At 69.1% G+C, this 57,671-nt stretch carries 41 protein-coding genes (1 of these 41 running past the window's edge); 31 read left to right on the forward strand and 10 right to left on the reverse strand.

Translation table 11 applies throughout. The annotated features are described in order from the left end of the window. The 7 genes from IB235_RS09005 to IB235_RS09035 all read left to right on the forward strand — a co-directional run. Positions 1 to 534 (forward strand): aromatic amino acid lyase (locus IB235_RS09005; RefSeq protein ID WP_192336436.1); only part of this gene is annotated, 534 nt, incomplete at its 5' end. Further along, the gene (hutG, locus tag IB235_RS09010) at positions 531 to 1,322 is read left to right on the forward strand and encodes an N-formylglutamate deformylase (RefSeq protein ID WP_192336437.1); all 792 of its coding nucleotides are present in this window, start codon (positions 531 to 533) and stop codon (positions 1,320 to 1,322) included. The genes IB235_RS09005 and hutG, both read left to right, overlap by 4 nt. Positions 1,323 to 1,327: 5 nt before the next feature. After that, entirely contained in the window at positions 1,328 to 2,992 is a 1,665-nt protein-coding gene (gene hutU, locus IB235_RS09015; RefSeq protein WP_192336632.1) for a urocanate hydratase, read from the forward strand. Positions 2,993 to 3,056: 64 nt separating this feature from the next. Next, complete coding sequence (locus IB235_RS09020; protein ID WP_155039386.1) at positions 3,057 to 3,872, forward strand: transporter substrate-binding domain-containing protein; 816 nt, start codon at positions 3,057 to 3,059, stop codon at positions 3,870 to 3,872. A gap of 63 nt (positions 3,873 to 3,935) precedes the next feature. Continuing rightward, on the forward strand, positions 3,936 to 4,583 hold the full coding sequence (locus tag IB235_RS09025; protein ID WP_192336438.1) for an amino acid ABC transporter permease: 648 nt from the start codon (positions 3,936 to 3,938) through the stop codon (positions 4,581 to 4,583). Next, on the forward strand, positions 4,583 to 5,245 hold the full coding sequence (locus IB235_RS09030) for an amino acid ABC transporter permease (RefSeq protein ID WP_192336439.1): 663 nt from the start codon (positions 4,583 to 4,585) through the stop codon (positions 5,243 to 5,245). Before IB235_RS09025 ends, IB235_RS09030 begins: the two co-directional genes overlap by 1 nt. 2 nt (positions 5,246 to 5,247) lie before the next feature. Further along, complete coding sequence (locus IB235_RS09035; protein ID WP_155039389.1) at positions 5,248 to 6,018, forward strand: amino acid ABC transporter ATP-binding protein; 771 nt, start codon at positions 5,248 to 5,250, stop codon at positions 6,016 to 6,018. A 55-nt stretch (positions 6,019 to 6,073) separates the two neighbouring features. Here IB235_RS09035 and IB235_RS09040 read toward each other — a convergent pair whose 3' ends face one another. Both IB235_RS09040 and IB235_RS09045 read right to left on the reverse strand, forming a co-directional pair. After that, positions 6,074 to 7,546, reverse strand: coding sequence for a pyridoxal-dependent decarboxylase (locus IB235_RS09040; RefSeq protein ID WP_192336440.1), 1,473 nt, complete (start codon positions 7,544 to 7,546; stop codon positions 6,074 to 6,076). 12 nt (positions 7,547 to 7,558) lie between these two features. Next, positions 7,559 to 8,638 carry a pyridoxal-phosphate dependent enzyme gene (locus IB235_RS09045; protein WP_192336633.1) on the reverse strand — a complete coding sequence of 360 codons (1,080 nt, stop codon included), beginning with the start codon at positions 8,636 to 8,638 and terminating at the stop codon, positions 7,559 to 7,561. A 126-nt stretch (positions 8,639 to 8,764) separates the two neighbouring features. On the opposite strand from IB235_RS09045, the gene IB235_RS09050 reads away from it, so the two are divergent. Further along, positions 8,765 to 10,300 carry a winged helix-turn-helix domain-containing protein gene (locus IB235_RS09050; RefSeq protein WP_192336441.1) on the forward strand — a complete coding sequence of 512 codons (1,536 nt, stop codon included), beginning with the start codon at positions 8,765 to 8,767 and terminating at the stop codon, positions 10,298 to 10,300. Here the strand turns inward: IB235_RS09050 and IB235_RS09055 are convergent. From IB235_RS09055 to IB235_RS09075, 5 genes are all read right to left on the reverse strand, one after another. Continuing rightward, entirely contained in the window at positions 10,285 to 10,920 is a 636-nt protein-coding gene (locus tag IB235_RS09055; RefSeq protein ID WP_192336442.1) for a ferric reductase-like transmembrane domain-containing protein, read from the reverse strand. The genes IB235_RS09050 and IB235_RS09055 overlap by 16 nt on opposite strands. 9 nt (positions 10,921 to 10,929) lie before the next feature. After that, the gene (locus IB235_RS09060) at positions 10,930 to 11,424 is read right to left on the reverse strand and encodes a twin-arginine translocation pathway signal (RefSeq protein WP_192336443.1); all 495 of its coding nucleotides are present in this window, start codon (positions 11,422 to 11,424) and stop codon (positions 10,930 to 10,932) included. 150 nt (positions 11,425 to 11,574) lie between these two features. Further along, positions 11,575 to 13,527, reverse strand: coding sequence for an N-acetylmuramoyl-L-alanine amidase (locus tag IB235_RS09065; protein ID WP_192336444.1), 1,953 nt, complete (start codon positions 13,525 to 13,527; stop codon positions 11,575 to 11,577). Further along, on the reverse strand, positions 13,524 to 14,153 hold the full coding sequence (locus tag IB235_RS09070) for a hypothetical protein (protein ID WP_192336445.1): 630 nt from the start codon (positions 14,151 to 14,153) through the stop codon (positions 13,524 to 13,526). Before IB235_RS09070 ends, IB235_RS09065 begins: the two co-directional genes overlap by 4 nt. Before the next feature lie 11 nt (positions 14,154 to 14,164). After that, a complete protein-coding gene (locus IB235_RS09075) occupies positions 14,165 to 16,024 on the reverse strand; it encodes a hypothetical protein (RefSeq protein WP_192336446.1) in 1,860 nt (619 codons plus the stop codon). Positions 16,025 to 16,667: 643 nt separating this feature from the next. Here IB235_RS09075 and IB235_RS09080 point away from each other — a divergent pair. The 21 genes from IB235_RS09080 to IB235_RS09180 all read left to right on the forward strand — a co-directional run bounded on the left by IB235_RS09080 (position 16,668) and on the right by IB235_RS09180 (position 53,582). Next, complete coding sequence (locus IB235_RS09080; protein WP_192336447.1) at positions 16,668 to 19,934, forward strand: hypothetical protein; 3,267 nt, start codon at positions 16,668 to 16,670, stop codon at positions 19,932 to 19,934. 21 nt (positions 19,935 to 19,955) lie between these two features. After that, a complete protein-coding gene (locus IB235_RS09085; RefSeq protein ID WP_192336448.1) occupies positions 19,956 to 25,304 on the forward strand; it encodes a CHAT domain-containing protein in 5,349 nt (1,782 codons plus the stop codon). Between the two features lie 334 nt (positions 25,305 to 25,638). Further along, positions 25,639 to 27,546 (forward strand): phage tail sheath C-terminal domain-containing protein, encoded by a 1,908-nt coding sequence (locus tag IB235_RS09090; protein ID WP_192336449.1) that lies wholly within the window; start codon positions 25,639 to 25,641, stop codon positions 27,544 to 27,546. Between the two features lie 9 nt (positions 27,547 to 27,555). After that, positions 27,556 to 28,056 (forward strand): phage tail protein, encoded by a 501-nt coding sequence (locus IB235_RS09095; RefSeq protein ID WP_155039401.1) that lies wholly within the window; start codon positions 27,556 to 27,558, stop codon positions 28,054 to 28,056. A 16-nt stretch (positions 28,057 to 28,072) separates the two neighbouring features. Next, positions 28,073 to 28,816 (forward strand): hypothetical protein, encoded by a 744-nt coding sequence (locus tag IB235_RS09100; RefSeq protein WP_192336450.1) that lies wholly within the window; start codon positions 28,073 to 28,075, stop codon positions 28,814 to 28,816. Then, positions 28,816 to 29,805, forward strand: a complete 990-nt coding sequence (locus IB235_RS09105; RefSeq protein ID WP_192336451.1) for a hypothetical protein — start codon at positions 28,816 to 28,818, stop codon at positions 29,803 to 29,805. Before IB235_RS09100 ends, IB235_RS09105 begins: the two co-directional genes overlap by 1 nt. 3 nt (positions 29,806 to 29,808) lie before the next feature. Continuing rightward, positions 29,809 to 30,963 (forward strand): Pvc16 family protein, encoded by a 1,155-nt coding sequence (locus IB235_RS09110; protein WP_192336452.1) that lies wholly within the window; start codon positions 29,809 to 29,811, stop codon positions 30,961 to 30,963. Next, positions 30,960 to 32,855, forward strand: coding sequence for an ATP-binding protein (locus IB235_RS09115; protein ID WP_192336453.1), 1,896 nt, complete (start codon positions 30,960 to 30,962; stop codon positions 32,853 to 32,855). The genes IB235_RS09110 and IB235_RS09115 overlap by 4 nt, the downstream gene beginning before the upstream one ends. Next, positions 32,852 to 33,121 carry a hypothetical protein gene (locus tag IB235_RS09120; protein WP_192336454.1) on the forward strand — a complete coding sequence of 90 codons (270 nt, stop codon included), beginning with the start codon at positions 32,852 to 32,854 and terminating at the stop codon, positions 33,119 to 33,121. Before IB235_RS09115 ends, IB235_RS09120 begins: the two co-directional genes overlap by 4 nt. Beyond that, entirely contained in the window at positions 33,118 to 33,798 is a 681-nt protein-coding gene (locus IB235_RS09125; RefSeq protein ID WP_192336455.1) for a hypothetical protein, read from the forward strand. The genes IB235_RS09120 and IB235_RS09125 overlap by 4 nt, the downstream gene beginning before the upstream one ends. Before the next feature lie 13 nt (positions 33,799 to 33,811). Next, positions 33,812 to 34,090, forward strand: coding sequence for a hypothetical protein (locus IB235_RS09130; protein ID WP_155039408.1), 279 nt, complete (start codon positions 33,812 to 33,814; stop codon positions 34,088 to 34,090). Between the two features lie 2 nt (positions 34,091 to 34,092). Continuing rightward, entirely contained in the window at positions 34,093 to 35,238 is a 1,146-nt protein-coding gene (locus IB235_RS09135; protein ID WP_192336456.1) for a hypothetical protein, read from the forward strand. A gap of 10 nt (positions 35,239 to 35,248) precedes the next feature. Then, positions 35,249 to 35,977 carry a phage baseplate assembly protein V gene (locus tag IB235_RS09140; protein WP_192336457.1) on the forward strand — a complete coding sequence of 243 codons (729 nt, stop codon included), beginning with the start codon at positions 35,249 to 35,251 and terminating at the stop codon, positions 35,975 to 35,977. An 8-nt stretch (positions 35,978 to 35,985) separates the two neighbouring features. Continuing rightward, entirely contained in the window at positions 35,986 to 36,462 is a 477-nt protein-coding gene (locus IB235_RS09145) for a hypothetical protein (RefSeq protein WP_155039411.1), read from the forward strand. 11 nt (positions 36,463 to 36,473) lie between these two features. Then, positions 36,474 to 36,872 (forward strand): GPW/gp25 family protein, encoded by a 399-nt coding sequence (locus IB235_RS09150; RefSeq protein WP_192336458.1) that lies wholly within the window; start codon positions 36,474 to 36,476, stop codon positions 36,870 to 36,872. Next, on the forward strand, positions 36,869 to 39,292 hold the full coding sequence (locus tag IB235_RS09155) for a hypothetical protein (protein WP_192336459.1): 2,424 nt from the start codon (positions 36,869 to 36,871) through the stop codon (positions 39,290 to 39,292). Before IB235_RS09150 ends, IB235_RS09155 begins: the two co-directional genes overlap by 4 nt. 4 nt (positions 39,293 to 39,296) lie before the next feature. Further along, positions 39,297 to 41,810, forward strand: coding sequence for a hypothetical protein (locus IB235_RS09160; RefSeq protein ID WP_192336460.1), 2,514 nt, complete (start codon positions 39,297 to 39,299; stop codon positions 41,808 to 41,810). Beyond that, positions 41,807 to 45,073, forward strand: a complete 3,267-nt coding sequence (locus IB235_RS09165; RefSeq protein WP_192336461.1) for a phage tail protein — start codon at positions 41,807 to 41,809, stop codon at positions 45,071 to 45,073. Before IB235_RS09160 ends, IB235_RS09165 begins: the two co-directional genes overlap by 4 nt. A gap of 42 nt (positions 45,074 to 45,115) precedes the next feature. Next, the gene (locus IB235_RS09170) at positions 45,116 to 48,421 is read left to right on the forward strand and encodes a hypothetical protein (protein WP_192336462.1); all 3,306 of its coding nucleotides are present in this window, start codon (positions 45,116 to 45,118) and stop codon (positions 48,419 to 48,421) included. A 188-nt stretch (positions 48,422 to 48,609) separates the two neighbouring features. Continuing rightward, complete coding sequence (locus IB235_RS09175) at positions 48,610 to 52,980, forward strand: DUF4157 domain-containing protein (RefSeq protein WP_192336463.1); 4,371 nt, start codon at positions 48,610 to 48,612, stop codon at positions 52,978 to 52,980. Beyond that, the gene (locus IB235_RS09180) at positions 52,977 to 53,582 is read left to right on the forward strand and encodes a hypothetical protein (protein ID WP_192336464.1); all 606 of its coding nucleotides are present in this window, start codon (positions 52,977 to 52,979) and stop codon (positions 53,580 to 53,582) included. The genes IB235_RS09175 and IB235_RS09180 overlap by 4 nt, the downstream gene beginning before the upstream one ends. On the opposite strand, the gene IB235_RS09185 is transcribed toward IB235_RS09180, so the two are convergent. Further along, entirely contained in the window at positions 53,579 to 54,004 is a 426-nt protein-coding gene (locus IB235_RS09185) for an Rrf2 family transcriptional regulator (RefSeq protein WP_192336465.1), read from the reverse strand. The genes IB235_RS09180 and IB235_RS09185 overlap by 4 nt on opposite strands. A gap of 121 nt (positions 54,005 to 54,125) precedes the next feature. Between IB235_RS09185 and hmpA the strand changes: the two genes are divergently transcribed. After that, the gene (hmpA, locus tag IB235_RS09190) at positions 54,126 to 55,304 is read left to right on the forward strand and encodes an NO-inducible flavohemoprotein (protein ID WP_192336466.1); all 1,179 of its coding nucleotides are present in this window, start codon (positions 54,126 to 54,128) and stop codon (positions 55,302 to 55,304) included. Positions 55,305 to 55,325: 21 nt separating this feature from the next. Here the strand turns inward: hmpA and IB235_RS09195 are convergent, their stop codons facing one another. After that, positions 55,326 to 56,228, reverse strand: coding sequence for a DMT family transporter (locus IB235_RS09195; RefSeq protein WP_192336467.1), 903 nt, complete (start codon positions 56,226 to 56,228; stop codon positions 55,326 to 55,328). A 68-nt stretch (positions 56,229 to 56,296) separates the two neighbouring features. Beyond that, on the reverse strand, positions 56,297 to 57,139 hold the full coding sequence (locus IB235_RS09200) for an AraC family transcriptional regulator (protein ID WP_225612135.1): 843 nt from the start codon (positions 57,137 to 57,139) through the stop codon (positions 56,297 to 56,299). Between the two features lie 66 nt (positions 57,140 to 57,205). Between IB235_RS09200 and IB235_RS09205 the strand changes: the two genes are divergently transcribed. Then, positions 57,206 to 57,671, forward strand: the 5' portion of a protein-coding gene (locus IB235_RS09205; RefSeq protein ID WP_192336468.1) for a sodium:alanine symporter family protein. It continues 998 nt past the right edge of the window; the window shows 466 of its 1,464 coding nt (coding positions 1-466); the start codon lies at positions 57,206 to 57,208; the stop codon falls past the right edge of the window.

Raw genomic sequence — 57,671 nt, forward strand, 5'->3', positions numbered from 1 at the left:
TTTGCCGCCGACCAGATCGCGCTGGCGATCGCGGAAATCGGGGCGATTTCCCAGCGCCGCATCGCGCTGATGGTGGACCCGGCCCTGTCCCATGACCTGCCGCCCTTCCTGACCCCCGATCCGGGCCTGAACTCGGGCCTGATGATCGCCGAAGTCACCAGCGCCGCGCTGATGAGCGAGAACAAGCATCTGGCCAATCCCTGCTCGACCGACTCGACGCCGACCAGCGCCAACCAAGAGGACCACGTGTCCATGGCCGCCCATGGCGCGCGCAGGCTGAAGCGGATGAACGCGAACCTGGCCCATATCATCGGGATCGAGGCGATGTGCGCCGCCGCTGGCGTCGAATTCCGCGCGCCGCTGACCACCTCGGCCCCGCTGCAATCGGTGATCGCCACCCTGCGTGCGACCGTCCCGGCGCTGGATCAGGACCGTTACATGGCCCCCGATCTGGCGGAAGCCGCGCGTCTGGTCCGCGAAGGCGCGCTGGTCGCCGCCGTCGCCCCCGAACTGCTGGCCGAGGTGACGGCGTGACCCCGGTCGAAGTCACCCAAGGCGACAGCCCGGTCATCCTTGGCCTGCCCCATACCGGGACATGGCTGCCCGAGGAAATCCGCGCGCAACTGAACCCGAGCGGGCAGGTTCTGGCCGATACCGACTGGCATATCGAACGGCTTTACGACGGGCTGCTGCCCGGTGCGACCACGGTGCGGGCGACCTTCCACCGCTATGTCATCGACGCCAACCGCGGCGCCGATGATGCAAGCCTGTATCCCGGCCAGAACACCACCGGCCTTGTTCCCGTCACCGATTTCGACGGCGAGCCGATCTGGATCTCTGAGCCCACGGCCGAGGACATCGCCGACCGCAAGGCCCGCTTCCACGCGCCCTATCACGCCGCACTGGCGGCCGAGATCGAGCGGGTCCGGGCCAAACACGGCGTGGCGATCCTGTTTGATTGCCACTCGATCCGCAGCCACATCCCCTTCCTGTTCGAAGGCACGCTTCCGGATTTCAACATCGGCACGAATAGCGGTGCTGCTTGCGCCCCGCGCATCGAAAAGGCCGTGTTCGACATCTGCGCCGCCACCGGCCAGACCCATGTGCTGAACGGCCGCTTCAAGGGCGGCTGGACCACCCGCCATTACGGCCAGCCGGGCACCGGCGTCCACGCGATCCAGATGGAGCTGGCGCAATCCACCCATCTGGCCACGGAAACCCCACCCTTTGCCTATGACGACGCCAAGGCCGCCGGCCTGCGCGTGATCCTTTCCCATATCCTGCACCAACTCGCGGCGCTTGCCGCCGAACTGAAGGCATGACCCAGATGGACAACCCCCGTCACAATACCCGCGACGTCTATCCCGCCACCGGAACCGAGATCACCGCGAAAAGCTGGCTGACCGAGGCTCCCTTGCGGATGCTGATGAACAACCTGCATCCCGACGTGGCCGAGAACCCGCATGAGCTGGTCGTCTATGGCGGCATCGGCCGCGCCGCCCGGACGTGGAAGGATTTCGACCTGATCGTCGATAGCCTGCGCGCTCTGGAAGAGGACGAGACCCTGCTGGTGCAATCGGGCAAGCCGGTCGGCGTCTTCAAGACCCACAAGGACGCGCCGCGCGTGCTGATCGCCAACTCGAACCTGGTGCCGCATTGGGCGAACTGGGACCATTTCAACGAATTGGACAAGCGCGGACTGGCCATGTACGGCCAGATGACCGCCGGTTCGTGGATCTATATCGGCACGCAGGGCATCGTTCAGGGCACCTATGAAACCTTTGTCGAGGCCGGTCGCCAGCATTACGACGGCAATCTCAAGGGCAAATGGGTGCTGACCGGTGGCCTTGGCGGCATGGGCGGCGCGCAACCGCTGGCCGCCGTGATGGCCGGAGCCTGCTGTCTGGCCGTCGAATGCGACGAGACCCGCGCCGATTTCCGCCTGCGCACTCGCTATGTCGATGAAAAGACCCACGACCTTGACGAAGCTCTGGCGATGATCGACCGCTGGACCAAGGCCGGAGAGGCGAAATCCGTGGCGCTGATCGGCAACGCCGCCGATGTCTTCCCGGAACTGGTCAAGCGCGGCGTCCGCCCCGATCTGGTCACCGACCAGACCAGCGCCCATGACCCGGTGCATGGCTACCTGCCGATCGGCTGGACCGTCGCCGAATGGCGCGCCAAACAGGAATCCGATCCGAAAGCGGTCGAAAAAGCCGCCCGTGCCTCGATGCGCGTGCAGGTCGAGGCGATGGTGGCCTTTGCCGATGCCGGCATCCCGACCGTCGATTACGGCAACAACATCCGCCAGATGGCGCTGGAAGAAGGCTTCACCCGCGCCTTTGCCTTCCCGGGTTTTGTCCCCGCCTATATCCGCCCGCTGTTCTGCCGCGGCATTGGTCCCTTCCGCTGGGCGGCGCTTTCGGGCGACCCCGAGGACATCCGCAAGACCGACGCCAAGGTCAAGGAACTGGTCGACGACGCGCATCTGCACAACTGGCTGGACATGGCGCAGGAACGCATCGCGTTCCAGGGCCTGCCCGCGCGGATCTGCTGGGTCGGGCTTGGCATTCGTCACAAGCTGGGCCTTGCCTTCAACGAAATGGTCCGCAATGGCGAGCTGAAGGCCCCGATCGTCATTGGCCGCGACCATCTGGACTCGGGCTCGGTCGCCTCGCCCAACCGGGAAACCGAGGCGATGCAGGACGGCTCGGATGCCGTGTCCGACTGGCCGCTGCTGAACGCGCTGCTGAACACCGCATCCGGCGCGACCTGGGTGTCGCTGCATCACGGTGGCGGCGTCGGCATGGGCTTCAGCCAGCATTCGGGGATGGTCATCTGCTGCGACGGCAGCGAGGATGCCGACCGCCGCATCGCGCGCGTGCTGTGGAATGACCCGGCAACCGGCGTGATGCGTCATGCGGATGCAGGCTATGACATTGCCATCGAATGCGCCAAAGAGCATGGGTTGAACTTGCCGGGCATTCTCTGATTCAAGGGGGCGACGACGCAACGAAACGACGTCGCCCCGTCACCTGTCCAACTAGGAGAAAGACATGAGTTTCCACATGAGCCTGAAGGCCGCATTTGTCAGCCTGATCGCGCTTGGCGCGGGCACGGCCGCCTCGGCCGACCAGCTGGCCGATGTCAAGGCCGCGGGCAAGATCGTCACCGCGACCGACATGCACTATGCTCCCTTCGACATGCTGACCAACGGCACCTATGAAGGGCTGACCAAGGACCTGTTCGACGAAGTGTCGAAGGAAATCGGCGTCGAGCCGCTGTATCAGGACATTCCCTGGACCGCCGAACTGCCGGGCCTTGAGGTCAAGAAATTCGACATCGTCATCGCTCCGGTGACCATCACCCCGGAACGGCTGGAGCGTTACACCTTCACCCTGCCGATCGCCGATGCCACCGTCGCGCTGGTCAAATCCGCCTCGAGCGACCTGAAAAAGCCCGAGGACATCAAGGGCAAGACCGTTGGCGTCCAGCAAGGCACCGCGCAGTTCAAGCAGCTTGAAGCCTATGGCGCCAGCCTTGGCGGCGTGACCATCAAGGAATACGGCACCACCGACGAGGCCTATGCCGATCTGGCCGCCGGTCGTCTGGACGCGGTCGCCGGTTCGCTGCCGAACCTGACCTATCTGGTCAAGAACCGCCCCGAGACCTTTGCCCTGTTCGAACCCGCGAAATTCGGCGAGGCCAAGTATTTCGCCTGGGTCCTGCGCAAGGATGCCGACAGCGAGCCCTTTGCCAAGGCGATCAACGACGCCCTGCTGAAGATGACCGACGATGGCCGCGTCAAGGCGATCCAGGAAAAATGGCTGGGCACCTATACCGAGCTGCCGCGCGAAGTGCCTGCGAAATAAGCCTTTCTTCATAGGCGGGGATATGCAATCCCCGCCTTTTTTTTCGGCCAAGACGAGACCCGCATGTTTTCCCTCCCCGTCTTCCTCGAAAGCTTCGGGCCGCTGATCTGGGCGGCGCGCTACACGCTGCTGATATCCTTTCTGGGCATTGGTCTGGGGCTGGTGATCGGCGCGCTGATCTGCGCCGCGCGCCTGTCGCCCTATATTGCCCTGCGCCGCTTTGCCGCCGTCTGGGTCAGCTTCCTGCGTGGCGTGCCGCTGCTGGTGCAGCTGCTGGTATTCTACTACACCCTGCCGGTCATCGGGATCGACGTTCCGGCCTTTGTCGCCGCCGTCGTCACCGTGGGCATCTGCGCCAGCGCCTATATTTCGGAAATCTGGCGCGGTGCCATCGCCGCCCTGCCGAAAGGCCAGGCCGAGGCCGCCACCGCCATCGGCATGGGCCCGCGCGACATCTGGACCCGCGTGATCCTGCCGCAGGCGGTGACCATGTCCCTGCCCGCGCTGATCAACGAGTTGATCCTGCTGGTAAAGGCCAGCTCGCTGGTCTCGGTCGTCGGCATCCTTGAGATCACCCGCGCCAGTCAGGCACAGGCCGCGACGACCTTCCGCCCGCTGGAAGTCTATATCGCCGCCGCCTGCATCTATCTGGCGATCAACCTGTGCCTTGCGGTGCTGGGACGCTACCTTGAACACAGGACGGCCGTGTGATGGATTTCAGCATCTTTCAGCAATACGGCCCCGCCCTGCTCAAGGGCTTTGCCAATACCATCCTGTGCTGGGCACTGGGGACGGTGCTTGGCATGGCGCTGGGACTGGTCATCGCGCTGATCCAGCGCTACGCCCCGCGCCCCATCCGCTGGATCGTTCAGGCCTATATCGAGATCATCCGTGGCACGCCGTTTCTGGTGCAGCTTTTCGTCCTTTACTATGGCGGCCCGCTGATCGGGCTGCGGCTGGACGCGCTGCCTGCGGGCCTGCTGGGCCTGACCATCTATGGCAGCCCCTATTTCGCGGAAATCTTCCGTTCCGGCTTCCGCGCCGTGCCGCATGGCCAGATCGAGGCCGCCCGCGCCATCGGCATGACCGAAATGACCATCGTGCGCCGCATCCTGCTGCCGCTTGGACTGGTCTCGGCTTTGCCCGCGCTGATCAACTTCTCGATCATCCTGACCAAGGAAACGGTGATCCTGTCGATCATCACCGTCCCAGAACTGATGTATCAGGTGAACCGCATGTCCACGGAAACCTTCCGCTATCTGGAAGCGAACCTCGTGCTGGCGCTGTTCTTCTGGGTTCTGGTCGAAACCATCTCGCGCGTTGGCCGCCGGCTTGAGACGCGCATCACGAAACACCTGATCGAAAGGACCTGACGATGCAGGCTTCCTCCGTCGAGATCCGCAAGGTCAACAAGTTCTACGGCCCCTTTCACGCGCTGAAGGACGTGGATCTGAACATCCTGCCCGGCAAGGTCACCTGCCTGATCGGGCCCTCCGGCTCGGGCAAGTCGACGCTGCTGCGCTGCGTCAACTTCCTTGAGGAATACGATTCCGGCGAGGTCCGCATCGACGGCCAGCTGATCGGCTATGACGCGCCCGGCAAGAAGATGTCGGGCCGCAAGCTGCGCGAGATGCGCCGTTCGATCGGCATGGTCTTCCAGCAGTTCAACCTGTGGCCGCATATGACCGCGCTGGAAAACGTGGCCGAAGGGCTGATCCGCGTGCGCGGGTTGCCAAAGGCCGAGGCGCAGGAGCGCGCGAGCGCCGCCCTGACCAAGGTGGGTTTGGCGGACAAGATGCAGAACCACCCCTCGCGCCTGTCGGGCGGCCAGCAGCAGCGCGTGGCCATTGCCCGCGCCATCGCCATGGAACCGCGGCTGATGCTGTTTGATGAGCCGACCTCGGCGCTGGACCCCGAACTGGTCGGCGAGGTGCTGAACGTGATGAAGACCTTGGCCAGCGAAGGCATGACCATGGTCGTCGTGACCCATGAAATGGGCTTTGCCGCCCATGTCGCCGATCAGGTGGCCTTCATGGAAAAGGGCGAGCTGGTGGGCTGCGACACCCCCTCGCGTATCCTGCACCAGCCCGACGATCCGCGCATCCAGTCCTTCCTGCGCACCTATCATGAGCGCAACAGCTTCTGAGACATGACGACGACGCCCGTGGCTGCGGGCGTCGTCGAACCTGATATGGTGGCGGTCAGCCTGCGGCCTGCACCTCGCGCAGCCCCACCAGCCGGTCGCCGGTCGCAACCAGCGCCCGCACCGCATCCGACAGGTCGGTATCGGTGGTGCGGTGATTGCAGATCGCCGCGCGCAGCCCGTGTTCGCCATGCACCACCGTATCCGAGAAGGCCGCGATGCCGTCCTCCTGCAGGCGCATCATGATCTCGGTGTTCAGCGCCACCAGCGCATCCGCGTCCATGTCGCCGGGATCGTAGCGGAAGCAGACGATATCCAGCGTCACCGGGGCCAGCCGGGTCAGCCGAGGCTCGGCGTCGATCCTTGCCGCCATCCGCTGCGCCTGCGCGATATTGCGACCGATGATCCGGCCAAAGCGCTCCGCGCCATGTTCCTTCAGCATCATCCACACCTTCAGCGCCCGGAACCCGCGCGAGGTCTGCAGGCCGTAATCGAACAGCCAGCCCCCGGCGGCGATGCCGCGCTCCATCGGGTCCAGATAATCGGCATGCAGCGCGAAACTGGACAGATGCAGGCTTTCGTCGCGGACCAGCACGCAACCGACATCGAAGGGCGCGTGCAGACTTTTATGCGGGTCCAGCGCCACGCTGTCGGCGCGCTCGATGCCCTCCAGCAGCCCGGCATGGCGGGGCGACAGCCGGGTCAGCGCGCCGATGCAGCCATCGACATGGAACCACAGCCGCTCATCGCGGCAGATCGCGGCCAGCGTTGCCAGATCGTCGACGGCGCCGGTATTGACCGTGCCGGCATTGCCGATCACGCAGATCGGCCGGAGCCCCGCCGCGCGATCCTCGGCAATGGCGCGACGCAGCGCGGCAAGGTCGATCCGGCAATCCTCGCCGCTGGGGATGCGGCGCAGGGCATTATTGCCCAGACCCAGCAGCTCGACCGCCTTCTGGTGGCAGCCATGCACCTGATCCGAGGCATAGATCCGCAAGGGCTGCGGCAGCGCCGCCACGCCGTCCTGCCGGATATCCGCGCCCGCCAGATTGTTGCGCGCCACCGCAAGGCCAATCAGGTTCGCGACCGAGCCGCCGCTGGTCAGCGTCCCGCTGGCGGTTTCGGGGAATCCCATAACCTGCTTCAGCCAGTCGATCACCTGCCGCTCGACCAGCACGGCAGCATGATTGCCCCCGCCCAGATTCGAGCCATCGACCGCGGCCAGAAAGTCCGCCAGCGCCCCGGTCATGTCCGAGGCCCCCATGTACCACATCCAGAACCGCGGATGGGTATTGCCCATGGGATAGGCCAGCACGGTTTCCCATGTCTCATCAACCACCTGGGCCAAGGGCGTCGGGCCTTGCGGCAGGGGCTGGCGCAAGCGCGCCCGCACCTGATCGGTCATCGGTCGCCAGACGGGACGGTCGCGCAGCCCGGCGGTCGCCGCAATGGCGCGATCGACCGCCTGATGCATCACCCGGCCGTATTCCCCCCAGTCGCCCGGATCGAGCGTTTCGAAATCCTCACACATGGCATGCCCCCGTCAGCTCATCCGGAAGCCGGGGGTGGACATGGACAGCGCCGCTTCTTCTTCGTCCATGTCCTCGGGGATGTCCTGGAACAGCGGCGTCGACAGGTAGCGTTCGCCCGTGTCGGGCAGCATGGCCAGGATCGCGGTGCCCGGCGCGGCCTTCTCGGCCAGCCGCATCGCCACGGCGAATGTCGCCCCGCCCGAGATGCCGGTCAGGATCCCTTCACGCGCGGCCAGTTTTTTCGCCCAAGCCACGCCCTCGGGGCCGGGGACCGGGATCAGGTCGTCATAGCCGCCGTGGTCCAGGGCCTCTTGCAGGACCAGCGGGATGAAATCCGGGGTCCAGCCCTGAATCGGATGCGGCTCGAACGCCGGGTGGCTGACGGCGGGGCCGCCATCCGGCCCGCGTTCCTGCGCGACGCCACTGCTGACCAGCGCGGCATTGGCCGGTTCGGTCAGGATGATCTTGGTTTCCGGGCGCTCACGGCGCAGCACGCGCGACAGGCCGGTGACGGTGCCGCCCGTGCCGTAACCGGTGACCACGAAATCCAGCCGCCGCCCGGCGAAATCGCCGATGATTTCACGCGCGGTGGTGCTTTCGTGGATATCGGCATTGGCCGGGGTCTCGAATTGCCGGGCCAGAAACCAGCCATGGGTCTCGGCCAGCTCGACCGCCTTCATGTACATGCCGGTGCCCTTCTGGGTGCGCGGTGTCAGCACCACCTTGGCCCCCAGCATCCGCATCAGACGCCGCCTTTCCACGGAAAAGCTGTCGGCCATGGTCACCACCAGCGGGTAGCCCTTCTGCGCGCAGACCATGGCCAGACCGATCCCGGTATTGCCGCTGGTCGCCTCGACCACGGTCTGGCCGGGGGTCAAGGCGCCGGAGCGTTCGGCGGCCTCGATGATGTTCAGCGCCAGCCGGTCCTTGACCGAGGCGGCCGGGTTGAAGAACTCGGCCTTGACGAAGACCTCGACGCCATCTGGCGCAAGGTTGTTGACCCGGATCACCGGGGTATCGCCCACGGTGTCGAGGATGCTGCCGAAGATGCGGCCGCGTCCGTTGGTCGTCCGTATCGTTTGCATTGCGATGCCTCTTTTCAACGAAGTCGGGGAGTGTTCGCGCCCCGCCCACACCATCGCATGATTCCGCCCCTCGCGCTTGATCCCCTCATGAAGAAATCATGCAGAGGGCGTGGATTTCGGTTAGATTTGCGCATGATCTGGTGCTGCGGCGATCTTCGTCTGGACGATCAGCGCTTCGAGCTGCTGCGAGGCGGGCAACCGGTTGCGCTTGAACCACAGGTGTTTCTGGTCCTTTGCGCGCTGATGCGGGCGGCGGGACGGCTGGTCAGCAAGGATGAACTGATCGAGGCGGTCTGGCAGGGCCGCGCCGTGTCCGATGCCAGCATCGCCAGCCGCATCCGCGCCGCCCGCGCCGCCATTGGCGATGACGGCGACAGCCAGCGCATCATCTCCACCGTTCATGGCCGGGGCTTCCGCCTGCTGCCGCCGGTCACGCAGGCCACGGACGGCACGCCCGAGCCGGTGCAGATACCGCCGCGCGGGCGGCCATCCTTGGCGGTGCTGCCCTTTCGCCCCATCGCCCTGCCCCCCGGTCAGGCGCTGCTGGCCGAGGCGCTGGCCCATGAGGTGCTGCGCGCCCTGTCGCTGATGCGCTGGATGACGGTGATCGCGCGCGGGTCCTCCTTTCGTTTCGCGGGGGCGGGGCAGGATCTGAAGCGCATCGGGGAAATTCTGGCCGTGCGCTATATCCTGACCGGGACGCTGGCGGTCGAGGGCCGCTTGCTGGCCGTCTCGGTCGAGCTGGTCGAGGCGGCGACGGCCCGGCTGCTATGGACCGAGCGGCTGGCGCGCCCCTTGGACGAACTGGCCGGGCTGCAATACGCGATCGTCATGGCCGTCGCCTCGGCGCTGGAACTGCATGTGCCCCTGCACGAGGCCAAGCTGGCCGAGGGCAAGGATATCGAGCGTCTGGACGCCTGGGAAAACTACCATCTGGGCCTGCGCCAGATGTTTCGCTTTTCCGCCGAGGGCAACCAGCGCGCCGCCGGTCATTTCGCCGAGGCCGTCCGGCTGGACCCCAGTTTCGCCCGCGCCCATGCCGGCCTGTCCTTCACCAGCTTTCAGGAAGCCTTTCTGCGCTACGGTCCCGACCGTGACGCCGCCTGCGCGCGTGCGCGGGCACAGGCCGAGACCAGCTTTGATCTGGACCCGATGGACCCGTTTGCGGCCTTTACACTGGGCCGCTCATTCTGGCTGACGGATGAGATGGACAGCGCCTCGGGCTGGCTGGAACGCGCGACCGAGCTGAACCCGAATTACGCGCAGGGCTATTATTCGCGGGCGCTGACCTCGGTCCTGATGACCCAGACGCAGGCCGCCAGCGATGAGGTCGAACAGGCGCTGCGGCTTAGCCCGCTGGACCCGCTGCTTTACGGCATGTACGGGACGCGGGCGCTGTCGCTGATCCAGCAGGGGGCTTACGATCAGGCCGCCGACTGGGCCGACCGGGCGGCATCCTCGCCGCATGCGCATTTTCTGATCGGCATGGTGGCGGTCTCGGCCAATCATCTGGCTGGCCGAGAGGAACGCGCGCTGCACTGGCTGCGCCACACCCGCGCCATCCGCCCCGATGCCAGCGCAGGCCTGTTCTTTGCCGCCTTCCCGCTGCGCGACACCCGCACAAGGGCGCGGCTGGAACAGGTTCTGACGGGCTATGGGTTCGGCTGACGCCCCCGCCAGCGCAGCAGCGGACGCCGCAGGCGCAGGTCGAACAGCGTGAACAGGCTGGCGGCCAGCACGCCCACGCACAGCGCCCATTTCGACAGCGGCTCCATCGTGCCTTCGATCTGCAAGGCGTGGATGATGGTGGCCAGCACCGCGACCAGCGCCAGCGCGTTATGGGCCATGCACCAGACCGGCAGGGTCAGCCCCAGACGGCGGCGCAGCAGCACCAGCAGCCCGGTGGCAAGGATCGCCCACATCGCCGTCACGCCATAGACCGAAAACGGCGTCGGCGCGACCAGCAGCAGCGCATCCAGCGTGTCATCCGGGCTGGTCAGGAACAGCCCGCCCACATGCAACGCCGTGCCCAGAACGATCCCGGCACCCAACCAGCGATGCCAACGCCGCGCCCGCACCAGACCCGGCCCCGGCAGATAGCCCGCCGCCAGCAAGGGTTGCAGCAGCATCAGCGCCAGCGCGCCGATGCCTGCAAAGCTGGCGATGACATAGGCGGGATTGCGATAGGACAGCCACGGACTGGTCGCGGCCAGGGCCACCGGCAGCCCTAGCGCCAGCAGCACCGCGCCCCATGCGCAGATCGCGGCAAGGCGCGGGTTCCGCGGCATCAGTCGGCGTCAGGCCGGCGCGAGGACGAATTCGGTCTGCACCGAGCGGTCCTTGGCACTGCCCAGAACCGGGCGCAGAAACACCGTCTGGAAGCGGCCGTCATCATAGGCCAGATGGGCATGGGGCTGGCCGAAATTCGGCACGATCTGTTCCATCTCAAGGCGGAAGCTGCCATCGGCGGCGGTCAGCACGCTGCCGTGGTTGCGCGGCTCGCGCTCGCCTCCCAATGTGGTTGCGGCCCATATCTGGATGCGCACCCCCCTGAGCGGTGCGCCGTTGCCCGCCTGCCGGACCATGCCCGACACGATGAAACCCGATCCAAGGGCGCTGACCAAGGGCGCATTGGGCCGGTAATTGTTGCTGCCGCCGCGCATCGTCCGGGTCGGCGCAAATCCATTCGCGCGCGCCGGAACCAGCAGCCCCAGCGGGGCCTGCGTCATCGCAAGCCCCGCGACCGAGGCCGCGACCAGAAACGAGCGGCGGGCATAGGTGGCTGGGATCATCTCGGCTTCTCCCTGTTTTCCGCCGGGTCGTCGCCGCCCGCACGCTATAGCCCGGAGACAGGTCGACGCGGGTGACACCCGACGGATCGCCCCGATTATGCCGCAGAAGGGCGGGCGCGCGGACGCACAAATCCGTGACCTCGGACCGGCCTAGACCGTATCGAACAGCGGCTTGATCGCATTGTGGAAACGGACCGCGCGGCGGGCGATGCCCTCTCCGATCGTGGTGCCGTAGCGGTTCGAGAACAGGTCGCGATCGGCATTGATGATCGAGCGGGCGCGGTAGAAGTCATAGCCGCCCGAGCCCGCATATTTGCCCAAGACCCGGTTCGCCCCGCGAAAGCCAACCTTGGCCATGCCAAGAACAAGGATACGGGCGGCATGTTCGGGATGGGCGGCCAGATCGGGATCGTCCTCAAGCGGCAGCCGCAGCTGGCCGCCAAAGCTGCGGTAGTTCAGCCGCCCGGTCAGCTGGACATAGCCGCGCCCCAGATAGCGCTTGCCGTCGCCAGGACGCAGGTTGAGGCTCATCCGTTCATATTTCAACTGCTGGGCGGACGGGCCCCATTTCTCGATCATCGAGCGGCCCAGATTGGTCTCGTGCTGGGCGGTGGCAAGGACATAGGCGATCTGGGCCGGATCGCGGATGCCATGTTCGAACAGCGCCCGCACGATCAGCGGCACGGCACGGGCGGCCTCGGGGGCCAGCCCGGCATCGACATGAGGCGCGACCGCCTGCGCGATGCGTTCGGGCAGGTCGTCATCGCTGGGCTCGGGCGGGCCATCGGGGGCCAGCAGCACCTCGCCCACGCGCAGGGCGGCGGCGCGGATCTGGTCCAGCGCCGTCCCGTCGGGCAGGCGCAGTTCCGTCCAGCGCGAGGGATCGCCCAGTTCGCGCCGGGCAATGGCGATGGCCCCGTCGCCGCGCCGCACCACCACCGGGCGGAAACCGGCGACGCTGACCGAGGGGCGCTCGATCCTGCGGCCGTCGCCCGGATCGACGGCCAGCACCAGATCCAGCGCCTCGGCCAACTCGCTCAGATCCAGCACGATATTGGGATCGTCGGGGCGCAGCGGGACCGCGATCTCGCGCCCATCGACCAGCAATTCGATGTCGCGACCGGGGGCGGTATCGGTCCGGCCCCAGCCCAGCGTGGCGATCAGCGGCTGAACCGGGGCCCAGTCCTCGCCATTGCTGGAGAAGCCGCCACCGGGGATCACCTGCCCCAGCACGGTCAGCGGGAAGGGCTGGATTTCCGGGTCGGGCAGCGCCACCGGCGGGGCTGTGGGCTGGGTCGGGCGCAGGGCCTCGCCGACCATCTGGCGCAGGGAATCCCCCACCGCCAAGGTGCCAAGCGAGCGGTCCCAGGGCAGCACCAGCGGGTCCCATTTCCCGGCCTGCGGGCGGTTGCAGAAGCGCTCGACCTCGCCATGGGCCAGCACGGTCTGGCGGGTGACGGGGATGCCGTAACGGCGGCAGATCTGCGCCACCAGCCGCGCCAAGACCTGCACCTGTTCGCGGGTGATCGGGCTGGAGCCGGGAAAGAACGGCCGCTCGCGCGCATTGGCCATGCCGCACAGCGCCACCCCGACCGAGCCGGTGTTGAAGCCGCGGGTATGGGCGGCATAGCGCCCGTCCGAGGTATTGTCGTTATCCGCGATGCTGAAGCGCCCGCGCACCACCGTGCCGTCCTGTTCGACCATGAAATGGTAATGCTGGCGATCCAGCGCCGAGGCCCTTGCCCCGCCCGCCGTCCAATGCATCACCACCCTTTGCGCCCGCGCATCGGGCAGATCGGCGGGGTTGGCGGGTCCGGACAGCGGCGGCCCGGAAACCGGTGCCGCGCCACCCTGAACGGGGGCCGGGGCCACCGCGCCCTGTTGCAACCGCGTCAGGGTCACCGCATCGACCGTGCCGGTGGGGTTCAGCCTGGCCCGGATCTGGAACGCCTTGACCGCCCGCGCCGTCTGCGGCCCGAACAGCCCGTCCACGCCTTCGCGCGGCAGCAGGTTAAGGGCGGCCAGCGCCGCCTGCACCCGCGTCACATCGGACCCGCGCCGCATCGGCAGGCCGAAGAACCCAAGGACCGAGGGCGCGTTCATCGGCTGCATCCCTGTGCCGGGGCGGCCAGCCGCACCGCAAGGCTGCGCGCCGCGCCGCGCTGGTCGGCGGGGGCGCTGGCGGCAGTGGCCGCAGCATTGGCGCGCGACTGCGCCTCGACCAGTTCGGCGCAAGACGGCTTGTCGCTGCCGAATTGCCGCCGCCAATCCACCGCGCTGGCCCAGTAATAGCCCGCCGCCGGGTCAGCGACCGCGCCCGCGCGGGCCTGAAGCTGCCGGTTGAATCCTGCCGCCTCGGGGCTGCGGGCGGTTTCCCGCTGTAAACGCAGCGCCTCAAGGCCGCGCAACTGCACCGAAGTGCCGCTCAGGTCGCGGTAGCGGCTTTCGGCGCAGGCGGCGCGGCGCGCGGCCTCGGCGGTCTGGCGCGCGGCCATCGCCTGCTGGGCAAGGGCCAGACAGGCATCGGCGGTCATCTCATGGACCTGCGGGCAGCCCGGCTGGGCGATCCGGCAGGTGGGCGTGTGATCGGCGATGGCCTGTCGGTCCCCCGCCGCCGCGAGGGTCTGCAATTCCGACAGCTCGGCCACGCCCGGATCGGCGATCTGCGCCACCGGCGCGCAGCCCAGAAGGCCCGCCAGCAACAAGGAAATCAACGGATGACCACGCATACCCCTCTCTCCTATCCCGTCGGGCCGGGCGCCGGGGCGCTGGCGCGGGCCAAGGCCTGATCGAACAATTGCCGGATCTCGGGCGAGGCATCGCGGGTGGCCGAGGCCAGCAGCAGGATGCGCTCGATCTCGGCGCGGGGTTCGATCTGGGCCACCAGCCGGTCGAACAGCGCCAGCAGCGACTGGCCGTCGGGCCTGCCGGTATCGCGCAGCGCCTCGGGCGGGGTTTCCTCGGCGACCTGCGCGCCAAGCGCCGCCATCCGTACCGCTGCCAGCCCGTCGCGCAGCCGCGCCACCGCCTCCAGATAGACCTGTGCTTCGCCCGAGAATTCCGCGCCATAGCGGCTGAGGACCTCGTCCGCCTCCAGATCCAGCGCGGCGCGGCCGAATTCATTGAGCAGCCCCATATCCCCGGCATCGATGCCCAAGGCCTGCCGCGCATCGTCGCCCAGCCCGTTCATCACCTGCAGCACCGCCCCGGCATCGATCGGATCGACCGCCATCAGCTCGGGCGCGTAATCGGCCCCCAGCACCCGGATCTTCCAGCGGCGATAGGCGTCGGCGGCCTCTTGCGTGGCAATGACGACAATCGCCCCGGCCAGCCCGGCAGGGGTCACGCCCAGACCCGAAAGCGGCCCGGCCAGACGGCCAAGGCTTTTCGTCAGCGCTGCCCGCAACGGCCCGCCCACCCCCGAGCTGGCCGCCAGCCGCAGCGCCTCGGCCACGAAATCGCCGTCCTGCGTCAGCCCGTCCAGCCGCCCCAGCCCGTCCGAGATCCGCCCCAGTTCGGCCCGCAGCCCCGGCTGATCGCTTTCGGGCAGCAGATCGACGATCCGGGCAAGGAAATCGGCCCGCGCCCGCAACGTGGCGATAGCATCCTGCGCGCCCTCGATCTGCGCGCCGCTGGCAGGCACGGGCATCGCAGGCGCGGGCAGCCCCGCCATCCGCGCCGTCAATGAGGTCAGCACGACCTCTCGTGCTTCCGGGCTGCTTGCGTCGCGCAACTGTGCCAACAGCGCCACCTGATCGGCGGAACGCTCCTCGGCCAGACGGTTCAGGCGGGCGGCGGCGGCCTCTTCGGCCTCCTTGGCGGCGCGGGCGATGGCCTGATTGCGGTCCTCCTCAAAGATGCTTTCCAGCGCCGTCACCAGTTTCGACAGCACGTTATAGACCAGCTGACCGCTGAAGCCGCCGACCACGGCCAGAACCGGCCGCCCGATCGCCGTCCATTCGCCGCCATCCTTGGCGGGCAGCACCTGCGACAGCAGGATGCCCGCCATCAGGCCCAGCCCGATGCGGATGCCGTAATTCTGCCCCAGCCGCGGATCGTAGCTGCCCTTGGCGATGTAGCCATGCGCATCGAACAGGACATAGAAACACGCCCCTATTCCGGCCAGCGAGGCGAACAGCGCCAGCAGCGCCGCGATGGTCCCGCGATCCTCGGGGGCGACCGGCGCGACAGCGCCCGTGACCTCACTGACAGCATTGAAGGCGGGCAAGCCCCCGGCCACATTGTCCATGGTCAGCCCGGCAAAGATCACCACGGCAAAGAAGACGCAAAAGAAGAACAGCGCCATCCAGATCACCTTGCGGATCGCACCGACCGGGGCGACCCAATGGCTGAGGCCCAGCATATTCGGCAGGCGCGTGCCGCCATGGGTCAGGTAGCTGGTCTGGCGTCCCGCCTCCCATTGCAGCAGTTCCAGCGTCTCGGGCAAAGCGGGGCTGACGGCCTGGGCCAAGGCGGCGTGCAGGCGCAGGATCTCGGTCAGGCGGATATCCTCGATGCCTCCGGCCGTATCCAGCAGCGCGATGCGTCCGGACAGATCGTCGTTCAGCGCCAACCCGCGCGAGGCAAGGCTGGCGGTCATCGCTTCGCATTCCCGATAAAGCCGAGTCTTCAGATCGACCCGCGAAATTCGGGATGCGCGATCAAGTTGCATGACAGCACCGTGGGAAGGACGCGACAGGCACGATGCGGCGGCATAATTCGCGCCACCGCCTTGGATAACCATATGCGGAACTTACACCAATGCGCCAATTCCGACAAACGGAACCGCAGCGCTTGTGAATTCTTCACCAAAAGGACAGGCGCGATCTGGTGTTATTCCGGGCAGAATGGAACGCGTCGATTTATCGCCATGAATTGCGTCATATTCAGAGGCTTGGATGAATATGCCTGCTGAAGTCCTATTTTCAAATCGAAATCAATTTACCAAATCTGGCGGGACGATTCGCAAGAAACACCACATATGTGATTGAGTGAACGCAGCGCCGTCGACTCGCCTTATGGATTAACAGCGCCCCCGGTTCATGCTAGATTATTCAGACAGATACGGAGGCTCGAAATGAGAATCCTCGTACTTTGCCTGACCATCTTTCTTTCCGCAGGGGCAGCCACGATCCCGGCCGAAGCCGGACCCTGCGACCCTAATCTTCAACGCTGCTGATGGCAGCCGGGCCTGATCCCCAAGGTCGGGCCCGGAGGCATGATTGACGAGTATCGGAGGTTTCATGGAGGACCCATGGCCTGCGGGTGTTCCTTTATCGCTCTGGACCTATAATCAGCTTCGCGCCGAGGAACTGGTCCAGGTTCCGATGATGGGCATAAGATTTGCCCCGGGATTTCTATATACATTCGCATTCGGCTGCATTTTCATCGCGTTCTTCGCGTGGAAACGATTTTCCGTCCAGTCGGACGTAAAATCGGTGTCGCGCGCGCTTAGCGAACTCAGCCCCAGCGACATGGGCGGAAGCGGCGCGTTGATCCGGGCCTATTTCATCTATGCCGGTGCGATCCTACTGCTTTACGTGTCTTTCACCTTTTTCGGGCGACTGATCCTGCAATCCAGCCAAATGGTGCCGGTGGTCGGCATTCAGGTCGATCTGAACAAGCTGCAATTCGACAGCATGCAATGGCCATTGATGCTGGCATTCGCCTTTGCCGGGCTGGCCGAGATGCTGCCTCCGATCAAGATCACCGAAGGCTGGCTGCGCAACCGCGCCTATCGCGCCGTTGGCATTCCGGTGCGGCTGGAGCAGACCATGCGCAACCTGATCGTGACGCTGGACCGGGCCTGCCTTCCCGATCAGCCCGATCCCGGCCCGCTGGCGCAGAAGCTTGCGATCTATCGCGACCGCTGGACCGAGACCGTCGCCAATCACGCCTGGGCCACCGAAAGCGGCACCCAGCGCCGGTCCCGCCAGGACGAGGCCGTGTCGCTGCTGGCCCAGCTGGAATTGCTGGTCTATTGGGCCAAGGCCGCGCGCGGCAGCTGGCCCGGTCACGAGGTCTCGCAATCGGTCCGCCAGCAAGAGCGGAACTATGTCGATGACGCGGTCGCGCTTATGGACGACATCCACAAGCGCATGCTTGAGACCCCGCAAGAGGGTGGCGATGCCGGCTCGATCGCGCGCAAGGCCCGCTTCGGCGAATATCTGGGCGAAACCATCCGCAAGGCCGAGGCGCTGCGCTTTGATCTGGTCGGCATCCTCGCGATCTTTCTGGAACGCGATCTGGACATCCCGACCGAGGCCGTGGCCACCCGCCCCGATCCGCGCAGTCCCGCCACCCCCGCCCAGCCCGAGCGGATCGAACCGGCGCTGAACCAGCTTCTGGCCCTGACCGAGCGGCCCGATACCGCCGGGACCGGGCCCGAGGCCGGGATGTTCCTTGCCCTGATCGCGGTGTTCCTGATCTATGCGGCGGCGGCATGGCGCGGGCTTCAGGAACCGATCGGCCAGTTCATCGAGACCTCGAACATCTACGGCGTTTTCGTCACCGCGCTGGTCGAGACCTTGCGCATCGCCGCCCTGACATGGCTGCCGCTGCTGGCGGCCTTTTCGCTGCGCCAATATCTGTGGGACAATGGCGACTGGGCCAAGGCCACCAAGACGCAGCGCCGTTCGGGCTATGCGATGCAGATCTTCGGCTGCCTGTGCCTTGGGGTGACGGTCTCGATTCTGGCGCTGCTGGGGGTGGCAGCGCTGCGGGCCTTCTTTGTCGCGCCCAATGCCGCCTATTTCTTCAACCTCTATGTCGGGAATGTCGCGCCCTTCGTGATCTATTACCCGACGCAGGCGATCATCCTGCTGGTGCTGATCCCGGTCTCGATCATGTCGGCGGACCTGCGCAAAAGCCCGGCAACGCGGATGTGGTACGGCGTGCTTTGCGCCCTTGGCGTGGCGTTTCTGTCGATCCAGCACCTGAACTACTGGAACGCGTCACTGGCGCGCGACTGCCCCGGACTGGTGGTGATTTCCTCGCTGGACTGCGCGCGGCGCTTCGATCTGGTTGGCCATGTCGTGCTGGCGGTGCTGGCCTTTCTGGCCGCAGGGGTGCTGGGCGAGTTGCCCGAACGGACGCGCATGGCCAAGCCCCGCTGGGCCCAGCCGCAGACCGCGGCGAGCGCGATCCTGCTGCTGCTGTTGCTGCTGCCCAGCCCGGCAGCCGCGCAGATGGTATCCCAGCCCGCCCCATCCCAGAAGCGCATGGTCTATGTCGGGTTCCGCGCCGACACCCCGCCGTTTTCCTCGGCCGTCTATGGTGCCGAGAACAAGCAGGCGCGCTCCTATAAAGGCTATCTGGCCGATATGTGCTTCGACATCTTTGCCGGAGACGCCAATTACGAAATCGTCCCGGTACCGATCACCGCCGACAACCGTTTCCGGTTGCTGCGCAAGGGCAGCAGCCCGTCAAGCCCGACCAGTCTGGACATGCTGTGCGATGCGGTGACGATGCGTTTTTCGGATCTGGAGCGCGCTTTACCCAGCATCTTTTCGCCGGTGGTCTTTGCCTCGGGCGTGTCGTTTCTGGAGCGGACCGGCAACAACCTGCATACCGAGATCGGCTATATCGGCAACAGCACCGCCCGCGACATTGCCCGCAAGGCCTGCGAAATCGACTATTTCAAGGCGCTGCTGCCATCCGAACGCAAGGCGCTTTACCAGCGCTGCCGCATGCTGTGGAGCGCCGCCGTCACGAACCATCTGATCCGACGACGAAACACGGAACCGCAATTCATCCTGTCCGCCGCAGAAGATAAACCGACCGCGATCAAGCAAAGCCTCGTCGATCTCAAGGAGGCCGCGGACAGGCTGAACCAGATCGTCGGGGAAAGCGGGATCACCCGGCTTTTCCCCGAGACCCAGAAGCTGATGGATATCATCGTCGCCAAGCAGCCTGCCCCGCCAGCCCCCGCATTGCCTGCCCTGACCTGCGATGAAAACAACCCGACCGACGATTGCAAAGCGGTTCTGAACATTCTCGAAGACCCGTTCTGCGCGGGGAAACTGCCCCAGCAAAGCAACCTCCCGGTCGAGGACCGGCCTTGGCTGGACTACCATTTCTGCCCTCAGCAATCGCATGACGATCTGGTCGAATGGTTCTGCACCGCGCCGCCCGGCCATCGCCGCATCTATATGGGCGACCGTGAACTGATCCTTGGCAAGCTGGCGGTCTGGACCCGCGCCAATGGCCCCTGCAACATCGAGCGGCCGCAGGGCTCGGAATACCTGTCCTACGAACCCTATGCCTTTCCGATCTCGATGAGCGATGCCGAACTGATCCAGTTCGTCCAGCGCCGGATCTATGAGATCTTCTCGCATCGGGTCGAGATGATGAGCCGGTTTCAGGCCAGCTTCGGCGGCCACAAGATGTCCCCGGCGCTGGCCTATCTGTTCCTGCTGAACGCGGTGGAAAATGAGGAAAACCTTGGACCACGCCCGCCCTCGCCTGCAGACAAGCCCGAAGCAATATCCGCAACCCAATCCGGCCGGTAAGTCCCCGGCGGGGGCGCGGCAATGAAGATCACGGTGCAGGGGGAAAAGCTGCCGCCCGGCGGCTCGGACTCGGCGGCGGTGGCCGGGGTCACGGTTCGCGACAGCGTCGGGCTGACCACGGCGCGGGCGGGAACCGGTCCGGTCGGGCTGGACCTTGCCCCCGGCGAGCTGCTGGAAATCGAGACCGCCGACGGCGCGCTTCTGTGGCTGCGCGAGGATGAGCTGGCCGAACAGCTTGGCCCCAGCGGCGCGATGGAACGCGGCGTGGCCGGGGCCGAGGACAGCCTGTATCTGCGCGGTCTGGTCCTGCCCGCATCAGCCGATGGCGACGGCCCGGCGCGGGGCCTGCTGGACTGGCCGCTGAAGCGCCTGTCGGTGCTGAAGGTCGATGGCGACCTCAAGGCCGTCGCGCGCGACTTCGAGGGGCCCGAGGCAAGGATGGGCCTGCGCCGCTGGGGCATGGATGGCGCGCTGACCCCGATCACCTTGCAGGAAATCACCGCCGGGCGCCCGTGGCTGCTGTTCCTGCATGGCACGGCATCGACGACACAGCGGTCATTCGGGCGGCTGATGCAGGACCGCCCCGAGATCTGGGCCCAGCTTCACGCGATCTATCCCGGCCGGATCATCGCCTATGAACATCGCACCCTGTCGCTGGACCCGGTCCAGAACGCGCAGGACCTGCTGGACCTGCTGCCCGAGCGGGCGCAGCTGCATCTGGTCAGCCACAGCCGTGGCGGCCTTGTCGGAGAGCTGATCGCGCTGTCGCAACTGGCCGAGCGGCAGGGCGGCTCGGTCCTTGACCGCGACGATCTGGCGATCTTTGCCCCCGCCGATCAGCCCCGGATCGAGGCGCTCGGCCAAGCGCTGGCCCAGAAGGATTTGTCGATCGCCCGCTTTGTCCGGGTGGCTTGTCCGGCGCGCGGCACCAGCCTTGCCGGGGGGCGGCTGGACCGCTGGCTGAACCTGCTGTTCAACGCCGCCCGCTTCGGTGCGGTGGCAGCGGGCGACGAGGCCCGCGACCTGGTCGACGGGCTGCATCGGTTGGCGCTGGCGGCCTCGGCCAATCGCGACAACCCCGAGGCGCTGCCCGGCATCGCCGCAATGGCGCCCGAATATTCGCCGCTGCTGTCGGTGCTGAACCGCCCGCGCAAGCTGCGCGCCAGCGACGGGCTGGTGGTGATCGCCGGCGATATCGAGCCCTCGGGCGTGACGCAGCGGCTGGGGATCTGGTTCGCGGATGCGTTTTTCGGCAGCGACCACGATCTGGTGGTCAATACCGGCTCGATGACCGGCGGCGTCAACGATCCTGCGATGACGCGCGGCGCGGCGCTGGTCATGGACCGGGGCCAGAATGTCAGTCATTTCCGCTATTTCACCAATGGCCTGACCGCGGGGCGGCTGCTGGCGGGGCTGCGCGATCCGGCCAGCGCCGGGCAATGGCAAAGCCCGGAACTGCGCCTGCGCAGCGCCGAGGAACCGGTGATCCAGCGCTCTCGCGCGGCCCAGCCCGCCGGTGAGACCGCCAATGACGGCGTCGTCGCCATGCCCGGTCCCGCCGTCCAGCGCGGGCGCGGCGCGCCGCTGGCGGTGATCCTGCCCGGCATTTCCGGCAGTCATCTGGGCACGCAGGACCGGCTGATCTGGTGCAATCCGCTGGGCATCTGCACCGGCGGCATCGGTGAGCTGGCGATGGGCAAGCCCATCCGCCCCTATGGCGTGATCGAGACCTATTACGGGGGCCTGCGCGACTATCTGGGCACGACGCACCAGACCCTGACGCTGGCCTATGACTGGCGGCTGCCGATCCAGACCACCGGGGCCGCGGTCGCACGCCTGCTGCTGGACCGGCTGGCCGAGGATGAAAGCCGCCCGATCCATATCGTCGGCCATTCCATGGGCGGGTTGCTGGCGCGCGTGGCGCTGACCAATACGCGCCTGATGCAGGGTTTCCTTGCCCGGCCCGGCTCAAGGTTCCTGATGCTGGGGACGCCGAATGGCGGATCACTGGCGATGGCGTTGGCGCTGCTGGGGCATGGCACCACCGTGCGGGCGCTGGCCGCGCTGAGCCTGTCGCAAGACCGGTCCCAGATCGCCGCCATCCTGCGCGCCTGGCCGGGCGCGGTGCAGTTGCTGCCGCCGAACCTGCTGGAGCCCTCGGAATGGGCGGCGCTGGCCGGGGATCAGCCGCTGGATTCGGCGGCGCTGACGCAGGCGCGCGAGTTCTGGCGGCTGATGGCCGACCGGGCCGGGCTGCCCGCCGGGCGCTGCCTGTATCTGGCCGGGATGGGATCGACCTGCGATCAGCTTTTCGCGGCGGGACAAAGGCCGGACGGGCCGGACCTGCGCATGACCAGCACGCCGCGCGGCGATGGCACGGTGCTTTACAGCACCGGCATCCCCACCGATGTCCCGGTCTGGTTCGCCCCTGCCGCGCATGGCGATCTGCCCAAGGACCGCCGCCTGCACCCCGCCATCGCCGAATTGCTGCTGGAGGGGCGGACCGACCGGCTGGCCCGCCAGCCCGCGACCCGCGATGCGGCGGGCGAGCCGACCGATGCCGCCGCCCCCACGCGCAAGGCCACCGCCCCCGAGACACTGGCGATGATCCCCTCGCCCCCGGAACTGCTGGCCATGGTCATGGGCGGTCGCCCCCCCGCCGCCATCGAGGAGGACCGCCCCAGCGCCGTGGTCGTGCGTATGGTCCATGGCGACCTGCGCCATGCCCGCCACCCGATCCTTGTCGGGCATACGCTGGGCGACGGCATCAACGGCGCCGAAAGGACGCTGGACGGGCGGCTGAACGAACGCCTGACCCGGCGCAACCGGCTGGGACTGCATCCCGGCCTGATCGGCAACAATGACGTGCATCTGCGCTTCATGCCGGGCGGGCCGGTGGCGGGGGCGGATGTGGTCGGGGCCTTTACTGGCGGGATCGTCGTCGGTCTGGGCGTCGCCTCGGGGCTGACCACCGGCGGGCTGACCAGCACCATCCGCAACGGGCTGCTGGCCTATGCCGATGCCGTGGACGACCGCCGCCGCCGCGAGGAAGCCGCCCGCCTTGAGGCTCCGGACGCGACCCCGCCCGACACGCCCAGCCAGACCGCGCTGGCCGCGCCGCTGGGGGTCTCGGCGGTGCTGGTGGGCAGCGGCAACGGCGTCGTCTCGGTCGCGGACAGCGTCTGGGCGCTGCTCAACGCGGTCGAACAGGCCAACCGGCTGCTGGACCCCAGCCTGCAACTGCGCGAGGTCGAGGTCATCGAGGCGGTCGAGCAGGTCGCCGTGACCGCATGGCACGCCGTCCGGAACCGGGTCGACCGCATGCAGGGCACCTTCCAGCTGGCCGGGCGGCTTGAGGAACGCGAGGGCCGCTATCGCCGCACCGGCCCCGAGGCCAATCCCGACAGCTGGATGGAAATCACCATCACCGCCCCCGACCCGTCCGGCCAGCCCGGCGCGCCGCCCTCGGCCATTGGGCCGCTGCATTACCTGCTGGTCGATGGCCGCGCCCGCGTCGAGGCCGAGACCGTCGCCACCAACCGCCGTCTGGTGCGCCATTTCGCCGCCCAGATCCCCAGCCAGCCGGGCAGCGGCGATGCCAGCGGCATGTCGGCGGGGCGCACCCTGTTCGAACTGCTGTGGCCGGCGCGGCTGAAACAGCACAGCCTTGAGGATCGCAACCTGCGGCTGGTGCTGGACCGCCAAAGCGCCGCCATCCCATGGGAGATGCTGGACGACCGCCGCGCGGACGAGGACGGGCTGGTATCGGGGCTGCTGCGCCCGCCCTCGGTCCGTTACGGGGTGCTGCGGCAGCTGGTCTCGCAGATGGGTCGCCCCGCGCCGCCGCGCCGGCATGGCCAGCGCCGCGCGCTGGTCATCGGCGATCCGCGCGGCGGCGGCAGCCCGCTGCCCATGCTGCCCGGTGCGCGGCGCGAGGCCGAGACCGTCGCCTCGCAGCTGGAGGCCAATGGCTATACCGTCCAGCGCTTGATCGGCGAGGCCGCCCAGCCGCAGGACGTGGTCGCGGCACTGTTCTCGCGCAGCTGGAGCGTGATCCATGTCGCCGGGCACGGCGTCGTCGACTGGCAGCCCCGGACCGATGAGCCGCCGATGACCGGCATCGTACTGGGCGCGCCGCCGCTGGACGTGCTGGAGGCCCCGCTGCTGGCACAACTGCCCGAGCCGCCCGACCTGTTCTTTCTCAACTGCTGCCATCTGGGCGCGATATCGGAGGCCGATCAGATCTCGGCCGCGCTTAGCCGCGACCGGCCCGGCTTTGCGTCCAGCCTTGCGGTGGGGCTGATCGAGCGTGGCTGCCCGGCGGTCATCGCCTGCGGCTGGCAGGTCGATGACAGCGCCGCCCTGCGCTTTGCCGCGACCTTCTACAGCCTGATCGGCGCGGGGGCGGATCTGGGCGCGGCGCTGAAGGACGCGCGGCAGGCCACCTTCCAGTCCAGCATCGATGCCGGTGGCCGCGACAATACCTGGGGGGCCTACCAATGCTACGGCCATCCCGGCTTTACCCTGACCGACGACCGCCGCGACCCCGACAAGCGCAAGCCCGACCCGGCCTCGGCCAATGAGGCCTTGGCGCTGTTGCAGGCCGAAACCGCCCGCAGCACGCCGATGCTGGACCGGGTGGACGATATCGCCGCCCGCATTCGCGAATATGGCTGGCAGGGCCGCTCGGACCTGATCAGCGCGCTTGGCGATGCCTATGCCGCCAGCGGACGTCTGGACCTTGCCATCGACAGCTATCGTCAGGCCGCCATGGCCGAGACCCCCTCGATGCCGGTCAGCGCCTTGCAGGAATCGCTGTGGCTGCCCTTGCGGCTGGGCGAGGACGGTCCCGATCTGGGTCCGGCCATCGCCGTGCTTGAGGCCCTCAACCGCAGCAGCGGGGCCAGCCTGCGCCGCCTGATCCTGCTGGCGGACCTGCATCAGCGGCAGGCCAGCCTTGCCACCGCCGCGCCCGAACGCAGAAAGGCGCTCGAGGCGATGCTAATGGTGCTGGATCAGGCCATCGCGCAGGACGCTGGGCGCGACGATGCGGCGCTGGACCAGTTGCGGCTGCGCGCCCTGCTGGGCCGCCTGCTGCTGGCCCGAGCGCCCAATGCCGAACTGTCCGAGGCCGCCATGCGTCAGGCCATGGCGGCAGCATCGCATCCGCTATGGCCGCTGATCCGCGCCCTGTCCGAGGCCGATCCCGCCCTGCTGCCCGGCCCGGCGCAGGTCGCGGGGCTTGACCCCGTCGCCCGGCGCGACCTGCTGGCGGCCATGCGGCTGGCCCATGCCACCTTGCGGGCGAATGCACCGCTGGCCCAGCCGCTGAAAGCCTTGCTGGAAACGATGCGCGGGGTGGGGCCATGACACCGCAGGGTTGACTCAAATCCCGGATGTCATATCCTGATTGCGTATCAGGACGATCCACTTTTCCGCCCCTCTGGCCCGGCCCTTGTCGGCCCCGCCCGATCCGGGTCATGGCGGGCGTCTTTGCCCGTCGCTTCTAGGACTTTCCTGCCGCAAGGGCCGCTTTGGCCCCCAGGCCATGCATGTCTGCCCCGGCCACGCGGCCGGACCGGAAGGCCGGACCACCCAAGTTCTTACATCGTCGCAGCCAGCGCGGGCGGGACGGGGCATTCGGCCTCGGCCCCGGCTTCTGTCCCCCGCGATCCGTTGCCGACAGCAGCAAGGATCATGGATCATGACCACCCCCCTGACTCCGGGCGTCTATGTCCGAGAGGCCCCCGGCGGATCGCGTGCCATCGAGGCCGTGCCCACCGCCGTCACGATCTTTGTCGGCGAAACCGAGCGTGGCCCGGCGACGCCCACCGCGATCTCGTCCGAGATCCAGTTCCAGCGCATCTTCGGCGGCTATTTCCGCAATGACGGCGCAAACGGGACGGCGCGGCTGTTCATGCCCTATGCGGTGCGGGGATTCTTCGAAAACGGCGGCCCGCGCGCCTATGTGCTGCGGCTGGTGCCCGGAGTGGGCAATGCCGCCGCGACCGTGGCGCAGCTGGCGCTGGACGCCGAGCGCGCGATCAACCTGACCGCCGCCGGGGGGGCAAGGGCGCGGATCGTGCAGGCCCGCGCGCCCGCCGCCAATGAACAGATCCGCATCATCATCGCCAATGCGACCGATGCCGATCCGCAGCATTTCAACCTGACGGTGCGCGTTTCCACCGACAATGGCGCGACCTTTGCCGACCGCGCCGCCAATCCCACCTTCACCAACCTGACCACGGTGGCGGGGGATGCCAACAACGTCCTGACCCGGCTGGCGGCGGACCCGGACATCCGCTGGGCCGGACCCGCGATCCGCCCGACCAATATCGCCGCCGGTCCCGCCGGCACCTTGCTGCCGCCCGCAGGCGCGGCTGGGGGCTCGTCCCTGCGGGCGCGCGGGCCGGGGATCTGGGGCAACGGGTTGCGCGCGGCGCTGACCGACAGCACCGATGGCGACCCGGCGCGCTTCAACCTGACCGTCTATTACCGCCCCGTGGGCGAGACGAACTTCACCGAGGTCGAGCGTTTCGAGGGCCTGTCCCCCGACCCCGCCGATGAGAAATACCTGATCGACCAGATTGCCCGCTCGGCCTATCTGGCCTGGGGCAATGTCGATCCGCCGCTGGCCTTCCGCCCGCGCAATCTGGGCCTGACCACCGGTACCACGCCGGGGGTGGAACTGGCGGGCGCGACCGGCGGCAATGCCGCATTCGGTGCCGCCAATTACCCCGCCGCGCTGTCGCGTCTGGACGGAATCGACGATGCGGCGCTGATCGTCTGCGCTTCGGACGGTTTGCTGAACGCGGCCACCGACGCCGAATATAACGGGCTGGTCAACGCGGTCTTGACCTATGTCGAGGCCCGGCCCCAGCGCGATCTGTTCCTTGTCGCCGACGCGCCGCGATCAAATGCCAGCGCCGACCCGGTCGGCACGGCGGTCGATCACGCAAGGAACGGCATCACCGGTTCGGATTTCCGGGCGCTTTACTGGCCGCGCATCGTGGTGCCCGACCCGGCGGGACTGGGCCGCAATCCGGTTCGCGCCATCCCCTCGGCGGGCCATGTCGCCGGGCTTTACGGGCGCACCGACGGGCGGCGCGGGGTCTGGAAGGTCGCGGCCGGGATCGAGGCCGCCATTTCCGGGACCGTGGGGCTGGATATTCAGGTGCTGGACCGCGATCAGGACCGGATGAACCCGCATGGGCTGAACGCGCTGCGCACCGTGCCGGGCGCGGGCCGCGTGGTCTGGGGCGGGCGCACCGGGCGGCCCTCGACCGAATGGCGCTACATCAACGTGCGCCGCACCGCGATGTTCTTGCGCAAGTCGATCTTCAACGGCATCCAATGGGCCGTGTTCGAGGGCAATGACGAAAGGCTGTGGGCGGCGCTGCGGGCCTCGATCGGGGCCTTCATGGAGGCGCAGTTCCGCAACGGCGCCTTTGCCGGCGAAACCTCGCGCGAGGCCTATTTCGTCAAATGCGACGCCGACACCACCACGCCCGACGATCAGGCGGCGGGGGTCGTGAACGTGCAGGTGGGCTTTGCGCCCCTGCGCCCGGCGGAATTCGTCATCGTCACCCTCAGCCAGATCACCCGCCGATAGGAGGCAAGCATGCCGACCTTCAACGTCAACGCGCATCGCATCGACCCCTACAAGAACTTCCGCTTCCGGGTCAGCTGGGACGGGCGCATCGTCGCGGCACTCTCCAAGATGTCGGCGGTCAAGAAGGCGACCGAGGCCATCGAATGGCGCGCCGCCGCCGATGCCGGGATCGTGCGCAAGATGCCCGGCCGCACCAAGTTCGAGCCGGTCACATTCGAGGCCGGTCTGACCCATGACCGCCAGTTCCTCGAATGGGCCAATCAGGTCAACAACCCGCAGGGCGAGGCCGCAAACAGCCTGCTGAACTACCGCAAATCGGTCCGGGTCGAGGTGCTGAACATGCAGGGCACCCCGGTCATGGCCTTCAACCTGATCCGCGCCTGGGCCAGCGAGTTTCAGGCCCTGCCGGAATTGGACGCCAATGCCAATGCCGTGGCGATCCAGACGCTGAAAGTCGAATATGAGACCTTCGCGCTGGACGAATCCGTCGTCGAGCCGGCCGAAAGCTAGGGCGCGGGGCCCTGCCATGCGCAGCCTTTGCGGACAGGACGAGATCGCCTTTCACGCCCCCGCGCCGGGGATGGGTCCGCATGGGCGGCTGGCCCGGCTGGCGGCGGATCTGAACCAAGGGCCGCCGGATCTGGCGGCGCTGGACCTTGCGGCATGGGAGGCGCTGCTGCTGGATCTGCGCGCCGCGCTGATCGGCCCGCGCATCGACGCCGAGGCCCATTGCGAGGCCTGCGGCACCGGCAATGCGCTGATCTTTCCGGCCGCCGATCTGCCGCGCGCGCCCGGTGATCCACCCGTGCTGGATGGCCGCGCCCTGTCCCTGACCCTTGGCGACCTGCTGGCGCATGAGGCGCGCGGGCTGACCGGCGAAACCGCCCTGACCGCGCTTCTGGCCTCCGCCATGGGCCTGACGCCCGATGCCGCCGCCCGGCGGCTGGCCCGGCCCGACCGCGGCAGCGTGGTGGCGGCGCTGGAAAGCGCGGCCTCGGGGCTGGGGCTGGAGATTGCCAGCACCTGCACCGCCTGCGGCGCGGCGCTGGTCCTGCCCTTGGATGTCGCGACCTATCTGGACGCCGAGCTGCAATCCCGCGCCGCGCGCCTGCTGGACGAAGTGCATCTGATCGCCCTCACCTATCATTGGTCGCAGGCCGAGATCCTGTCCCTGCCGCTGGCCCGCCGTCAGGACTACCTGCGCCGGATCATGGCCAGCCGCACGCTGGGCGATGTGGCGACCGGCTGGCCCGGCATCGGAGGCATGTGATGCTGGGACCGCGCCTCTCGGCCCTGCTGGGGCCAGCACCTGCCGCGCCGATCGGCCTGTGCCCGGCCAGCGCCGCACCTGTCGCCGCCGTAGCCGCAGCCGGGGCTGCCGCAGATCCGGTCGAAAGCGCGCCGCCGTCCGAAACCACCCCAAGCGCCGCCCCTGACAGCGCGCCACGGCCCGCGCCCGATCCGGCCCCGAAACGCGCCCCCGCGCCGCCGCGTCCTGCGCCGCCACCCCCGCCCGAGCCCGACTACCAGCCGCCGCCGGTCGAAAAGCCGGTGCCAAGGCCGCCGCAGCGCCGCGAGACCTCTCGCCGCCTTGCCCCAGACCCAAAGCCGACGCCCCCGCCATCGGTCGACAGGACCCCGCCCGCCCGACCCAAGGCCCCGCCTTTGCCCCCCGCTCCGGTCGAAGCCGCGCCGCCCATCGCGCCACAGACCGTCGCGCTGCCGCCTGTCACCGCCAAGGCCGCTGTCGCGCCCAAGCCGCCCGCCGACCCCAAACCGCCCGCGCCGCAGGCTGCGCCCACCGCCACCCGGCCCCGGCCCGCGTTTGGCCTGCCCGACGATCCCGCCCGGCTTCAGGCCACCGCCGCGCGGCTGGGGCTGCGGGCGCCGGAACCTTCACCGCCCCCGCCGCAAGCCCGGATCAAGCCCGAACCCGCAGTGCCCGCGCCGCCGCCGCCTTCGCAGCCTCAGGCGCGCGCGACCCCTGCTGAGCCACCTGCACCCCCGGCCCTGCGCCCCGCCGCGCCGCCCGTTCCGCCCGCGCCGCCCATGCTGCGTCCTGCCCCCGCGCCCGGCCCGGCGCTGCCCGCGCAGCCGCCCCCCGCCCAGCCCCGGCTGCGGGTCAGCATCGGCGCGCTGACCATCGTCACCCGGCCTGAACCCAGCCGACCGGGTGCGCAGACTGCGCCCTCGCGGCTTGGCCCGGTGATGCGGCGCGGACCCCGCACCCATTCCATCCCTCGCCCGGACGGAGGCTAGGCGATGGCGCGCTTTACCAACCTGCATGACGCGGGCCGCGCGCTGGCCGCCCATCTGCGGGCCCGGATCGCCCCCGCCTTGGCCGATATCACCGCCGCCCCGCCGATCGAGAACCCCACGACGCAGGGCGAGGCGATCCGCATTTCCCTGCTGTGGGTGACCCCCCAGCCCACCCATCGCAACGACCCGTGGTATCTGGCCGAGGATGGCCAGCGCCGGGCACCGCCGCTGTCGCTCTCGGCCTATTTCGTGGTCACCGCCTATGGCAATTCCCCGGCGGGCGAGCCGGTGCAGGCGATCAACCGGCTGGGTCAGGCCCTGCAGGTGATCGAGACCGCCCCCGACATCGCCCTGCCGATCCCCGCCGCGCCGAATATCGACCCCGTCCCCGGCTCGGGCCGGATGAACGTGACGCTGGTTCCGGTCGCCGCCGACCTGATGGAGAAGATCTTTACCCCCCTCCAGATGCGCCACCGCCCTTGGGCCTTGGTCGAACTTGGCCCGGTGCAGCTGGAACGCCTGCACGCCCCCTTGCCCGCACCCGATCTGGTCGCGCCGGGCGGCGTCCGGCTGGCCGGGCCTGCGCCCCTTGCCCGCCCCGCGATCACCGCGCTGCACCCCGCGCCGCTGGGGGCGGGGCGGCGGCTGCGTCTTGACAGCGCGCAGGCGGCGAATGCCACCGCGCTGCGCATCGGGGCCGAGGTGTTGGTCTTTGCCGATGCCCCCGGACCGGGCCAGATCGCGCGGCCCGACAGTCTGGGGCGGATCTTTGCGACCTATCCGGCCGCCGGGGCGACCGGGGCCGTCGATGTGGCGCTGATCGGGCCGGATGGAGCCTCGGATCCGCATCCGGTCAGCATCACCGCCGGGCTGGCGGCGCTGGACGCGCCCACGGACCCGCTGGCCACCGGCGCGGATCTAGTCCTGACCGGCGCGGCCTTGGCGGCAACGCAGCGGGTGTTCCTGTGGCCCGCGCGGGGCATCCGCTCTCCGCTTGAGGTGATCGACCTGCCCCCTACTGCCGCGGTCGCGGGTCAGGTCACGCTGGCACGGGCGCTGCTGGATGCGGCGGGCCTGCGCGCGATCCCGCATCTGGTCGCGCTGCGGATCAGTCAGAACCGCTTCACTCCGGCGGTGCTGCTTGAGGTCGCGCCATGACCGAGGCCCGCGCCCTTTGCCCCGGCCCCGCCGCCGCCCCCGCCGCCGACTGGATGCATCAGGCGGCACTGCTGGCAGTCCGACATCACCTGCAGGATTCGCGCGATGACACCCTGCCCGACAGCCGCGACGGCTGGTCGAACCGGCGCGCGGATTGGCAGGACTTGGCCGCTCAAGCCGCGCAGATGCCGCTGTCGCCCGCCGCATGGGCCGAGGCGGCAGCGCTGGCGTCTGAGCGCTACCCCGATGCGGCGGCGGCGTTTTCGATCCTTGCCGACAACCCGGCGCTGCATCTGCCGACGCCCGCGACCTTCGCCCGGATCGCGGTGGCCGGTCTGGGTCTGGACTATGACGCGGCGCTGGCGACGGTGCTGGCCGCCGCCGAGGAGGGGGGCGCGCTGGAACTGGCCGCGCCGCCCGGCGCGACCCTGCCCGCCGCGCAATGGGGGCTGCGGCTGTCGGCGCTTGGCCGCGCCCGCGCCTTTCGCCATGCCCCCCCGCCGCGCGGGCGCTTTGTCACCGCGACCCATGCCCCGATCCTTGCGCGCGAGGCCCGCGCCGGGGCCCGCATCCTTGCCAGCGACGGCGTGCTGTGGCTGCGCAGCGCCTCGCGCCGGATGGCCCGGCAATTGGCCTGCGATCTGGCCGCCCTGACCCCCGCCAAAGGCCATGAGCTGATCGAGCTGCGCCCCGGCGAGGACATCCCCCTGCCCGAACCCGGCGCGGCCCTGCTGGTCGTCGATCTGTTCGCGCTGGATGCGGCCCCTCGGCTGCCCAGCGTCTCGGGCGGGGATCTGGTGTTGCTGGCCCCCGACCGTTTCGATGCGGGTCCGCTGCGGGCCGTCGACGCCCGCCCCTTTACCCCTGCCGAAAACCTTGCCGCATGGCAGGCCGCGGGCATCGACCCCGCCACCGCCGCCGAACTTGCCCCGCGTTTCCAACTGACCCTGTCGGAACTGATCGCCACCCGGCACGAGGCCGAGATGCTGGACACCCTGTCCGACGCAGCCCCCGACCGCTTTGCCGCCGCCATCTGCGCGGCGGGGGCGCGGCGGATGGGGCCTTTCGTCACCACGCTGCGCACCCGTGTCACGCTGACCGATCTGGTCGCGGGGCCGGAGCCGATGGGCCAGCTGCGCGACGCCATCGCGTGGCGGCGCAGCCAGAACCGCGTCTGGACCACGATGGGCCTGCCCCGCGACGCGGGCGAGGCGCAGGGGCTGGCCTTGCTGTTTTCCGGCCCGCCCGGCGGCGGCAAGACCTTTGCCGCCCGCTGTCTGGCCAATGAGCTGGGCCTGAACCTGTATCGGATCGACCTGTCGCAGGTGGTGTCCAAATATATCGGAGAGACGGAAAAGAACCTGTCGCGCATCTTCGACGATGCCGAAGCGGGCCACGGCATCCTGTTCTTCGATGAGGCCGACGCGGTCTTTGGCAAGCGCTCCGAGGTCAAGGACGCCCATGACCGCTACGCCAATATCGAGGTCGGCTTCCTGCTGCAAAGGCTGGAAACCTTTAACGGCATCACCGTTCTGGCCACCAACCTGCGCGCCAATCTGGATCCTGCCTTTACCCGGCGCATGCAGTTCATCGTCGATTTCCCGATGCCCCAGCAGGCCGAGCGCGAGGCCCTGTGGCGTCGCAACCTGCCCCTGCCCGACTGGCGCGACCCCGATCTGGACATCACCATGCTGGCTGAACGCTTCCGCTTTGCCGGTGGCAATATCCGCAATGCCGCCGTCGCCGCCACCCATCTGGCCGCTGCCGAGGGCGCACGACTGAGCCATCGCCATCTGGCCCGCGCCATCCTGCGCGAGCTGGAAAAATCCGGCCTGCCGCGCGGGGCCGAGGATCTGGGCCCGCTGGCCCATTGGCTGGAGCCCGCGCCATGACCCCGGATGTGTCCATCGACATCGCCACCCTGACGGTCGAGGGCGCCAGCCCCCGCGACGCCATCCGCCTGCGCGCCGTGATCGAGGCCGCTTTCGCGCAGGTGGCGCAGCAACTTGCCGCCCGGCCCGGCAGCGGCCCGGCGCAACTGGACCACCTACGGCTGGACCTCGGCGAAATCCGCGCGCTGCTGGCCCCCGGTGCCGAAACCGAACTGGCCCGCCGTCTGGAATCCGCGATCCGCGCCGCATGGGAGGACGCAAGATGAGTGACGCCATCAACTTCACCCGCGGCGCATTCGCCGTCTACAATCCCGATGACAGCGCCGTCATGTCGGGCTTTATCCCCTTCCGCTTCAACCCCGAAAGCCTGACCCGGCAATTGCAACTGGAACAGGCCAAGTCGGAAACCGGCGGCGCCGCCGCGCCCGCAAGCGGCGCGCAATCGGGCAGCGGCGAACAGGGGGCGGATGCCTCATCGGGGACGCTGAAGGAAAGCTTCAGCGTGCTGTTGCGCTTCGATCTGGCCGAGCGCGAAGAGGCCAAATCATCCCTGCCGGTCGAATTCGGGGTGCTGCCGGAAATCTCGGCGCTGGAGGAGTTGCTTTACCCCATCGAATCCGAATCCGAGGCCCCCTCGGACGGCAGCGAACCGGTGCGCGCCCGTGGCCGCCGCCCGATCGTCCTGTTCATCTGGGGCGAGCGCCGCGTGGTTCCGGTCAAGATCACCGGCATGTCGATCGCGGAAACCTTCTTCAACGGCATGCTTTACCCGGTCCGCGCCGAGGTCGAGGTCGGGCTGGAAGTGCTGGGCGATGCCGAGGCCCGCGACAATGCACGGGTGAAATCCTCGCTGGGTTTCACCGGTGCGAACCGCCGCAAGATGGCGCGGCTTTATCTGGATACGACCGCCGATCAGGGCACCTCGATCAACCTGCCGCAATAGAAAGGGCAACCGCATGGCCGTGGACCGAAAAAGCCGATACGCCACTGCCCCCCGCGTGCCATGGCAGCGCGCCGACGGATCGCTGGTGGAACTGATCGCGCCGATGCCGCGCCCGGCCCGCGCCGCCGTCTTTGCCGCCACCGCGACCGATATCGACCGGCTGGATACGCTGGCCGCGCGCTATTACCGCGACCCGCTGAAACTGTGGCGCATCGCCGATGCAGCGGCCGCGCTTGACCCGTTCGACGCGGTGGTGCCGGGCATGGCCATCGCCATCCCGCCGGACAAATAGCCATGGCCACACCGCGCTTTTCCATCCAGATCGACGGCAACCGGCTGAATGCGGCGCTGATGGGCCGCATCACCGGCTTTGATCTGACCGAGGCCGATGACGCGCCCGCCCGCCTTGCGCTGCGTCTTGGCCTGCGGCAGGGCGCGGATGGCACCTATGACCTGCTCGATTCCGGCCCGTTCGAGCCGGGGGCGGAAATCCGGCTGGTGCTGGCGGCGCCCGGCGGCTCGGATCAGGCGATGTTCACCGGGCATCTGTCGCATCTGCGCCCGCATTTCGAGGAACCCGAGGCGAATTCGTGGCTGGAGGTGCTGGCCAGCGACGCCGCCATGCTGCTGGCCGCCGAGGAGCGCGTCGCCAGCTACCCCGATGCCGGCGACAGCGACGCGGCCTCGGAAATCCTTGGGCGCTACGGGTTGCGGCTGGAATCCGAGGCCACCGATGCGAAACTGGCCGCCGATGACATGCTGCTGATCCAGCGCGCCGATGACTGGTCCTTCCTGCGCCATCTGGCGGGCCGCAACGGCTTTGTCACCTATTTTGAGCCCGACCCGCAAAGCGGCGATCCCATCTGCCATTTCCACCCCCGCCGCTTTGACGAACCGCCGCAGCCCGACCTGACCATCCTGCGCGAGAATGCCAATCTGGACTGGATCGACTTTTCCATCGCGCTGGACCGCCCTGAAAAGCGTCTGGCCCATGCCATTGACGGCCCGGCCAAGCGGCTGGTCCACGCCACGGGCGAGGCCGAGGATGAATTGCTGGGCGAAGCCCTGCTGGCGGGGGATGCCGCGCAGGGTCTGGCGCGGGCCGGGGCCACCGGGTCGATCCGTTTCCTGCGTGGCGCGCTGCCCCGCGACGCCGCGCTGACGGCGCATGCGCGCGGGCGCGGGCAGGCTGATCACCTCAGCATTGAGGCGCGCGGCCAACTGGACCCGGCGCGCTATCGCGGGCTTTTGCGCGCCCATCGCTGCGTGCTGATCAAGGGCGTCGGCGACCGGCTGGGCGGCAGCCATTACGTGCGCGAGGTCCAGACCGAACTGGCCGACGGGAACCTGCTGCAACGCTTCACCGCCGTCTCGAACGCGCTGGGACGGCGCGGGGCCGAGGAATTCGGCCAATCCGCCGAAGAGGAGCCGCCAACATGAGTAGCCCGGCATGAGCGGCCCCTCGAACCCCATCAATCCGGGCCGCGGGCTGTCGCCCGAGATCCTGCGCGCGCTCTCCGATCTGATCGGAGAGGCGGGGCGCGCGACCTTCTGGGGCAAATATGCCGGCATCGTCACCAATCGCGACGATCCGAAATCTATTGGCCGCCTGCGCGCCCGCGTCCCCGAGGTGTTCGGGATGGATCAGGAGGCCGGTTGGGCCTTGCCCTGCCTGCCTTGGGGCGGCGGCAAGAACCGTGGCTTCTATGCCCTGCCCGAGGTCGGCGACACCGTCTGGATCGAATTCGAGGCGGGCGATCCGATGCGCCCGATCTGGACCGGCACCTTTTGGGGCGCACCCGAAAGCAGCGGCGGGCAGGACGATCTGGGCACGGAAACCGGGGCCGAGACCCCCGAAGGCCCGGACGGTCCGGCCAAGCCCGGCCTGTATATCCTGCGCACCAAATCCGGCCATGTCGTCAGCCTTGACGATGATGGCGGGCTGATCGTCATCGCCGAGGCCTCGGGCGCGGAAATCCGCATCTCGGGTCAGGGCGAAATCACGCTGAAGGCCGACAAGATCACCCTGGGCGATGGCGGGTCCGAGGCGCTGATCCTTGGCAACAGCTTCATGCAGATGTTCAACAGCCACACCCATCCGACCGGGGTCGGGCCATCAGGCCCGCCCGCATCCCCGATGACCTCCAGCCATCTCAGCCAAGTGTCCAAGACGAAATGAGGGTTCCCATGCCGCTGATCCCCGCGCTTTTGTCGCAGTCGCTGCAGGCCGACTGGCTGCCGCGTGATCAGGACGGGCCGTTTGCCGATGACGCGCAGGCCTCGGCCCGCGCGCTTGGCGGGGCGATTGCGGATTGGTTCGGGCAGGCGATGGCGGCGGGTATTCCCTGCGCCACGGCAGCCGCCCGCAAGGGCCAGTTGCAATCGCAGCTGACCCCGGTGCTGCAATCGGGGGCGGCGGCGGCGATGGGTCAGGGGATCGCGCTGTCGTTCATGGCCTATGTCGCAGGCCAGTCCTTTGGCCCCGGCGTCGCCGCGCCCCCCGCCGCCACCGCCGCTGCAGGGGCGGCGATCACGGCGGCCCTGTCGGACCTGCAATCGCCGCAATCGACCCGTGCCGACCTGATCGCGCAGGCCCTGCAATTGCAGGCGCTGTCCGCCATCGTGACATTCCCGCCGCCCATGCCGCCCGCACCCGTGACCTGAAGGGACAGAACATGTCGCCGCGCTTCATCGCCGATCCCTTTTCCCTTGGCCCGCCGCTGGTTCGCGCCGGCACCGGCCTGCGGCGCGAGGGCCTGTCCGAGACCGGCGATTTCCGCACCCATGTCCGCGACCGGATCATGGCGGTGCTGTTCACCCGCCCGGCGGAACGGGTCATGCGCCCCCGCTTTGGCGCCGGGCTGGATGCGCAGGTGTTCCAGAACATCTCGCCTTTGGCGCTGTCGGCCATCGAATACCGCATCCGCGAAAGCCTTGAGGCGGTCTTTGGCGACGAGGTGCTGCTGGAGGACCTGACCGTATCCGAGGGCGAGGATCAGGGCAGCATCCTTGTCACCATCGACTATGCCCTGAAACGCGACCGTGCCCCCGAACGGCTTGAGGTGGTGCTATGACCGAACCCGGCGCCTATGGTCTGGAATGGTCCGAGGCCGAGATCACCCCCGGCTGGCAGGGCATTACCGCGCTTGGCTTTGCCGACCCCGCACCCGCCGGCTATGCCGTGGAACTGCTGGTGACGCTGGCCAAGGCGGCATCGGGGCTGACGGCGGCGGATCTGGCGGTCTTTGCCCCGGATGGCAGCCCCTATCCGGCCGAGGTGCTGCCGGTCTCGAACGGGGACGGGCTGATCGCGGTGCGCTTTGCCGCCCTTGGCCCGCGCGGCGCGATGCAGGTGCGGCTGCTGTCGGGGGGCAACGATCCGCTGAACCCGTTCTTTGCCCGCTCGGATTTCGATTTCTTCATCGCCTGCCCGGCGGGCGATTGTCATGAGCCCGACCCACCGCCGCCCCCGCCGGGGCCGCAACCTGCCATCGACCTTGCGACCAAGGATTACGCGGGCTTTCTGAAGGTGATGCAGGATTGGGCGCTGGCCTCGGACCCGAACTGGGCGGCGGCCAACCCGGCCTCGACCGAGGTGATGCTGTCGGAATTGCTGGCCTATGCCGGGGAATTCCTGTCGCTGCATCAGGACCGGGTCATGCAGGAAGCCTTTATCGACACCGCGCGGGAACGCGTCTCGATCAGTCGCCATGCCCGCGCCTTGGGGCTGGCGCTGGACGAGGGCGACAGCGCCCGCGCCGTGGTCGCCGTGGACCTGCCTGCGGGCCGCGCCGGGTATCTGCCCGCCGGCACCCGTTTCGTCCGCGAGGAGGCGATGGGCCGGATCACCGCCACCTTTGTCAGCGCCGAACCGGCGCTGCTGGATGCGGCGTGGAATCCGGGGCTGGCGCGGGACACGGATCGCGGGCAACTGGCGCTGGCGGCATGGCCGGGCGCGCCCGATGCCGTCCTGCCTGCGGGCACGGCGCGCATCCTGCTGTGGGGCTGGGGCGCGAACCTGCTGCCCGGCCAGCATATCGCGCTGACGCAGGGCCGCGCCGCCCATGTCGCCCGCATCACCGATCTGGCGGAAATCCTGCTGCCCGGCTGGGCGGCCAGTCCGGCTGACCCCGCCCATAGCGCCCCGCGCGAGGTGACCGAACTGCGGCTGGACCCGCCGCTGGCCCTGCCCTTCCGCCCGTGGTCCGACCCCGCGGGCGCGCCGATGATCCTGACCGCCAACCTGGTCGAGGCGCTGCATGGCGAACCGATCAGCGCCTCGAATGCCGAAGGCGCGGATCTGGGCTTTGGCACCGGACGCGCCGATCTGGTCACCGCCACCGACCCGCTGACCGGGACGGTGATGATCCGCGCCCTGCGCACGCCGCGACCGCAGGTGCTGTGCGACGCGGGCCAGCCCTCGGTCCGGCTGACGGTCGGTCCCGACATCTGGCAGGCCCAGCCCTCGCTGATGAATTCCGCGGGCTTTGACCGGCATTTCGCGGTCGAAACCGAAGAGGACGGCTCGGTCTGGCTGATGTTCGGGGACGGCACGCGTGGCCATGCTTTGCCCTTGCCGCCCGGTTCGGACGGGGTGGCGCTGGGGGTCCAGCCCGCCGACCGCCGCATCCGGCTGGACTGGCGGCAGGGCGAACCCGAGGCCGGAAATCTGGGGGCCTTTGCCCTGACCGGACTGCGCCCGCCGGTATCCGATGATGCGGGTGCGGCGGATGATTTCGCGACGCTGGCCCCCTTGGCCGCAACCAACCTGCTGCCCGCGACCGGCGGCCGGGGCCGCGTGCCGCTGGAGGTGGCGCGCGCCCTGATCCCGGAATCGATCCGCCATCCCGACCGCGCCCGCTGCGTCACCGCCAGCGATTACGCCCGCGCCGCCGAGGATGTGCCAGGCGTCGCCCGCGCCGCCGCGACCGCGCTGGGGGGCATCTTCAACACGGTGCTGGTGCTATGCGCCCCGGATCAGGGCGAGGCGCTGGACGGCGCCACCTCGGCCGCCGTTCATGCCCGGCTGGATCGGCTGCGCATGGCCGGGCGTGAACATGTGCTGGGCCAGCCCGATTACGTCGCGCTGGATATCCGCCTGCTGATCTGCCCGCATGGTCAGGCGGGCGCGGCCCTGATCCGCCGCGCGGTGCGCGAGGCGCTGGCACCGGGTTCGGCCGTTCGGCCCGGCTTCTTTCACCCCTCGCGCCGGGGCTTTGGCGATCCGATCCGCCTGTCGGAACTGCTGGCCCATGTCGCGCGACTGCCGCAGGTCGGCGCGGTCAAGGCCGAGATCTTTCGCCCGCTGGGCCGCGCCGGTGCGCCCGATGTCGCCCCGGTCATCGCCCTTGGCCCGACCGAGATCGCGCAGTTCCTTGGCGATGAGGCCCGCCCCGAAACCGGCCGCCTGTCCATAGCCGTGCTGGGCACCGACACCATTCCGACCGGCGAGGGCTTCGTCATCGCCGGTCCCGCCCCCGAAACCGCAGGGTGATCCCATGTCACGCCCGCCGATCCATCGCCCCGTCCCCTCGCCCCGCGATCCCGAACATTACTTCGGCCCGGATTTCACCGCCTTGGTCGCGCTGGCCGAAAGTGTCGCCCGCGATGCCCACGGGATCGAGATCCCCGCCAAGGGCCGCGGCCTTGCCCGCACCCTGATCGAACTGCCCGCCCTGCTGGCCCATATCCTGGGCGAGCATCAAAGCCTTTACGCGCGTGAGGCCAGCCCCGGCACCGCGCGACTGGCCGAACACCTGACCCGCCACGCCCGGAAGCTGGCCTATGCCCCCGATCCGGGGGTGGCGGCGGTGGGCCTTGCGGCATTCACCGTCAAGCCGGGCCTGTCGGGCAGCCTGCCCGCCGGTTTCGCGCTGATGACCTCGGCCTTGGGCGAAGAAAAGGCGCGGGTGATCGAGACCATCGAGGACACCCGCATCGACGCCGCGTGGAACGCCATGCGCCCCGCCGATGCGGCGCTGGTCAACCCGGTGCGGACCGATCGCGGCTATCTGCAATTGCCGCTGAAGAAGCGCCACGGGCTGGCCCGGGACGAGGTGGTGCTGCTGGTGAACATGAACCGTGCGGGCCTGTTTCGCGTCACCGATCCGATGGCGGATGCCCCCGCGCCGATGATCGGGCTGGCATGGCTGGGTGGCGATTTCTTCAACCGGACGGGAACGCAGCAGGATTGGGATGCCGGCTACCGCCTGCATGTCCGGCCCAAAAAGACCTCACGGCTGTTTGGCTGGAACGCCGCCGCCCTGTGGCCCGCCGCCGCGCTGGCCAATCCCGCGAGTTATGCCGCCCCCGCAACGACGGCGACGGTGGGAACCCGCACCTATGGCTATGAAAGCCCGGCCAGCCCCGGCTCAGCCTTGATGCTGGACGAGGCCATTCCCCCCCTGCCCAATGGCGCCTATGTCGCCGTGATCGGTCCCGCAGCCGCTACGCCCTATTGGGTCGAAATGAGTGGTGAAACCGTGGTCAGCTTCGTGCGTGGCGAGGTGACCGAACAGCCGCAGGTCTCGACCAATACGGCGGGCGTGGTCAGCGTCACCGCGATCCGCGTGGTGACGGAAACCCGGCTGTCGGCGCGGGTCAGCACGCTTGCGCTGAACACCATCCCCTTGGCCGCGTCGGCGCGGACATGGACGACATTCCCGCTGGACGCGCAGATCCTGTCCGGCTGGACCGAGGCGCTGGAGCTGTTCCCGACCGTGCCGAACCCGGGCCCGCTGCAACCCGACCTGACCATCGCCGCCGATCTGTCCGCGATGCGGCCGGGGCGGCCCGCGATCCTGCGCCGCATTTCCACGGGTGAGGCCCGCGCCGCCACCCTTGCCGCGCTGAAGGTGCCCACCAGCCCCCTCGCGCCGTGGCAGGTCAGGCTTGAGGTCGCGGGCGGCTTTCCGTCAGGCTGGGCGCTTGGCGATGTCGAGATCCTTGGCAATGTCACCCGCGTCAGCGATGGCGAAACCAAGACCGAGATCCTTGGCAGCTCCGACGGGGTGACGCCGCATCAGTCATTCGCGCTGAAGAACGCCCCCGTCACCCGGCTGGCCGGGGCCGAGGGCGCGCAGATCGCGCTGGATGTGCGCGTCGATGGCGTCGCATGGCAGGGGGTGCAGGATTTCCACGGACAGGGCGCGGATGCCCGCATCTATGTCACCCAGACCGATGCCGATGGCCATGTCACCATCCGTTTCGGCGGCGAGGGGCGCGGCGCGATCCCGCCCTCGGGGCGGCGCAACCTGACCGCCAGCTATCGGCAGGGTCTGGGGGGCTTGGGCAATGCCGGCAAGGGGCGGCTCAGCCGTATCCGCAAATCCTCGCCGCTGATCGAGGCGGTGACGAACCCGCTGCCGATCCTTGGCGGAACCGATCCCGCCGGGGCCACCGACATTGCCCGGCAGGCGGTGCGGCCGGTGCGGGTCTTTGACCGTGCCGTCTCGGTCGAGGATCACGCCGATCTGGCGCTGCTTTATCCCGGCATCACCCGCGCGCAGGCCCGCTGGCGCGACGGCACCGGGATCGAGCTGGTCGCCGCCGATGCCGAAGGCAACGGCCCCGCCGATCTGGCCGGGTTCATGGGGTTCATGGACACACGCCGCGACAGCAGCCTGCCCTTGCAGGTGGTTGCCCCCCAGCCTGTCGACATCACGCTGGCGCTGCGCATCGAACGCGACCCGGCATGGCTGTCCGAGGCCGCCCGCCGCAGCGCCGAGGAAGCCCTGCTGGGCGCGGCGGGGCTGTTCACATTCGCCGGGCGGGAACTATCCGCGCCGCAATCGCTGTCGGGGGTCTATGCGCTGTTGCTGTCGCGCCCCGGCATCGCGGCGGCCATGGCCACGCGCTACCGGCTGCAGGGTGACCCCAGCAGCGCGCCGCAGCGGGTCGACATGATCCATGCCTCGACCCGGCAATGGCTGCGCCTGCTGCCCGCCGCGCTGGAGATCCAGATGCTGGACCCCGGCGGGCTGGACCGCGCGGCACTTGGGGGTGCGCCATGACCTATCCCTATGACCGCGATCATCTGGACCGCATGGCCGGGCTGCTTTACGCGCTGATCCCGGAATTTCACAAGCGCCGCGACCGGACCGCCGCCGCCTCGGTCCCGCCCGAGGCGCAGGAGCTGCGCGCCATGGTCGAGGCGCTGGCCGCGCCCTTGGCCGCGATCCAGCAATCCATCGAGGAGCTTTACGCCGATTTCTTCGTCGAAACCGCCGGAGAGGCGATGCTGCCCGGCCTTGCCGCCGGCATCGGCCTTGACCCCGCCTTTCGCGACCCCGAGGCCAACCGCCGCGACCTTGCCGCCGCGATGGGCTGGCGCAGGCGCAAGGGCACGCCCGCCATGCTGGAGGAAATGGGCCGCGTGCTGCTGGACCGGCAGGTGGCGCTGGCCGAGGGCTGGAAATCGGTGATGCTGGTGCAGGATCTGAACCTGATCCGCACCGAACGGATCATCGCCGGTCTGCGTCCGGCCTCGGTCGCGGAACGGGCGCAGGGGCCGCTGTCGAACCTGATGCGGCTGATCGATCCGCGGCCCATCGGCCCGGATAGCGGCCATGTCCATCCGCTGCATCTGGTGCATTGGGCCTTTCCGACCCGGCTTTACCCGCTGACCCGCGCCGCCTGCCATGAACTGCCAGCGGGCGCGGGCGACCGGCGCTTTGCCTTTGACGCGGATGATGCGTGGCGGGCGCTGCGGGTGCGGGCGACGGGATTTGACGACCGCCCCGGCACCGACCGCGTGCCGGACGGGCTGTTTGCCGAAAGCCCTGGCGACTGGTTCGGGCGCGAGGGGCGCTTCAGCATCCGCCTGACCGGGGTTCCGGCAGCGGCCTCGCCCCCCGACGCGCCGATCCTGCGCAATGCCCGCCGCATCCCCGCCGACAACGCCCTTGGCCGCTCTCCGGCCGAGGTGACGCTGATTGCCGCCGATACCGCGCGCTATTCGGGTGAGGTCGCAGTGATGCTGGTTTCGGCCCCGCTGGCAGGCGCGCTGCCCGATCTGGCGCAGGCGGTGGATCGGGGCGGGCTGGGCATTGGCCCGGCCGGGGCAGGCGCGGCCCTGCCCGGCGCGGGAAATGTGGCATCAAGCCATGTCATGCTGTTGCGCCTGTCGCCCACGGGCGCGGCATCCAGCCGGATGGTGGGCGAAACCGTCATCAGCGTCGCGGGCTCTGCCGCCATTGCCCGGCGCGCCGCCACCCCTGCCGAACTGGCGCAATCGGGCTATGCCCGCGGCGCGCTGTATCTGCGCATCCCCGAACGGCGGGTGACCGGGGACGTATATTTCTGGATCGGCGCGGATGGCAGCCTGCATGAACTGCTGGCGCTGGAGGGCGGCGATCTGCCCGCGCGGGCGCTGGTCTCGGCCCCGGTCGGCCCGGTCTGGCCCGAGGCGGCGGAAACCGCCGAGCGCCCGCCCTTTGCGCCCTCGCTTGTCGCCCCCGGCGCAGCCCCCGCCTTGCTGCACGGGGCCGAGGTGCTGCGCGCCAATTCCGCCGGGCTGATCGGCGCGGGCGTGCGCAATGCGCTGGTGCTGGCGCTGGGATATTTCGCGGGCCAGCGCCGTTTCTCGCCGATGCTGCGGCTGCGCTGGAACGGCCCGGACCCGCGAACGGCGCAATGGCAGGCGGTGGGGGCGGACGGCGCACCGATTGCCGCAGCGGGCCTTGCCGCGCATCTGGCGGGGCTGGCGCGGCTGGCCGCATCGGGGCCGTCGGATCTGGCGCTGACGCTGCGGTTTGAATCCTCGGTCCCCGGCGCGATCATGGTGCCGGGCGAGCTGGCCTTTACCGCCCATGACGGCAGCGCCGTGCTGGTCCACCTGCCCGAGCTTGCCGCCACTCAGACGCTTGAGGCCGCGCCCGATGGCAGCGGCTTCTGGCCGCGCGGCCCGGCCCCCCTGACGCGGCACAGCGTGGCAGTGCAGCTGGGGGCGGATGGCTCGACCTGGCTGGCCGGGACAACGCGGCTGATGCGGCGGGGCCTGGGCAATGCCGCCCCCCTGCTGGACCCGCGACCGATGCGGCGACGGCAGGCGGGCTGGCGGCGGCTTTGTCCGTGGCAGAATGAAACCGCCGTGGACAAACTCGAACCCACCCGCCCGGCGCGGCTGGACATCGACCCGCGTTTTGGCCTGTTCGCGCTGAATGGGGGCGATCAGGTCGTGCCCCATCCCCCCGGCATGGGCGTGCCGCCCCCCGGCCCGGTCAGCGTGGACATGCAGATGGGCGCGACCATGCCCCTTGGCGCGCTGCCGCTTGACCATCGCCGCCATCTGGGCCTGCCGCTGCCGCCGACGCGGCTGGTGTCGAACATGGGGCATCTGGGTCCCGACGCCACGCCGGACCTGCTGGACCTGCCGCTGCACCGATCCCTTCACGCGGCGCTGCAGGCGGCCGGGGCCTCGGGGCTGGAGGACGAGATCATCGAGATCCGCGATTGCGGTTTCTACGGGGCCGAGGCGCTGGACTGGCCCGTAGGCCCCGCGCGGCTGGAAATCCGCGCCGCACCCTTGGTCTGTCCGGTGATCCAGATCGCCTCCAGCACGCCGGGGGCTGCGGGCTATGCGCGGCTGCGGCTGGCGGGTCTGGCCCTGACCCGCGAGGGTCTGGCCGAGGTCACGCTGGACCTGCCCCCCGCCCAGCAGGTCGAGATGGATTTCCTGACCGTCCTGCGCGTCGGCATCACCCTGCGCGCGCAACTGCTGGAAGCCGCCGGGGCCGAGCGCATGACTCTGCGCCGCTGCCTGCTGGGGCCGCTGCGCATCGACGATCCCGGCGAATTGCTGATCGAGGACAGCATCCTGTCGGCTGGAAATGACACCTCGCACGCGCTGGACGCCGCCCTGATCCGCACCGAGACCAGCCGCGTCACCATCGCCGGGCGACTGGAAGCGCGCGAGGTTGAGTTATCGGACACGATCGTCACCGGCACCGTGCTGGCGCATGAAAGGTTCCGCGGCTGCCTGCGATATTGCCTGATCGCGCCGGGCAGCCTGACCCCGCGCCGTCACCGGGTTCTGGACGCCGAACCGACCGGCCGCCCGATCCGCGCGCCATTCGAGTCCCGTGACCGCCGCGATCCGGCCTTTCTGCGGCTGGATGCGGGGGGCGATGCGCGGGTGCTGCACGGGGCCTCGGACGGCGGAGAGATCGGGGCCTTCAACGCCGCGACCTTGGGCGAATTGCAATCCGGGCTGGCAAGGCGGCTGGCCGAACATACGCCGGCGGGCCTTCGAGCGGGAATCGTGACGCGGCCCTGACCGCTGCACAACTGGGACAGAAGAAGGAAAAGGAGAAGCGCCATGGAAGGGGATTTCTCGCGCGGGCACCGGCCCGATGCCAAGCGGGGCCGCAGCTATCGCCGCGTGCTGGCGCGGCAGGGTGCGGCGCTTCTGGACAGCGACCTCAATGCGCTGATGGATCTGGGCGACCGCATCGACCGGCAGGGCATCACCCATCTGGCCTGCGCGGCGGGCTCGACCGATCTGGGCTTTCTGGTCACGCCGGGGCGGATGCTGGCGATTTTCGACCCAGAGCTGGGCCAGCCCTTTACCCCCACAGCGCCTGCGACGGCGGTGCGGGATTTCTCGCGCAAGTATCTGGACCGCTTTCCCGGCCTGCGGATCAATGGCGGCGGCGGCAGCGTCGCGGTGACCCTGCGCGCGCCCCTGACCGCTGCGACCGCCTGCCGGGTCTGGCTGCGCGCCGATCAGCCGGTCAGCGCCACGATCGCCGGCACGGTCATCGCCCTGCCCGGAGGCGGAAATTTCGCGCCCTATCCGGTCACGCTGAACGGCGCGACCGTGACCCTGCTGCCCGGCCCGCAGCCCTATGCGCTGGCCCTGATCGAGACCGCCGCCCCCGTCACCGGCCCCGCCGTCCTGAACTGGTGTGCGGGTGAATACCAGATCGGCGGGCTGATCGCGCCCGCCACCGACGCGGCATGGCCCGATCTGTCCGGCCCGGCGGGGGCGGCGATGCTGGCGGCATCGGGGGGCGCGGTGGGCGCACGGCTGGTCGCCTATCTGGAACTGTCCGAACGCGTCGTCACCGCCATCGAGGACCCCGGCCTGCGCGAACAGGCGCTGGGACCGGGACGCGAGACCACCAGCCGCAGCGCCCTGCTGGCGCAGGTCAAGCTGGCGACCGTCAGCGGGTTGACCGATGCGGCGGTGGCGGGCGCGTTTGCGCGGCAGGTCCAGCCCTCGGGGCGGGTGACCTTCGGGACCAGCGCCGGGGCGGATGCGGCGGATCCATGCGACCTGCCGGTGCCCGGCGGCTATAGCGGCACCGAAAATCGGCTGTATCGGCTGCAGGTGCATGAGGCCTCGGCCGCCATGACCCGGTTCAAATGGTCGCGCGACAATGCGGCGGGGCTGTGGCCCTGCACCCTGATGCCCGACCAGCCGCCCGGCGCGATGGTGACGCATGTGCGGGTCGCAGCCTCGGATCCGCTGCGCGCGGGCGATCTGGTCGAGCTGACCTCCGAGGCGATCGAGCGCGGCGATGCCACCCCGGCCAGCCTTGACGCCGCCGGTCTGCACCGCCCTGTCCGGGCGCAGGGGCGGCTGTTCCGGCTGGAGGGCGGGGAAATCGTCGCCGGGTCGCAGCGCGAATTCCAGCTGCTGGACCCAGCGACCGAATTGCCGGTGTCCCCCTTCGATCCCGCCCCCTTCGGCGCATTGGGGCTGAAGCTGCGGCAATGGTCGGGGCTGCTGGAGCGGCCCGGCAATGGCGCGGCCAGCCTGACGCTGGAATCGGGTCTGATCGCCGATGTCACCGGCGCGTTCGAGCCGGGCGACTGGTGGCAGGCCGAAGCCCGCGTGCTGGCCCCGCAGGCCAATGGCCCCGCCGTCACCACCGCCCACGGCCCCGAACGCCAATTCGCGCCGCTGGCTTTGCTGGAGCGTGGTGCTGCCAATACGCCGCTGATCCTGCTTGCATGGCTGGACACCCGCTCGCGCAAGCTGTGCCAGCAAGAGGCCGATTTCACCACCTATGACGGCGACCGCGTCGGCACGGATGCCGATACCGTGCAAGAGGCGCTGGATGAGCTGTTCCTGCGCCTGTCCGACGACTGCGGCGAAATCGCGGTGCCGCTTGGCGCGCCGGTTCAGGCGGTGATCGACACCATCCCGGCGGGCGGTTCCGCCCGGATCTGTCTGAACGCCGGGACCCGCACCCTGACCGAAACCATCGTCGTCGCCGACAAGGGCGATCTGATCGTTGGCGGCATCGGGCCAGGGACGCTGCTGACCGGCAACCTGCGTCGCCTGATCCGGTTTGAGCGCTGCGCCTCGGTCGATCTGCGCGATTTCGCGCTGGCGGCGCAGGGGACCGGCCCCGGCGCGGTCGTCGATTTCGTCGATTGCGGCGAGGTGCGGATGGACCAGATCCGCATCACCGCCGCCGGTCCGGTGCCTGCCGGGGCCTCGGCCGTGCGTCAGGTTTCCGGGACGGCGCGACCGACGCGGGGCTTTGCCATGCGGCGCTGCACGCTCAGCCTTGGCATGTTCGATACCGGCGTCACCGCCAGCGATCCCGGCCATGCCGAGATCGCGGATAATGACATCATCACCCGCCCCGAGGCGCTGAACTTCCCCGCCGCACTGCAGGCGGGCGGGCCGGTCCTGCAGGCGGCGGGGGCGGTGATGATGGACCGGCTGCATTTCTATGACGACGATGGCGGCTTTGACTTCGTCGGCGGGCCGTCCTTGGACATCACCCTGCCGGGCTTCACCATGGCCCGCCACGGCATTGCGCTGAGCAACGCGATGTGGGGCCGCGATACGCTGTCATTCGGCACGCATGTCACGCTGGACGCGCATCTGTGGGAACATATCAGCGAGTTGAACCAGCCGCCGGGCGGCAGTTCCGAGCCGCCCGAATCCATGGACGATTTCCTGCAAGGCTTCCGCCAGCGGCTGGTGCTGACCCTGTTCGGACTGGGCGGCGGCGCGCAGATCCCGGCCGATCTGCTGGGCAATTTCAACACAGTGCGCAGCGGTCTGACCGCCAGCAACCAGACCATCCATGGCAGCGCGGGCATTGTCGTCGCCGCCAGCCGTGGTCCAAAACGCGCCGAGCCGCGCAACCAGCCCATCGCGGAACTGCTGGCGACGCCCGGCCAAAGCGCGCGGATCAGCGGCAACCGTGTATCCGGCTTTGCCCAAGGGGTGCGGGTCGCGGCTTCGGGCAATGGCAGCGACCGCAGCAATTTCCTGTTCTTCGAAAGCGTCGAGGTCAGCGAAAACCGCATCTCGCTGCGGCTGCCGTGGCAGGCGCGCCAGCGCGGCGGCATCCGCATCGGCCATGCGCTGGGGCTGCGGGTCATCGGCAACCGGGTGGTCGATCCCTTCTATGTCGCCCGCTCGGATGGCGAGCCGCCGATCGGGCTGGACAGCGAGGGCATCCGCCTGTGGGGCTGGTATGGGCCGATGGTCGAAACCCGCGGCAATTTCAGCCACGGGGTCGCGGTCGGCATCCGCTGGCACCCGCTGGGCCGGACCGAGCCGCTATGGGGCCGCCCCGATGTGTTCATGCGCCGGTTTGACGCCAATGCCTATTCCGGCATGGGCCAGTCCAGCGAACCCGCAATCCTGCCGTGACGGAGAAAGGCTTTGGTCCCGCGCCCCGGAAATGATAGTCTAAAGGCGATGCGAAACCGGGCAACCGCAGACGCATCGACAACGATCATTGGTCGGCGAGTCGCCGTTGGGTTCAAGTCCCTGGGACAGGATCGGTCACAAGCCCGGTCCTGTCTCTATTTCGGCGCATCGGGTCGCAGGGGGGCGGGATGAAGACGGCGCAAGGCCCCGTTTCCAGCACCCAATCCAGTCCGCATAGCGCCGCACCGACACCTGCGCCCGCACCCGCTGTCACGACCGGGCTGACCGGATTGCGCGGCGGTCTGTCGGGCGGCTCGCCCCTGCCCGCCGATCTGCGCAGCCGGATGGAATCGGGCTTTGGCACCTCATTCGCCGATGTGCGCGTCCATACCGGGGCCGCCGCCGCGCAAGCCACCGGGCAGCTGCGGGCCGAGGCCTTTGCCACCGGCCCCGACATCGCCTTTGCGCCGGGACGCTACCGGCCCGGATCGCAGGCGGGTCAGGGGCTGATCGCGCATGAGCTGGCCCATGTCCTGCAACAGCGCCGCTCGGGCGGGGGCGGGGCGGTGCAGGCGAAATCCTTGGTCTCGACCCCCGGCGACGCAGCCGAGACCGCCGCCGACAGCGCCGCGGCAACGGTGATGGCGGGCGGGCGGGCGCAGGTCGGCGCGGTCGGCCAATCGCTGCGCGGCCGGATCATGCGCCGGGCCATGGTGGGCATGGGGGCCTTGTCGCTGTCACCTGCGGCATCACTGGCCCCCGCCCGACCCGGAGCCGCAGCGCCCGGCGCGGGTCCGGTGCTGACGCCGATGATGACGGCGCAGGTCTCGGCGGCGGGGGGCGGGGTCACCGGCCTTGCCAAGGGCGCGACCAAACCCGGCGATCCCGTCCCCACCGCCAAGGCCCCCGATGACGCCCAGACCGCGCGCGGCGAAAACCCCGCCGAGGCCGCCGCCGCGCCCTCGGTCGCCATTGCCGGGGCACCTGCCGGAGCAGCCGCCGAACCCGAGGCCGCGCAGGGCGGCAAGAAAAAGGACAAGAAACCCAAGGGCGAACGCGATGACAAGGAGAAGGGTGCCGCAGCCGAGGAAGCCGCCGCCCCCGCCCGCATGGGCGGCGGGGGTGGGGGTGGGGGCACCAAGCGCTTTGGCCAGAATCTGGGCGACCGGGGCGAGGCCGCCGCCGATGAGGCCCGCGAGCGCCTGACCCATCGCGCCCATGCTCTGGAAACCAATGAGGGCGCAGGGACCCGGATCGGGGCGGCCCGTGCCGCCGCCGAACCCGCCCCCACCGCCGCCGATGCCGATGGCCAGCGCCAGCAGGCGGGAACCTTGGCCGAAGCCCCCGTGGCCGCCCCCGACACCGCCACCGCCGGGCAGAATGCCAAGGCCGCGCTGAACGGCGTCGCCCCCACCACCATCGAGGAACTGGACGATTTTTCCGGCCCCGCAGGTGCCGCGACCCGCGACGGTCTGGCGCAATCGGTCGCCTCTGAGGCGGCGGGACAGGCCACCCCGGTGCAGACCGCGATGGCCGCGGTGCGCAACCCACCGCCGGGCGCGGCCCCGCCCGCTGCCCTGCCGCAGCCCGACCCGATCCCCGCCCCCGCCAGCGCCGCCCCCGATCTGGCCGCCGCCAGCCCCGCGCCGGTCCCCGAGGAATCGCTGGATGCCAGCGAATTCAAGGACTCGGCCGATACCGCCTTGGCCGAACATGACGTGGATGACGCGACTTTGGCCCGCGCCGATGAAGGCCCGCTGCGCGAGATCGGGACCGACAAGACCAAGCTGAACGAAAACGTCGACGGCGCCGCGTCCGATGCCCGCGCGACTGAGTCCGCCGCCACCGGCACCGCAACCGCCGAACTGGCCGCCAGCGATGCCCAATCCGGTGAGGCCATGCAGGGTGGCCGCCATGCCGGACAACAGGCCGTCAGCGCCGAACAGCAGGCCACCCGCGGCACCGAGGAAACCGGCAGCCGGACGCTGGCCGAACAAATCAACGCGCTTTATTCCACCGCCGAGGGCGCGGTGAACGAAAAGCTGGCCTCGCTGGAAAGCGACGCCGTGCAGGCGTTCCGCGAAAAGCAGGGCGTGCGGGTCGAGGCATTCGCCACCAATGTCCGGGCCGAGCTTTCCGCCTTCAAAAGCCGCCGTTACCGGGGGGCGCGGGGCCTGTATCGGCGCGGGCGTGACTGGCTGCTGTCGATCAACAGCCTGCCCGAGGTCAAGGCGCTGTATGAGCGCAACCGCCAAGCCTATATCGCCGATATCGACGCGATGCTGTCCCAGATCAAGGACAGCATCCAGACCACCATCGATGGCTGCAAGACCACCCTGTCCGAGGCGCGGACCGCCATCGACCAGCTGGTCGCCAGCAACAAGGGCCAGCTGGACACGGAAGCACAGGCGGCACTGACCCGCGCCCGCCAGCAATTCGGCACGATGGAGGCCCGCATCGAATCCACCCGCCGCTCGGCCCTTGCCGCGCTGGACCGCGAGCGCGAGCGCGCTATCCGCGAGATGGACGCGAAACTGGCCGAGATTCAGGCCGAGAATGCCGGTCTGGTCGACCGCATCGCCGCGGCGATCAAGGCACTCGCGCAGCTTCTGGGGCAGTTCATGGCGCTGCTGGCGCGGGTCACGCGCATGGGGATCGGCACCTTCCTTGGCGCGGCGGGCAGTCAGGCGCGCGAGGGGGTCAGGAACAACCTGTGGGACCAGTTGCAGGAAGCCTTCAAGCAATGGTTCTTCAACAAGGTCCCCGGCTTGCAACTGATGATGAACCTGCCGCCGAACTGGCTGGAGATGATGGCCGTGCTGGCCACCAGCCTGATCGGGTTGCTGACCGAGAACCTGCCCGCGATGCTGCCTGCCATCGGCATTGCCGCGATGACATGGCTGGCGACGCAGCTGGCGCTGAAGCTGATCCCCGGCGCGGGCGCGATCATGGCGGTGATCGACGCGATTCGCGCGGCATGGGGGCTTGTGCAGTCGCTGTTTTCCGCTGCGGGGGCGTTTCTGGAATTCGTCATGCAGGTGGCGGCGCGCGGCAATGGCGCGGTGGCTTTCGCGCGGGCCCTAGCCCATGGCATTGTCGCGGCGGTCGATATGGTGCTGACCTTCCTTGGCGTCGATGCGCTGATCAAGCGGGTGCTGGGCGCGATCCTGCGGCCCTTCCAGCGCATCATCGCGCGGCTTCAGCAGCGTTTCCGCCAGTTCATGCAGCGCCGCCGCAGCCGCAGCGAAAGGGGTGGGCGCGACCGCAAGCGGCGGCGCGACGATGGCGACGACCGCGGCGGCGACGCCCATGCCCGGCGTTCTGCCCGTGACCGCGCCGACCGCGACCGCCGCGAGGGGGACCGCCGCCAGCGCGACCGCGAGCGCGGGCAGGACCCCCGCCGCAACCGCCAGACCGAGGCCGAACGCCGCCGCCGCCGCGAAGAGGACGAGGCCCGCCGCCGCCGCGAACGCCGGGACGAGGCGGTGCGGAATATCGGCCCCAGCGTCGACAGCCTGCTGGGGCGCGGCGTCTCGCGTCTGCGGCTGCGGGCGCAGCTGGGGCTGTGGCGGCTGCGCTACCGGCTGCGCAAGCTCTCGCTTGAGGATACCCGCGTGGTCGCCGGGAACAGCGACGACGTGACCGTGCGTCAGGTGCTGCGCGACAACCCCGAGGGCGTCTATCGCATGGTCCATGACATTGGCCGCGACCGTTTCCGCCGGGCCGAGGCGCGCAATGCCGCCCGTCCCGCCGCCCGGCGCGGTGCGCTGGATGTGCAGCCCGGCGACGATCCGACCCAGCTGGGCGCGAACCTGCAGAACCGCCCCGCCAGCGCCATCCCCCGCACCGCTGAAAATCCCGAACGCGCCGGCGGCGGCGTGCCGCTGCAGGTCGGCGGCACCACGGTTCCGGCGCAGCAGGGCTTTGGCCCCGCCGCCTCGCCCGCCGTGCAGCGCAACCTGAAGATCCCCGGACTGGGCTCCTACCCCGAGATCACCGCGCAACTGGCCGCCGAGGGGCTGCAGGGTCCCGCCGTCACGCAGGCCATCCAGCAGGCGCTGCGCACCGGGCAGGGCTCACCCACGATCATGCGGCTGATCGCGCTGATGTTCGGGCGCGAGGTGCTGCAATCGCAAAGCTCGGCCGCGACCTCGGTGCTGGCGCTGCAGGCGATGGGCGGGGGCGCGCCGACCGGGACGATCTTTGGCCAGCCCGGCGCGGGGCCGGTGCAGGGCACGCTGTTCGGCACCGAAAAGGTCGATCCCGAGATCGGCAAGGGCGACAATCGCCGCCATGTCGGCGGCGGCGTCGCGCCGTTTTCGCCGGTCGGGGCGGCGGCGGATCAGCGCCGGGCCGAGGCCGCCTTTGACAGCGACAATCCCAGCGCGCTGAACACCGATACCGACCGCGGACGGCGCGCACAGGCCGAGATGCTGCGCACGGTCGAACTGGTCTATCACGCCGTGCTGCAGATGGAGTTTCGCGACACCACCGGGCTGCGGCGCGAAATCCTGCGGCTGTTCGACATGTTCGACCGCGCCTCGGGGGTGCGGGGATGACGAGATTCCTTGCCGCCATCGGCCCGATGGGCCAGCCGCCGACCACAGCATGGCTGCTGTTTCCGGGCGACCCGGAACAACCCGCCGTCATGGCCCCCAGCCTGACCTCGGCGCTGCCGGAACTGCACCGGATCGCGCGCGGCGGTGCCATCGTGGTCGAACCGGCACTGGCGGCACGCGGCGCGGCCTGCGGGCTGTCGGTGGGGACGTGGCATGAGGACGCGCGGGCCGATTTCACCGCCATCGCGCTGGACATCGCGGGCCGCGCCAGCTTCTCGCGCATCGACGATTCCGCGCTGATCCTGCGCTTCTGCCGGGCGGCGGCGGGCTTTGCCGCACGTCCCCCCGCGCGGGGGCAGCACGGCCCGGTCTTGGTCATCGACGGGCCGGGGCTGGTGCTGCCGGACCGGCCGGGCAAGATCGACGGACTGTCGGTGCAGTTCAGCCCCGGCGAAGCAGCGGTGATTGACGCGCTAAGGCGCTCTGTCGGGCTGGACCGCGTGCCCCAGCCCTTCCGCCTGCGTGACGATGACAAGCTGCCGGTGTCGGAGGCGGAACTGATCCTGCTGACCGATACGCTGCTGGCCGTGACGCAGGCCTAGCGATGCGCAACCTGCGGGAAGTCGGCGGGCGTCAGGGCGATATCGGCGATGGTGCAGGCCCCCAAGGCGGCCAGAAACCCCTCCAACGCCTGCTGAAGCGGCGCGATCAGGCGGCAACTGCCGGTGATGACGCATTGGTTGCCGGTGCGCATGCATTCGACCAGCCCGAAATCCCCCTCCAGATGGCGGACCACCGCGCCGACGCTGATCTGGCCTGCCTCGCGCGCCAGCCTGAGCCCGCCCGAGCGTCCACGCTGCGCGGTCAGGAACTGACCCCGCGTCAGCGCATTCACCACCTTCATCACCGTGCTGCGCGGCAGGCGGTAGACGGCAACGATCTCATCAATCGTGAACAGCCGGTTGCAGGTCGCCGCAAAGATCATGATCCGCAACGCGATGTCGGTGCTGTCGTTCAGCCTCATCTTCATGCCCCCGGGGCCGCGGGACAGAATGTCGCAGCCCAATAAGATACCTTTTAATGGAATCTTTTCTCGAATGCATTAGATTCCTGTCAAAGAACTAGCCGAACGTCAGGAGGACGTCATGCCGAAAGCCCTTTCCGAAGATACCCTGAAGCTGATCGAGGCCACCGCCCCGGTCGTCGCCGCGCATGTCGACCAGATCGTGCCTGCCATGTATCGCCGCCTGCTGGCCGATCCCGAAATCCGGGCGCTGTTCAACATGTCCCACCAGCAGGGCAATTCGCCCCAGCACAAGGCGCTGGCGGGCGCGCTGGTCGCCTATGCCACCCATATCCGCAACCCGGCCGTGCTGGGCACCGCGATCGAGCGCATCGCCCAGAAACATGTCGGCCTGCAGATCCTGCCCGAGCATTACCCGCATGTCGCGACCGCGCTGCTGGGCGCCGTGTCCGAGGTGCTGGGCGATGCCGCGACCCCCGATATCCTAGCCGCCTGGGGCGAGGCCTATTGGTTTTTGGCCGATGTGCTGATCGGGCGCGAGGAACAGATCTATTCCGCATCCGAGGCCACGCAAGGCGGCTGGCGCGGCTGGCGGCGCTTCAAGGTGGCCGCGAAAACCGTGGAAACGCCCGAAATCACCTCGTTCCGGTTGCAGCCGGTCGATGGCGGCCCGGTCGCCACCCATCGCCCCGGCCAATATCTGAGCTTTCGTTTCCAGCCCGAAGGCACCGATGAATTCCGCCGCAACTACTCGATTTCCTCGGCCCCGAACGGGCGCGACTACCGCATCACCGTCAAGCGCGAGCCGGGCGGGCGTATCTCGAACTGGCTGCATGATGATGTGGCCTTGGGCGCGGAATTCGATGTCTCGGCACCGGCAGGCGAGTTCTTCCTTGATCCGACCGGCAAGCGCGAGGTCGTGCTGCTGTCCGGCGGAGTCGGCCTGACGCCGATGATCTCGATGCTGGAAAGCCATGGCGGCGGCGATCTGCGGATGGTCTATGTCCATGCCACCCGCGACGCCCGCCACCACGCCATGCGCGAGCGCCATCATGAACTGGCCCATGAAAGCCATGTCTTCTATGAGACGCCCGATGGGGCGCTGACCGGGAATGCCCGCGCCGGGCGGGTCAACCCGGACTGGCTGGCCAGCGTCAGCGATCCGCGCATTGCCGATTACTTCATCTGCGGCCCGACCGGCTTCATGGAGGCGATGATCCGCGGGTTGCGCGCCGCCAACGTCCCCGATGACCGGATTCATTACGAATATTTCGGCCCGGCCTCGGCCCAGCTGGGCTGAACCGTCAAGGGCGGGCGGGGGTCACTTCCCCCGCTCGGCCAGCAGACCCAGAAACGTGCCGCCGACGATCAGCGCCGCGCCGCCAAGGCGTAGCGCCGTGACCGGCTCGGCCAGCAACAGGGCGGCCAGCACAAAGCCAAAGATCGGCTCGGTCCCCATCAGCAGCGCGACGCGGGTCGGGCTGGCGCGGCGCAGCGCGGCGTTCTGCACATAGAATGCCCCCAGCGTGCAGAACAGCACCAGAAAACCCAGCGCCGCCCAGAAACCGGCCCCGCCGCTGATGCCCAAACCGGTCCCACCCGCCAGCAGCACCATGCCCGACGCCAGCGTCACCGCGCCCGCCTGCAGCGCGGTCAGCGCCGCCGAACTCAGCGCCGTTCCGGCAATGACCCGCCGCGTCGCCACCACCATCACCGCGCGCAGCCCCGCCGCGGCCAGCACCAGCAGATCGCCCGTCCCCAGCGCGCCCGCGCCCCCGGCCAACACGCCCACCCCCGCGACCGCGATGCCCGCGCCAAGGATGACGCCCGCAGGCGGCAGCCGCCTTTGCTGCCCGAAATCCAGAAACGGCACCATCACCGTGCAAAGCGAGATGATCAGTGCCGCGTTCGAGGCCGACCCCAGCGCGATGCCCCATGTCTCGGCCAGAAATATCCCGAACAGCACCAGCCCGGTCGCAGCCCCGGCCAGCCGGTCGCGCCGCGGCGCCGCCGCCAGATCGCGCCATGCCACGCCCGCCATGACCAGTGCCGTCGCCAGAAACCGCAGAAAGATCAGCGTGATCACTGGCGCATGGGCCAGCGCGCCCTTGGCGACCGGGTAGCTGGCCCCCCAGACCAGCGCCACACCCAGCACCGCCAATTCCGCCCCCAAGGCCCCGCGCCGCGTGCCCGCCCCGATATCCGTCGCCGTCATTGCCGTCATTCCCCTGTCAGTCGCAGGGCCGGGATCGCATGGGCCGGCGCGGCCGGGATAGAACGAAAGCGCGGTCCTCAGCCGCGGGCGTAAACACCGGGCGTCACCCCAAGGATGGCGCGGAAATGCCGGGTCAGGTGGCTTTGATCGGCAAAGCCGGTGGCGACTGCGACCTCGGCCGGGGGCATGCCCTGCGCCAGCAACCGCCTTGCCCGCGCGATGCGCTGCTGGATCTGCCAGGCATGGGGCGGCAACCCGGTCTGGCGACGAAACGCCTCGATCGTCTGGCGGCGGCGCAGGCCCGCGATTTCCGCCAGACGCGCCAGCGGCACGTTGTCCTCGGCATGGGTGGCCAGATATTCGACCGCATCCGCAATCCGTCCGCTGGGACCGGGCCGCCGCGCGGGCAATGCCGCCGGGGCCAGCTGCGCCAGCACCGCGCGCAGCAGCGCGTCCAGCGCCTGATCGCGGGCCAACGCCTCGCCGCCATGCAGCACCCGGTGCAGCGCCGACAGCTGTCGTGCAAGATTTGGCCGGGCATGGAAGGCCGCCGCGAAATCCAGCACCGCAGGGCCCGACCCATCCGCCACATCCGCGAGCAGTTCCGCCAGCGCAGGCTCGGAGAGATACACCATGCGCTGGTGCCAGCCCCGATCATCCGCCGCGCCGCCGTGATGGATGTCGCCGGGCCGCATGGTGACCACGGTGCCGGCCGGGGCAAGATGCATCTCGCCGCGACACCAGACGGCATGGGTCCCGGCATCGATCACGCCAAGGATGTATTCATCATGCGCATGGGGCCGGAAATTCTGCCGCAGGTAGCGGGCCGACAGCGTCTCGATCCCCGGCAAGTCCTGATGCCGCGCCATGCTGGCGCGGTCGGTCATATCCGAAGCAGAGGGCGAATTCGCGGTCGTCATGCCTTGACATTATCGACCTGCGGCGGCTCTGCACACGCCAGAATTGGCGGAAGGGAAGAACCATTGATGAATCTGGATAATCTGGAAAATTTTCTGGGTCAGGTCGGCGGCATTGTCTGGGGCCCGTATCTGCTGATCCCGCTGCTGCTGGGGACCGGACTTTACCTGACCCTGCGGCTGGGCGGCATCCAGCTGCTGCAACTGGGCGCGGCTTTGCGCCTTGGCCTGCTCAAGCGCAAGGATGACGATGCCGAGGGCGACATCTCTCAGTTTCAGGCGCTGACCACCGCGATGGCCGCGACCGTCGGCACCGGCAATATCGTCGGCGTCGCCACCGCCATCGGCGTCGGCGGCCCCGGCGCGCTGTTCTGGATGTGGGTGACCGCGATCCTTGGCATGGCCTCGAAATATTCCGAGGCGTTTCTGGCCGTGCGCTTCCGCACCACCGACGAGGTCGGCGAAAAGAACGGCGGCCCGCAATATTACCTTGAGCGCGGCATTCCCGGCATCTTCGGCAAGGTGCTGGCCCTGT

Origin of the sequence: Paracoccus sp. PAR01 (assembly GCF_014851995.1) — a bacterium.
Taxonomy (GTDB): Bacteria; Pseudomonadota; Alphaproteobacteria; order Rhodobacterales; family Rhodobacteraceae; genus Paracoccus; species Paracoccus litorisediminis.

Excerpts from the sequence above, each read along its gene's own strand:
- hutU (WP_192336632.1), top strand. The coding sequence starts at position 1,328 with ATGGACAACCCCCGTCACAATACCCGCGACGTCTATCCCGCCACCGGA.
- IB235_RS09020 (WP_155039386.1), top strand. The coding sequence starts at position 3,057 with ATGAGTTTCCACATGAGCCTGAAGGCCGCATTTGTCAGCCTGATCGCG.
- IB235_RS09025 (WP_192336438.1), top strand. The coding sequence starts at position 3,936 with ATGTTTTCCCTCCCCGTCTTCCTCGAAAGCTTCGGGCCGCTGATCTGG.
- IB235_RS09030 (WP_192336439.1), top strand. The coding sequence starts at position 4,583 with ATGGATTTCAGCATCTTTCAGCAATACGGCCCCGCCCTGCTCAAGGGC.
- IB235_RS09035 (WP_155039389.1), top strand. The coding sequence starts at position 5,248 with ATGCAGGCTTCCTCCGTCGAGATCCGCAAGGTCAACAAGTTCTACGGC.
- IB235_RS09040 (WP_192336440.1), bottom strand. The coding sequence starts at position 7,546 with ATGTGTGAGGATTTCGAAACGCTCGATCCGGGCGACTGGGGGGAATAC.
- IB235_RS09050 (WP_192336441.1), top strand. The coding sequence starts at position 8,765 with ATGATCTGGTGCTGCGGCGATCTTCGTCTGGACGATCAGCGCTTCGAG.
- IB235_RS09055 (WP_192336442.1), bottom strand. The coding sequence starts at position 10,920 with ATGCCGCGGAACCCGCGCCTTGCCGCGATCTGCGCATGGGGCGCGGTG.
- IB235_RS09060 (WP_192336443.1), bottom strand. The coding sequence starts at position 11,424 with ATGATCCCAGCCACCTATGCCCGCCGCTCGTTTCTGGTCGCGGCCTCG.
- IB235_RS09065 (WP_192336444.1), bottom strand. The coding sequence starts at position 13,527 with ATGAACGCGCCCTCGGTCCTTGGGTTCTTCGGCCTGCCGATGCGGCGC.
- IB235_RS09070 (WP_192336445.1), bottom strand. The coding sequence starts at position 14,153 with ATGCGTGGTCATCCGTTGATTTCCTTGTTGCTGGCGGGCCTTCTGGGC.
- IB235_RS09075 (WP_192336446.1), bottom strand. The coding sequence starts at position 16,024 with ATGACCGCCAGCCTTGCCTCGCGCGGGTTGGCGCTGAACGACGATCTG.
- IB235_RS09080 (WP_192336447.1), top strand. The coding sequence starts at position 16,668 with ATGGAGGACCCATGGCCTGCGGGTGTTCCTTTATCGCTCTGGACCTAT.
- IB235_RS09085 (WP_192336448.1), top strand. The coding sequence starts at position 19,956 with ATGAAGATCACGGTGCAGGGGGAAAAGCTGCCGCCCGGCGGCTCGGAC.
- IB235_RS09090 (WP_192336449.1), top strand. The coding sequence starts at position 25,639 with ATGACCACCCCCCTGACTCCGGGCGTCTATGTCCGAGAGGCCCCCGGC.
- IB235_RS09095 (WP_155039401.1), top strand. The coding sequence starts at position 27,556 with ATGCCGACCTTCAACGTCAACGCGCATCGCATCGACCCCTACAAGAAC.
- IB235_RS09100 (WP_192336450.1), top strand. The coding sequence starts at position 28,073 with ATGCGCAGCCTTTGCGGACAGGACGAGATCGCCTTTCACGCCCCCGCG.
- IB235_RS09105 (WP_192336451.1), top strand. The coding sequence starts at position 28,816 with ATGCTGGGACCGCGCCTCTCGGCCCTGCTGGGGCCAGCACCTGCCGCG.
- IB235_RS09110 (WP_192336452.1), top strand. The coding sequence starts at position 29,809 with ATGGCGCGCTTTACCAACCTGCATGACGCGGGCCGCGCGCTGGCCGCC.
- IB235_RS09115 (WP_192336453.1), top strand. The coding sequence starts at position 30,960 with ATGACCGAGGCCCGCGCCCTTTGCCCCGGCCCCGCCGCCGCCCCCGCC.
- IB235_RS09120 (WP_192336454.1), top strand. The coding sequence starts at position 32,852 with ATGACCCCGGATGTGTCCATCGACATCGCCACCCTGACGGTCGAGGGC.
- IB235_RS09125 (WP_192336455.1), top strand. The coding sequence starts at position 33,118 with ATGAGTGACGCCATCAACTTCACCCGCGGCGCATTCGCCGTCTACAAT.
- IB235_RS09130 (WP_155039408.1), top strand. The coding sequence starts at position 33,812 with ATGGCCGTGGACCGAAAAAGCCGATACGCCACTGCCCCCCGCGTGCCA.
- IB235_RS09135 (WP_192336456.1), top strand. The coding sequence starts at position 34,093 with ATGGCCACACCGCGCTTTTCCATCCAGATCGACGGCAACCGGCTGAAT.
- IB235_RS09140 (WP_192336457.1), top strand. The coding sequence starts at position 35,249 with ATGAGCGGCCCCTCGAACCCCATCAATCCGGGCCGCGGGCTGTCGCCC.
- IB235_RS09145 (WP_155039411.1), top strand. The coding sequence starts at position 35,986 with ATGCCGCTGATCCCCGCGCTTTTGTCGCAGTCGCTGCAGGCCGACTGG.
- IB235_RS09150 (WP_192336458.1), top strand. The coding sequence starts at position 36,474 with ATGTCGCCGCGCTTCATCGCCGATCCCTTTTCCCTTGGCCCGCCGCTG.
- IB235_RS09155 (WP_192336459.1), top strand. The coding sequence starts at position 36,869 with ATGACCGAACCCGGCGCCTATGGTCTGGAATGGTCCGAGGCCGAGATC.
- IB235_RS09160 (WP_192336460.1), top strand. The coding sequence starts at position 39,297 with ATGTCACGCCCGCCGATCCATCGCCCCGTCCCCTCGCCCCGCGATCCC.
- IB235_RS09165 (WP_192336461.1), top strand. The coding sequence starts at position 41,807 with ATGACCTATCCCTATGACCGCGATCATCTGGACCGCATGGCCGGGCTG.
- IB235_RS09170 (WP_192336462.1), top strand. The coding sequence starts at position 45,116 with ATGGAAGGGGATTTCTCGCGCGGGCACCGGCCCGATGCCAAGCGGGGC.
- IB235_RS09175 (WP_192336463.1), top strand. The coding sequence starts at position 48,610 with ATGAAGACGGCGCAAGGCCCCGTTTCCAGCACCCAATCCAGTCCGCAT.
- IB235_RS09180 (WP_192336464.1), top strand. The coding sequence starts at position 52,977 with ATGACGAGATTCCTTGCCGCCATCGGCCCGATGGGCCAGCCGCCGACC.
- IB235_RS09185 (WP_192336465.1), bottom strand. The coding sequence starts at position 54,004 with ATGAGGCTGAACGACAGCACCGACATCGCGTTGCGGATCATGATCTTT.
- hmpA (WP_192336466.1), top strand. The coding sequence starts at position 54,126 with ATGCCGAAAGCCCTTTCCGAAGATACCCTGAAGCTGATCGAGGCCACC.
- IB235_RS09195 (WP_192336467.1), bottom strand. The coding sequence starts at position 56,228 with ATGACGGCAATGACGGCGACGGATATCGGGGCGGGCACGCGGCGCGGG.
- IB235_RS09200 (WP_225612135.1), bottom strand. The coding sequence starts at position 57,139 with ATGACGACCGCGAATTCGCCCTCTGCTTCGGATATGACCGACCGCGCC.